The sequence below is a fragment of the uncultured Brevundimonas sp. genome (assembly GCF_963974615.1).
Lineage (GTDB): Bacteria > Pseudomonadota > Alphaproteobacteria > Caulobacterales > Caulobacteraceae > Brevundimonas.
Window position 1 is genome coordinate 1 of the sequence record NZ_CAXBDH010000012.1, and the last position, 54,221, is coordinate 54,221.

At 66.5% G+C, this 54,221-nt stretch carries 62 protein-coding genes and 4 tRNA genes; 15 read left to right on the forward strand and 51 right to left on the reverse strand.

Annotation, left to right across the window (positions count from 1 at the left end):
* Positions 1-94: 94 nt before the first annotated feature.
* Genes AAC050_RS09495 through kdsA form a run of 4 tightly spaced genes read right to left on the reverse strand, consistent with a single transcriptional unit; the run spans position 95 to position 4,553 of the window.
* A complete protein-coding gene (locus tag AAC050_RS09495) occupies positions 95-1,204 on the reverse strand; it encodes a DUF3089 domain-containing protein (RefSeq protein ID WP_339914843.1) in 1,110 nt (369 codons plus the stop codon).
* The gene (gene rfaD, locus AAC050_RS09500) at positions 1,201-2,202 is read right to left on the reverse strand and encodes an ADP-glyceromanno-heptose 6-epimerase (RefSeq protein WP_339914844.1); all 1,002 of its coding nucleotides are present in this window, start codon (positions 2,200-2,202) and stop codon (positions 1,201-1,203) included. Before rfaD ends, AAC050_RS09495 begins: the two co-directional genes overlap by 4 nt.
* Entirely contained in the window at positions 2,199-3,671 is a 1,473-nt protein-coding gene (gene rfaE2, locus AAC050_RS09505; protein WP_339914845.1) for a D-glycero-beta-D-manno-heptose 1-phosphate adenylyltransferase, read from the reverse strand. The genes rfaD and rfaE2 overlap by 4 nt, the downstream gene beginning before the upstream one ends.
* A gap of 18 nt (positions 3,672-3,689) precedes the next feature.
* On the reverse strand, positions 3,690-4,553 hold the full coding sequence (gene kdsA, locus AAC050_RS09510; RefSeq protein ID WP_339914846.1) for a 3-deoxy-8-phosphooctulonate synthase: 864 nt from the start codon (positions 4,551-4,553) through the stop codon (positions 3,690-3,692).
* Positions 4,554-4,652: 99 nt separating this feature from the next.
* Between kdsA and AAC050_RS09515 the strand changes: the two genes are divergently transcribed.
* Together AAC050_RS09515 and sseA are read left to right on the forward strand one after the other, a co-directional pair.
* On the forward strand, positions 4,653-6,125 hold the full coding sequence (locus tag AAC050_RS09515) for a deoxyribodipyrimidine photo-lyase (protein WP_339914847.1): 1,473 nt from the start codon (positions 4,653-4,655) through the stop codon (positions 6,123-6,125).
* Between the two features lie 12 nt (positions 6,126-6,137).
* Complete coding sequence (sseA, locus tag AAC050_RS09520; RefSeq protein WP_339914848.1) at positions 6,138-6,983, forward strand: 3-mercaptopyruvate sulfurtransferase; 846 nt, start codon at positions 6,138-6,140, stop codon at positions 6,981-6,983.
* Here the strand turns inward: sseA and AAC050_RS09525 are convergent.
* Together AAC050_RS09525 and AAC050_RS09530 are read right to left on the reverse strand one after the other, a co-directional pair.
* Positions 6,980-8,302 (reverse strand): dicarboxylate/amino acid:cation symporter, encoded by a 1,323-nt coding sequence (locus AAC050_RS09525; RefSeq protein WP_339914849.1) that lies wholly within the window; start codon positions 8,300-8,302, stop codon positions 6,980-6,982. The two genes, sseA and AAC050_RS09525, sit on opposite strands and share 4 nt — an antisense overlap.
* A 33-nt stretch (positions 8,303-8,335) precedes the next feature.
* Positions 8,336-9,439, reverse strand: a complete 1,104-nt coding sequence (locus AAC050_RS09530) for an amino acid ABC transporter substrate-binding protein (RefSeq protein ID WP_339914850.1) — start codon at positions 9,437-9,439, stop codon at positions 8,336-8,338.
* Between the two features lie 117 nt (positions 9,440-9,556).
* Here AAC050_RS09530 and metC point away from each other — a divergent pair, with 117 nt between their 5' ends.
* Positions 9,557-10,750 (forward strand): cystathionine beta-lyase, encoded by a 1,194-nt coding sequence (gene metC, locus AAC050_RS09535; protein ID WP_339914968.1) that lies wholly within the window; start codon positions 9,557-9,559, stop codon positions 10,748-10,750.
* On the opposite strand, the gene AAC050_RS09540 is transcribed toward metC, so the two are convergent.
* From AAC050_RS09540 to AAC050_RS09580, 9 genes are all read right to left on the reverse strand, one after another.
* A tRNA-Arg gene (locus AAC050_RS09540) sits at positions 10,709-10,785 on the reverse strand. The two genes, metC and AAC050_RS09540, sit on opposite strands and share 42 nt — an antisense overlap.
* A 30-nt stretch (positions 10,786-10,815) precedes the next feature.
* Complete coding sequence (locus tag AAC050_RS09545; RefSeq protein WP_339914851.1) at positions 10,816-11,121, reverse strand: ETC complex I subunit; 306 nt, start codon at positions 11,119-11,121, stop codon at positions 10,816-10,818.
* A gap of 94 nt (positions 11,122-11,215) precedes the next feature.
* Positions 11,216-11,292, reverse strand: a tRNA-Pro gene (locus tag AAC050_RS09550).
* Between the two features lie 52 nt (positions 11,293-11,344).
* Positions 11,345-11,836 (reverse strand): DUF192 domain-containing protein, encoded by a 492-nt coding sequence (locus tag AAC050_RS09555; RefSeq protein ID WP_339914852.1) that lies wholly within the window; start codon positions 11,834-11,836, stop codon positions 11,345-11,347.
* A 22-nt stretch (positions 11,837-11,858) separates the two neighbouring features.
* Positions 11,859-12,395, reverse strand: coding sequence for a cold shock domain-containing protein (locus AAC050_RS09560; protein WP_339914969.1), 537 nt, complete (start codon positions 12,393-12,395; stop codon positions 11,859-11,861).
* A gap of 264 nt (positions 12,396-12,659) precedes the next feature.
* Positions 12,660-12,734, reverse strand: a tRNA-Glu gene (locus AAC050_RS09565).
* 92 nt (positions 12,735-12,826) lie between these two features.
* On the reverse strand, positions 12,827-14,641 hold the full coding sequence (gene recJ, locus AAC050_RS09570; protein ID WP_339914853.1) for a single-stranded-DNA-specific exonuclease RecJ: 1,815 nt from the start codon (positions 14,639-14,641) through the stop codon (positions 12,827-12,829).
* Positions 14,641-15,597 carry a class II fructose-bisphosphatase gene (gene glpX / locus AAC050_RS09575; protein WP_339914854.1) on the reverse strand — a complete coding sequence of 319 codons (957 nt, stop codon included), beginning with the start codon at positions 15,595-15,597 and terminating at the stop codon, positions 14,641-14,643. Before glpX ends, recJ begins: the two co-directional genes overlap by 1 nt.
* Before the next feature lie 59 nt (positions 15,598-15,656).
* Positions 15,657-16,064: a hypothetical protein gene (locus AAC050_RS09580; RefSeq protein WP_339914855.1), complete on the reverse strand. Its 408-nt coding sequence runs from the start codon at positions 16,062-16,064 to the stop codon at positions 15,657-15,659.
* Between the two features lie 115 nt (positions 16,065-16,179).
* Here AAC050_RS09580 and phaC point away from each other — a divergent pair, with 115 nt between their 5' ends.
* Together phaC and AAC050_RS09590 are read left to right on the forward strand one after the other, a co-directional pair.
* Positions 16,180-18,147: a class I poly(R)-hydroxyalkanoic acid synthase gene (gene phaC / locus AAC050_RS09585; protein WP_339914856.1), complete on the forward strand. Its 1,968-nt coding sequence runs from the start codon at positions 16,180-16,182 to the stop codon at positions 18,145-18,147.
* Positions 18,144-18,521 carry a hypothetical protein gene (locus AAC050_RS09590; RefSeq protein ID WP_339914857.1) on the forward strand — a complete coding sequence of 126 codons (378 nt, stop codon included), beginning with the start codon at positions 18,144-18,146 and terminating at the stop codon, positions 18,519-18,521. The genes phaC and AAC050_RS09590 overlap by 4 nt, the downstream gene beginning before the upstream one ends.
* Here AAC050_RS09590 and msrB read toward each other — a convergent pair.
* The 5 genes from msrB to rplM all read right to left on the reverse strand — a co-directional run bounded on the left by msrB (position 18,509) and on the right by rplM (position 21,641).
* Positions 18,509-19,009 (reverse strand): peptide-methionine (R)-S-oxide reductase MsrB, encoded by a 501-nt coding sequence (gene msrB, locus AAC050_RS09595; RefSeq protein ID WP_339914858.1) that lies wholly within the window; start codon positions 19,007-19,009, stop codon positions 18,509-18,511. The genes AAC050_RS09590 and msrB overlap by 13 nt on opposite strands.
* Before the next feature lie 204 nt (positions 19,010-19,213).
* Positions 19,214-20,146 carry an N-acetyl-gamma-glutamyl-phosphate reductase gene (gene argC, locus AAC050_RS09600; protein WP_339914859.1) on the reverse strand — a complete coding sequence of 311 codons (933 nt, stop codon included), beginning with the start codon at positions 20,144-20,146 and terminating at the stop codon, positions 19,214-19,216.
* Positions 20,143-20,565, reverse strand: a complete 423-nt coding sequence (locus AAC050_RS09605; RefSeq protein WP_339914860.1) for an ACT domain-containing protein — start codon at positions 20,563-20,565, stop codon at positions 20,143-20,145. Before AAC050_RS09605 ends, argC begins: the two co-directional genes overlap by 4 nt.
* A gap of 99 nt (positions 20,566-20,664) precedes the next feature.
* A complete protein-coding gene (gene rpsI, locus AAC050_RS09610; RefSeq protein ID WP_339914861.1) occupies positions 20,665-21,165 on the reverse strand; it encodes a 30S ribosomal protein S9 in 501 nt (166 codons plus the stop codon).
* A gap of 2 nt (positions 21,166-21,167) precedes the next feature.
* Complete coding sequence (rplM, locus tag AAC050_RS09615) at positions 21,168-21,641, reverse strand: 50S ribosomal protein L13 (protein ID WP_339914970.1); 474 nt, start codon at positions 21,639-21,641, stop codon at positions 21,168-21,170.
* 281 nt (positions 21,642-21,922) lie between these two features.
* On the opposite strand from rplM, the gene AAC050_RS09620 reads away from it, so the two are divergent.
* Positions 21,923-23,335 carry an alkaline phosphatase PhoX gene (locus AAC050_RS09620; protein WP_339914862.1) on the forward strand — a complete coding sequence of 471 codons (1,413 nt, stop codon included), beginning with the start codon at positions 21,923-21,925 and terminating at the stop codon, positions 23,333-23,335.
* On the opposite strand, the gene AAC050_RS09625 is transcribed toward AAC050_RS09620, so the two are convergent.
* Positions 23,304-24,368 carry a COX15/CtaA family protein gene (locus AAC050_RS09625; RefSeq protein WP_339914863.1) on the reverse strand — a complete coding sequence of 355 codons (1,065 nt, stop codon included), beginning with the start codon at positions 24,366-24,368 and terminating at the stop codon, positions 23,304-23,306. The genes AAC050_RS09620 and AAC050_RS09625 overlap by 32 nt on opposite strands.
* 137 nt (positions 24,369-24,505) lie before the next feature.
* Between AAC050_RS09625 and AAC050_RS09630 the strand changes: the two genes are divergently transcribed.
* Together AAC050_RS09630 and AAC050_RS09635 are read left to right on the forward strand one after the other, a co-directional pair.
* Complete coding sequence (locus AAC050_RS09630) at positions 24,506-24,757, forward strand: transglycosylase (RefSeq protein WP_339914864.1); 252 nt, start codon at positions 24,506-24,508, stop codon at positions 24,755-24,757.
* A complete protein-coding gene (locus tag AAC050_RS09635) occupies positions 24,757-24,963 on the forward strand; it encodes a DUF2842 domain-containing protein (RefSeq protein WP_339914865.1) in 207 nt (68 codons plus the stop codon). Before AAC050_RS09630 ends, AAC050_RS09635 begins: the two co-directional genes overlap by 1 nt.
* A gap of 65 nt (positions 24,964-25,028) precedes the next feature.
* Here AAC050_RS09635 and AAC050_RS09640 read toward each other — a convergent pair.
* The 7 genes from AAC050_RS09640 to AAC050_RS09670 all read right to left on the reverse strand — a co-directional run bounded on the left by AAC050_RS09640 (position 25,029) and on the right by AAC050_RS09670 (position 29,151).
* Positions 25,029-25,105, reverse strand: a tRNA-Pro gene (locus AAC050_RS09640).
* A 60-nt stretch (positions 25,106-25,165) separates the two neighbouring features.
* Positions 25,166-25,573 carry a MerR family transcriptional regulator gene (locus tag AAC050_RS09645; protein WP_339914866.1) on the reverse strand — a complete coding sequence of 136 codons (408 nt, stop codon included), beginning with the start codon at positions 25,571-25,573 and terminating at the stop codon, positions 25,166-25,168.
* Between the two features lie 4 nt (positions 25,574-25,577).
* On the reverse strand, positions 25,578-25,886 hold the full coding sequence (locus tag AAC050_RS09650; RefSeq protein ID WP_339914867.1) for an integration host factor subunit alpha: 309 nt from the start codon (positions 25,884-25,886) through the stop codon (positions 25,578-25,580).
* Between the two features lie 78 nt (positions 25,887-25,964).
* Positions 25,965-26,942, reverse strand: coding sequence for a beta-ketoacyl-ACP synthase III (locus tag AAC050_RS09655; protein ID WP_339914868.1), 978 nt, complete (start codon positions 26,940-26,942; stop codon positions 25,965-25,967).
* Entirely contained in the window at positions 26,939-28,024 is a 1,086-nt protein-coding gene (plsX, locus tag AAC050_RS09660) for a phosphate acyltransferase PlsX (RefSeq protein WP_339914869.1), read from the reverse strand. The genes AAC050_RS09655 and plsX overlap by 4 nt, the downstream gene beginning before the upstream one ends.
* Before the next feature lie 66 nt (positions 28,025-28,090).
* Positions 28,091-28,615 (reverse strand): DUF177 domain-containing protein, encoded by a 525-nt coding sequence (locus AAC050_RS09665; RefSeq protein WP_339914870.1) that lies wholly within the window; start codon positions 28,613-28,615, stop codon positions 28,091-28,093.
* Positions 28,612-29,151 carry a ubiquinol-cytochrome C chaperone family protein gene (locus AAC050_RS09670; protein ID WP_339914871.1) on the reverse strand — a complete coding sequence of 180 codons (540 nt, stop codon included), beginning with the start codon at positions 29,149-29,151 and terminating at the stop codon, positions 28,612-28,614. Before AAC050_RS09670 ends, AAC050_RS09665 begins: the two co-directional genes overlap by 4 nt.
* An 89-nt stretch (positions 29,152-29,240) precedes the next feature.
* On the opposite strand from AAC050_RS09670, the gene bamE reads away from it, so the two are divergent.
* Positions 29,241-29,732, forward strand: coding sequence for an outer membrane protein assembly factor BamE (bamE, locus tag AAC050_RS09675; protein WP_339914872.1), 492 nt, complete (start codon positions 29,241-29,243; stop codon positions 29,730-29,732).
* 153 nt (positions 29,733-29,885) lie between these two features.
* On the opposite strand, the gene AAC050_RS09680 is transcribed toward bamE, so the two are convergent.
* From AAC050_RS09680 to AAC050_RS09765, 18 genes are all read right to left on the reverse strand, one after another.
* Positions 29,886-32,039 (reverse strand): sodium-translocating pyrophosphatase, encoded by a 2,154-nt coding sequence (locus AAC050_RS09680; protein ID WP_339914873.1) that lies wholly within the window; start codon positions 32,037-32,039, stop codon positions 29,886-29,888.
* 172 nt (positions 32,040-32,211) lie between these two features.
* Positions 32,212-32,637, reverse strand: coding sequence for a hypothetical protein (locus AAC050_RS09685; RefSeq protein WP_339914874.1), 426 nt, complete (start codon positions 32,635-32,637; stop codon positions 32,212-32,214).
* Positions 32,638-32,752: 115 nt separating this feature from the next.
* The gene (gene thiL, locus AAC050_RS09690) at positions 32,753-33,742 is read right to left on the reverse strand and encodes a thiamine-phosphate kinase (RefSeq protein WP_339914971.1); all 990 of its coding nucleotides are present in this window, start codon (positions 33,740-33,742) and stop codon (positions 32,753-32,755) included.
* Positions 33,729-34,253 carry a transcription antitermination factor NusB gene (nusB, locus tag AAC050_RS09695; protein WP_339914875.1) on the reverse strand — a complete coding sequence of 175 codons (525 nt, stop codon included), beginning with the start codon at positions 34,251-34,253 and terminating at the stop codon, positions 33,729-33,731. The genes thiL and nusB overlap by 14 nt, the downstream gene beginning before the upstream one ends.
* Positions 34,250-34,711 carry a 6,7-dimethyl-8-ribityllumazine synthase gene (gene ribH, locus AAC050_RS09700; protein ID WP_339914972.1) on the reverse strand — a complete coding sequence of 154 codons (462 nt, stop codon included), beginning with the start codon at positions 34,709-34,711 and terminating at the stop codon, positions 34,250-34,252. Before ribH ends, nusB begins: the two co-directional genes overlap by 4 nt.
* A complete protein-coding gene (gene ribB, locus AAC050_RS09705; protein ID WP_339914876.1) occupies positions 34,708-35,841 on the reverse strand; it encodes a 3,4-dihydroxy-2-butanone-4-phosphate synthase in 1,134 nt (377 codons plus the stop codon). The genes ribH and ribB overlap by 4 nt, the downstream gene beginning before the upstream one ends.
* Positions 35,841-36,431: a riboflavin synthase gene (locus AAC050_RS09710; protein ID WP_339914877.1), complete on the reverse strand. Its 591-nt coding sequence runs from the start codon at positions 36,429-36,431 to the stop codon at positions 35,841-35,843. Before AAC050_RS09710 ends, ribB begins: the two co-directional genes overlap by 1 nt.
* A complete protein-coding gene (locus tag AAC050_RS09715) occupies positions 36,432-37,058 on the reverse strand; it encodes a RibD family protein (RefSeq protein ID WP_339914878.1) in 627 nt (208 codons plus the stop codon). It lies immediately after the preceding gene.
* The gene (gene nrdR / locus AAC050_RS09720; protein WP_300445443.1) at positions 37,058-37,525 is read right to left on the reverse strand and encodes a transcriptional regulator NrdR; all 468 of its coding nucleotides are present in this window, start codon (positions 37,523-37,525) and stop codon (positions 37,058-37,060) included. Before nrdR ends, AAC050_RS09715 begins: the two co-directional genes overlap by 1 nt.
* 6 nt (positions 37,526-37,531) lie before the next feature.
* Positions 37,532-38,818, reverse strand: coding sequence for a serine hydroxymethyltransferase (gene glyA, locus AAC050_RS09725; RefSeq protein WP_339914879.1), 1,287 nt, complete (start codon positions 38,816-38,818; stop codon positions 37,532-37,534).
* A 110-nt stretch (positions 38,819-38,928) separates the two neighbouring features.
* Positions 38,929-39,381: a DUF6326 family protein gene (locus tag AAC050_RS09730; protein ID WP_339914880.1), complete on the reverse strand. Its 453-nt coding sequence runs from the start codon at positions 39,379-39,381 to the stop codon at positions 38,929-38,931.
* A 40-nt stretch (positions 39,382-39,421) separates the two neighbouring features.
* Positions 39,422-39,616: a hypothetical protein gene (locus AAC050_RS09735; RefSeq protein WP_339914881.1), complete on the reverse strand. Its 195-nt coding sequence runs from the start codon at positions 39,614-39,616 to the stop codon at positions 39,422-39,424.
* Positions 39,616-40,842 (reverse strand): 5-aminolevulinate synthase, encoded by a 1,227-nt coding sequence (gene hemA / locus AAC050_RS09740; RefSeq protein ID WP_339914882.1) that lies wholly within the window; start codon positions 40,840-40,842, stop codon positions 39,616-39,618. Before hemA ends, AAC050_RS09735 begins: the two co-directional genes overlap by 1 nt.
* Positions 40,843-41,048: 206 nt before the next feature.
* Positions 41,049-41,951, reverse strand: coding sequence for a 3-hydroxyisobutyrate dehydrogenase (gene mmsB, locus AAC050_RS09745; RefSeq protein ID WP_339914883.1), 903 nt, complete (start codon positions 41,949-41,951; stop codon positions 41,049-41,051).
* A gap of 82 nt (positions 41,952-42,033) precedes the next feature.
* A complete protein-coding gene (locus AAC050_RS09750) occupies positions 42,034-42,792 on the reverse strand; it encodes a methyltransferase (protein ID WP_339914884.1) in 759 nt (252 codons plus the stop codon).
* 59 nt (positions 42,793-42,851) lie between these two features.
* Positions 42,852-43,643 carry a hypothetical protein gene (locus tag AAC050_RS09755; RefSeq protein ID WP_339914885.1) on the reverse strand — a complete coding sequence of 264 codons (792 nt, stop codon included), beginning with the start codon at positions 43,641-43,643 and terminating at the stop codon, positions 42,852-42,854.
* 62 nt (positions 43,644-43,705) lie between these two features.
* Positions 43,706-44,755, reverse strand: a complete 1,050-nt coding sequence (locus AAC050_RS09760; RefSeq protein WP_339914886.1) for an enoyl-CoA hydratase/isomerase family protein — start codon at positions 44,753-44,755, stop codon at positions 43,706-43,708.
* Positions 44,752-45,891: an isobutyryl-CoA dehydrogenase gene (locus AAC050_RS09765; protein ID WP_339914887.1), complete on the reverse strand. Its 1,140-nt coding sequence runs from the start codon at positions 45,889-45,891 to the stop codon at positions 44,752-44,754. The genes AAC050_RS09760 and AAC050_RS09765 overlap by 4 nt, the downstream gene beginning before the upstream one ends.
* 101 nt (positions 45,892-45,992) lie before the next feature.
* Between AAC050_RS09765 and hemB the strand changes: the two genes are divergently transcribed.
* The 4 genes from hemB to AAC050_RS09785 are packed head-to-tail and all read left to right on the forward strand — an operon-like array spanning position 45,993 to position 48,169.
* Positions 45,993-46,997 (forward strand): porphobilinogen synthase, encoded by a 1,005-nt coding sequence (hemB, locus tag AAC050_RS09770; RefSeq protein ID WP_339914888.1) that lies wholly within the window; start codon positions 45,993-45,995, stop codon positions 46,995-46,997.
* A gap of 1 nt (position 46,998) precedes the next feature.
* Entirely contained in the window at positions 46,999-47,247 is a 249-nt protein-coding gene (locus AAC050_RS09775) for a DUF4160 domain-containing protein (protein ID WP_339914889.1), read from the forward strand.
* Positions 47,216-47,488 carry a DUF2442 domain-containing protein gene (locus AAC050_RS09780; protein ID WP_339914890.1) on the forward strand — a complete coding sequence of 91 codons (273 nt, stop codon included), beginning with the start codon at positions 47,216-47,218 and terminating at the stop codon, positions 47,486-47,488. Before AAC050_RS09775 ends, AAC050_RS09780 begins: the two co-directional genes overlap by 32 nt.
* Before the next feature lie 57 nt (positions 47,489-47,545).
* Positions 47,546-48,169 (forward strand): peptidylprolyl isomerase, encoded by a 624-nt coding sequence (locus AAC050_RS09785; protein WP_339914891.1) that lies wholly within the window; start codon positions 47,546-47,548, stop codon positions 48,167-48,169.
* On the opposite strand, the gene AAC050_RS09790 is transcribed toward AAC050_RS09785, so the two are convergent.
* Genes AAC050_RS09790 through AAC050_RS09800 form a run of 3 tightly spaced genes read right to left on the reverse strand, consistent with a single transcriptional unit; the run spans position 48,166 to position 50,616 of the window.
* On the reverse strand, positions 48,166-49,242 hold the full coding sequence (locus AAC050_RS09790) for an alpha/beta fold hydrolase (RefSeq protein WP_339914892.1): 1,077 nt from the start codon (positions 49,240-49,242) through the stop codon (positions 48,166-48,168). The genes AAC050_RS09785 and AAC050_RS09790 overlap by 4 nt on opposite strands.
* 4 nt (positions 49,243-49,246) lie before the next feature.
* Complete coding sequence (locus AAC050_RS09795; protein ID WP_339914893.1) at positions 49,247-50,119, reverse strand: NAD(P)-dependent oxidoreductase; 873 nt, start codon at positions 50,117-50,119, stop codon at positions 49,247-49,249.
* A complete protein-coding gene (locus AAC050_RS09800; RefSeq protein WP_339914894.1) occupies positions 50,116-50,616 on the reverse strand; it encodes a flavin reductase family protein in 501 nt (166 codons plus the stop codon). Before AAC050_RS09800 ends, AAC050_RS09795 begins: the two co-directional genes overlap by 4 nt.
* Positions 50,617-50,785: 169 nt before the next feature.
* On the opposite strand from AAC050_RS09800, the gene AAC050_RS09805 reads away from it, so the two are divergent.
* On the forward strand, positions 50,786-51,688 hold the full coding sequence (locus AAC050_RS09805; RefSeq protein WP_339914895.1) for a flagellar motor protein MotB: 903 nt from the start codon (positions 50,786-50,788) through the stop codon (positions 51,686-51,688).
* A 127-nt stretch (positions 51,689-51,815) separates the two neighbouring features.
* Positions 51,816-52,592, forward strand: coding sequence for an arginyltransferase (locus AAC050_RS09810; protein ID WP_339914896.1), 777 nt, complete (start codon positions 51,816-51,818; stop codon positions 52,590-52,592).
* A gap of 10 nt (positions 52,593-52,602) precedes the next feature.
* Here AAC050_RS09810 and AAC050_RS09815 read toward each other — a convergent pair whose 3' ends face one another.
* Together AAC050_RS09815 and AAC050_RS09820 are read right to left on the reverse strand one after the other, a co-directional pair.
* The gene (locus AAC050_RS09815) at positions 52,603-53,628 is read right to left on the reverse strand and encodes a M48 family metallopeptidase (protein WP_339914897.1); all 1,026 of its coding nucleotides are present in this window, start codon (positions 53,626-53,628) and stop codon (positions 52,603-52,605) included.
* A gap of 3 nt (positions 53,629-53,631) precedes the next feature.
* On the reverse strand, positions 53,632-54,207 hold the full coding sequence (locus AAC050_RS09820) for a LemA family protein (protein WP_339914898.1): 576 nt from the start codon (positions 54,205-54,207) through the stop codon (positions 53,632-53,634).
* Positions 54,208-54,221 lie beyond the last annotated feature (14 nt).

Below are 54,221 nucleotides of genomic sequence, written 5' to 3' on the forward strand. Positions count from 1 at the left end.
TCTGGACCATTTTTTGGATTCAGGTCGATTCGACCTGAAACAAAAATGGTCTAGCAAGGCGGACCTGGCGGATGCCGTCAGCGACGTAAAGGCTTCAGGTTCCGGGGTTGGATCGGGTCCAGACCGCCAGACGCGCCTCAACATCGGCTTCAACGTCCCCGTAGAACAGATTGTAGGGACGGGTTTTTCTTCGATCAGACCAACTCCCCCTCTCGCGGAAGGACTCCTGGGTCGGTTCACTGTGGCGCAGGATGCCGTCGCGGCATTCAGTGGTGACCTCACGCGCCAGCAGGGCCGGTCGGGCCCCCTGCTCAAGCCCGGTGGCATTGGTCGCGCCCTTGTGCCGCCGGGCTGCGACCGGACGGGTGTCGGTCGACCCGGTCACCGGATTGACGCACAACGACGGTCGGCCGTTCAGTTCGACCAGCTGTCCCCGTGCGTTCCAGACCAGCGCCCGCCGCAGACGCCGCCGGGCCGCCCCCTCGTCGTCCCGGCCGACCGCCGACCAGCTGACGACACAACCACTCTGGTCGCGGGTCGTGCAGGCCGGTACCCGCGGAGACAGGCCGTCGGCGGCGATGATGACATCCATCAGATAGACGGCCACCAGCCTTTGTCGCACAGCCGCATCGGGTGCGATCCGTTCCCGCACCAGCCGGTCCAGCAGTTCCCCGCCCTGTTCGACCCCGGCCAGCACGATCGGCCCGCGGGGATTGGCCGCCAGCCAGACCTCGAAGGCCGCGGCGATGTCGCCATAGGCAAAGGCCCGGGCCTCGCGCGCGTCCTCGCGCAGGGTCAGCCGGGTATAGAGACTGGCCTGGCGGTAGCGCGGGGCGCTGATGGCTCCGATCCGGGCGAACGGTCCGGCATGGTTGGGCAGGACGACCCGGTTCAGATAGGCGTCCGCGGCCCGGTCGCCGATCGGCCCGTTCCACTCGCGGCCGCCGTCATAGGTGGTCGAATGGACGAAGAAGACGGCGGCGGGTCCGGCATCGACCGTACGGGCGTCGCGCAGCGCCCAGGCGGCCGGGGTGGCATAGTCGGGTGCCGGCGGCGGTTCATAGGTCTGGAACGGCACCTGCGGGTCCAGACCCGCCTTGAGGATATCCCCGCGCCACACCAGCACCGCGGCGAACAGCAGAAACACCAGCGCAAAGCCGGTCCAGCCGACCCATTGGCGCAAGGTCAGCGGCGGCCCTCTCATCGATATGGGTCCGAAGTGGCGAGGTAGTCCTGCACATAGCGTCGGATCCCCTCTTCCAGCGGCGTCGACTGGCCGTCGAAGCCGGCGGCGCGGATCCGATCCATCCGGGCCTCGGTGAAATACTGGTATTTGTCGCGGATGACCTCGGGCGTATCGACATAGTCGATGCGGGGCTCCTTGCCGGCGGCGGCGAAGGTGGCCCGGGCCAGGTCGGCGAACGAGCGCGCCTGACCGGAGCCGGCATTGTAGATGCCAGAAACCGACGGCGTCTCCAGCAGCCAGACGATGATGTCGACCACATCGTCGACGAAGACGAAGTCACGCATCTGGCCGCCGTCGGCATAGTCGGGGCGGTGTGAGCGGAACAGGGTGACCGGCTGGTCGGCCGCGACCTTCGGCCAGATCTGGGCCACGACCGACTTCATCGTGCCCTTGTGACCCTCATTCGGGCCGTAGACGTTGAAGAATTTCAGCCCGGTCCACTGGGTCGGGGCCTGACTGCGTTCAGCCTGCCGCAGCGCGTACTGGTCGAACAGGAATTTGGAATAGCCGTAGGCATTTAACGGACGAAGCGCGGACAGGGATTCAAGATCGTCCTTGTCCTCGAAGCCCAGTTCACCGTCGCCATAGGTGGCCGCCGACGACGCGTAGATCAGCCGGCAGTCGCGGATGGCGCACCAGTCCCACAGGTCGCGCGACAGGGTGTAGTTGGTGCGCAGGATCAGGTCGGCGTCCGGCTCGGTCGTGGCCGAGATCGCCCCCATGTGGACGACCGCCAGGATATCCTCGGCGTGGCGCTCCAGCTGTTCGAACAGCTCTTCCGGCTGCCAGAAGTCGGCGATCGGGTGTTTGGCGATATTCTTCCACTTGGCCAGGTCAGCCGTCTCGAGCCGGTCGCAGACGACCACATCATGGCGGTCGTCGGCGCACAGCCGGGCCACGATGTTGGAGCCGATGAAACCGGCCCCGCCGGTCACCACGATCATCTGACGGCTCATGCCGGGTCCTTCATCTTCTCGATGGTGCGGGTGGTGGAATAGCCGTCGCTGAACGTGGCCAGACGGACCACCCCGCCCCAGCTTTCGACCGCGTCGCCACCGACGACGCCTTCGCGGGTATAGTCGGCCCCCTTGATCAACACGTCGGGGCGCAGCCGTTCGATCAGGGCGATCGGGGTCGGGTCGTCGAAGGCTGTGACCCGGTCGACGCTGGTCAGGCCGCCCAGCACCACAGCGCGGCTGTCCAGATCATTGACCGGCCGCCCCTCGCCCTTCAGCCGCCGCACCGATTCATCGGTGTTCAGGGCCACGATCAACCGATCGCACCAACCACGCGCCTGGGCCAGATAGGCGACATGGCCGCGGTGCAGGATGTCGAAACAGCCGTTGGTGAAGCCGACCTTCAGCCCTTGACGCTTCCAGCCCTCGACCTCGGCCGCCAGCTCGTCCAGCGGCGTGACCTTGGCGTGGGCGGCATGGGCGTGCTGGCTCATTTCGGCGTCGATCAGCTCGGCCGGGGTGACCACGGCGGTACCCGCCTTGCCGACCACCACGCCCGAGGCGAGGATGGCGAACTGGACCGCCGTCTCCAGCGTCGCGCCGGCCCCCAGCGCCAGCCCCAGCGCTGCCAGACCGGTATCCCCGGCCCCGGAGACGTCGAACACTTCGCGGGCCCGGCCCGGAAAATGGCTGATGGCTCCGTCACGTCGGGCCAGACTCATGCCTTTGCCGGCGCGGGTGACGACGATGGCCTTGGCAGTTGTAGCCGCCAGCAGCGCGGTCAGGGCCGCCTCGACCTCGGCATCGGTCTCGACCGGCAGGCCGGTGGCCCCGGCCAGTTCACTGGCATTGGGCTTGATCACATCGACGGCCCCGTAGCGGGCGAAGTCGCGGCCCTTGGGGTCGACCACCACCGGTGCGCCGGCGGCCCGGGCCGCCGTCAGGGCTGCGGTGATCAGCGCGTCGCTGACCACGCCCTTGGCGTAGTCTGACAGAAGAACCGCAGATGCATCTGCAATCGCGGCACTTTCCTGAATAGATGTTTGAGCCTGAGCCTCGTCGTCGAGACGCAGCAGCTGCTGGCCCGCGGCCACGAACCGGGTCTTGACGATGGTGGCCGCACCCGCCGGCCGGACCACGAAATCCTCGATCCGGGCCTCGTCGGCGATCAGGCGTCCCAGTTCGAGTCCGGCTGCGTCGTCTCCAGCCACCGCGCCCAGTCGCGCCAGCCCACCGAGGGCCGCGACATTGCGCGCCACATTGCCGACGCCGCCGGGCATGGCCACCGTCCGTCCGGCCCGCAGTACCGGGATCGGGGCCTCGGGCGAGATGCGGCTGACCTCGCCGTAGACATAGCGATCCAGCATCAGGTCGCCGACGCAGGCGACCTTCAGGTCGCGCACCCGGTCGAGCAGGGCTTGCAGGGCCCCCAGATCGAGGGGACGGGTGTCGGGGGATCGCTCAGTCATGGAACCGGGCTACCGGATTCACCCGGCCTTGGCCATCAGGGCCTTGGTCAGATCGTCGAAGGCGAGCAGCTCGGCGCACAGGGCCTCGAACCGGTTCAGCGGCACCATGTTGGGTCCGTCCGACGGGGCGTTGTCCGGATCCTGATGGGTTTCCATGAACACGGCGTCGACACCGACGGCCACGGCCGCCCGCGCCAGCACCGGCACGAATTCACGCTGGCCGCCCGAGGAGGTGCCCTGCCCGCCCGGCTGCTGCACGCTGTGGGTCGCGTCGAACACCACCGGACAGCCGATGTCACGCAACACCGGCAGGGCCCGCATGTCCGAGACCAGGGTGTTGTAGCCAAAGCTGGTGCCCCGCTCGCAGGCCATGACATTGGGATTACCCGCACCCGCCACCTTGGCGATGACGTTCTTCATGTCCCACGGGGCCAGGAACTGGCCCTTCTTGATGTTGATCACCTTGCCGGTGGCGGCCGCTGCCAGCAGCAGGTCGGTCTGGCGGCACAGGAAGGCCGGGATCTGCAGCACATCCACGGCCTGGGCGGCTTCGGAAGCCTGGGCCTCGGAATGGACGTCGGTCAGCACCGGCAGGCCCGTGACCTCGCGGATTTCGGCGAAGATCGGCAGGGAGTCTTTCAGGCCCAGACCGCGCGCGGCGCTGGCCGAGGTGCGGTTGGCCTTGTCAAAACTGGTCTTGTAGATGATGCCGACATTCAGCCGATCGCCGATCTCCTTCAGCGCATGGGCCATTTCCAGCGCGTGCTGGCGGCTTTCCAGCTGGCAGGGGCCGGCGATGAAGGCGATGCGATTGCCGCCGCCGATGACGACCGGCCGCTTCAGGCCTTCGGACAGGGTGATGATGGCGTTGGGTCGGCTCACGGGCGGGACTTTCGGATCAAATTGGACTTGCGACACAGCGCCGATGCCGCACCTATGCGGCCAACAGGTGGCGTCGCGCATTCTGGCTGGCAAGCTACCATGGAGATCGGGCCTGTGACCACCAGTGCGCCCCCCAACGATGCGCCCGTCATACTGTGGTTCCGCCGCGATCTGAGGCTGTCGGACAATCCGGCCCTGAGCCGGGCCATGTCGAGCGGACGGCCGGTCGTGCCGGTCTATATTCACGACGAAGGATCCCAGGTTCGCCGGTCCGGGGCCGCCTCCCTCTGGTGGCTGGACCGGTCCCTGCGCGCGCTCGCGGCCGATCTGACCGACCGGGGCGCACCGCTGATCCTGCGGCGGGGCAACGCCGAGGCGAAACTGCGTGGTCTGATCGCCGAAACCGGGGCGACCACGGTGGTGATGAACCGCCTGTTCGAGCCCGACGCCCGGGAACGCGACGCGGCTCTCGCCCATGACCTGAAGGTCGAAGGGATCGACTGTCAGGGCTTCAACGGCACCCTGCTGGCGACCCCGGGGACGGTCCTGAACGGGTCCGGCCGACCCTACCGGGTGTTCACCCCGTTTCTGAAGGCCCTGCTGGCCACCACAACGGAACCGACTCTGTCGCCAGCCCCGAACCGCATCGTCTGCCCGCAAGGTCTTGCGAGCGAAAGACTCGCCGACTGGGTCCTGTCGCCGACACAGCCGGACTGGTCGACCGGGTTCGAGGGGGTACCCGGAGAGGCCGGGGCCGTGGCCGCCTTCACCGCCTTCCTCGACGAGGGTCTGGCGGACTATTGCGACGGACGGGACATCCCTGCTCGATCGGCTACCAGCCGTCTCTCCGCCCATCTTCATTTTGGCGAGATCAGTCCGTGGCGGGTCGTTATCGGGGCCCGTCGGGCCGCGCACGTAGGCACGGTCTCGGCGGACGAAGTCTCCAAATTCGTCGCTGAGCTCGGCTGGCGCGACTTCTCCGCCCATCTGCTGCACGCCTTTCCCTATATGGCCGAGCGGGCCTTTCGACCGGAGTTCGGCACCCTGCCCTGGCGCAGTGATCCCGGCGGACTGAAGGCGTGGCAGACCGGGCAGACCGGCTTTCCCATCGTTGACGCCGGCATGCGCCAGCTCTGGACCACCGGCTGGATGCACAACCGGGTGCGGATGATCGTCGCTTCGTTTCTGGTCAAGGACCTGCTGATCGACTGGCGCGAGGGGGAGGCGTGGTTCCGGGACACGCTGGTGGACGCCGATCTCGCCAGCAATGTGCAGAACTGGCAGTGGGTGGCGGGCTGCGGAGCCGATGCCGCGCCCTATTTCCGCATCTTCAATCCGGTCACACAGGGTCAGAAGTTCGACGCCGACGGTCGCTACGTCCGACGATGGGTCCCGGAGCTTCAGGCCGTGCCCGATCGCTGGCTGCAGGCCCCATGGACCGCGCCGGATGAGGTCCTGCTGCAGGCTGGAATAGAGCTGGGTCGGGACTATCCGTTCCCTGTCGTCGATCACGCCGCCGCCCGTCTGCGAGCGCTGGACGCGCTCAAGACAGTCAGCCGCCCCGGCTCATGATAGAACAGGCCCATGTCTGACCGGTCTCCTCTCATCTCTGCAAGTGACCTCGCGGTCTGTCTCAGCGACCCCGACCTGCGTATCCTCGACGCCAGCTGGCATCTGGACGGTCGGGACGCCCGTGCGGACTTTGAAGCCGCGCGTCTGCCGGGGGCGGTCTTCTTTGATCTGGACGCGATTTCGGATCCGTCGAGCCCCCTGCCCCACATGCTGCCCACCCCCACCGCCTTCGCCGCGGCGATGGGCGTGCTGGGGATTGCCGCGACCGATCACGTGGTCGTCTATGACACGGCAGGCCTGTTTTCCGCCGCCCGGGCCTGGTGGATGCTGCGGACCATGGGCGTGCAGCGGGTCCAGGTGCTCGACGGTGGCCTGCCCGCCTGGCGCGCCGTCAGCGGCAGGGTGGATCGGGGGCCTGCCACTGAACCCGGCCCCGCCGGATTTGAGGCCCGCTTCAACGCCCCGGCCGTGGCCGACCTCGAGGACGTCCGTAACGCCCTCACAGGGACGGCCCAGGTGATCGACGCGCGGGGCGCGGCCCGGTTCCGGGGGGATGTACCCGAACCCCGTCCGGGTCTGCGCGCCGGCCATATGGCCGGAGCCCTGAACCTGCCCTTCGCCGACATCCTGAACGCCGATTCAACGATGAAGCGCGGGGCGGCGCTGGAAGCCGCCTTCCGCGACGCCGGGGTCGACCCTGACCGGCCGGTGATCACCAGCTGTGGCAGCGGCGTCACCGCCGCTGTCCTGTCCCTGGGTCTGGCCGTTCTCGGCCGCCCGTCCCGCCTCTATGACGGTAGCTGGGCCGAATGGGGCGGCCGGGACGACACGGCGGTTGAGACGGGCACCGGCCTTTAGGGCGGCGGGGCGACCGGCTCGGGCAGGCCTTCGGGCACGATGTCGTCGGTCTCCCCGCGCGACACCACGGTGGCCAGTACCAGGTCGCCGGTGACGTTCAGCGTGGTGCGGCACATGTCGAGGAAGCGGTCGACGCCGAGGATCAGGCCGATGCCCTCGGCCGGGACCCCGACCATGACCAGGATCATCGCCACCACCGGCAGGGAGCCGGCGGGTACCCCGGCGGTACCGACACCGCCCAGGATACAGACCAGCATCACCACGACCTGCTGGGTGATGCTCAGGTCGACGCCGAAGAACTGGGCCAGGAACAGCACTGTCACGCCCTCGAACAAGGCCGTGCCGTTCTGGTTGGCGGTAGCCCCGACGGTCAGGACGAAGCGGGCGATCTTGCGCGGCAGCTTCAGCTCGAACTCGGCGGCGCGCAGCGCCACCGGCAGGCTGGCGTTGGACGAGGCAGTCGAGAAGGCCACGACCATCGGCTCGCGTACGGCGCTGAAGAATTTGATCGGTGACATGCCGCCCAGGGTCCAGATCACGATCGGATAGACCACGAACATATGGATCAGCATGGCCCCTACGGCCACGCCGACATAGGCGGCCAGACGCACCAGCAGGTCCCAGCCGAACAGGGCCGCCAGGTTGAACATCAGGCAGGCGATGGCGATCGGGGCCAGTTTGATGACCAGGTTGATCAGCTTCATCGTCACTTCGAAGATGCCCTCGATCACCTCCTGCAGCCGGTCGGTCGAGCGGCTCTTGGCCATGACCAGACCGATACCGAACAGCAGGGCGAAGACCATCACCGGCAGGATCTGGTTCTCGGACGCGGCGGTGAAGATGTTGGACGGGATCAGGTCGAGGAAGAACTGGCCCAGCTCGACCGATTTGGGGGCGTTGCCGACGATATTGGCCGCGCCGGCCGCGCCGTCCTCCAGAAGCTTCTGGGCCAGGGCCGGGTCGACGCCGTCACCGGGACGGAAGAAATTGACCATGGCGATGCCGATGATCACGGCGATGGTCGAGACCACCACGGTCAGCAGCAGGGTCTTGATCCCGGCCCGGCCCAGCGCCTTCAGGTCGCCCATTTCGGCTACCCCGACGACCAGGGCCGAGAACAGCAGCGGGATCACCAGCATGAACAGCAGACGCAGGAAGATCTGCCCGGCCGGTCCGGTGATGTTCGACGTCAGCCACTGGACCCAGCCGGTGTCCGCCCCGACCGTCAGATTGACGAACAGGCCGCCGCCCAGACCGACGACGAAGCCGATCAGCATCAGCCAGTGAAGCGGAAGCTTGCCGCGTTTGGTCGTTTCCATAGTCAATTCCCCCCGGGGCGCTCTGCGTGGCGTCTATCGAATCGGCAAGGCGTAGATCAGACCGCCGGGCCGTGCGTTCCATTGTGCGTTCAACCCGCGGGCCAGGTCGAGCGCGGAATCATCACCGAGATTGCGGTTGAAGATTTCGCCGTAGTTGCCGACGCCGCTGATGGCGTTGCGGGCCCAGTCCTTCGACAGTCCCAGCATCGGTCCGAAATCGCCCTCGACCCCCAGCAGGCGGCGCACGCGCGGGTCCCGGGAATCTTGCGCCCGGGCGTCGACGGTGGCCTGGGTCACGCCCAGTTCCTCGGCCAAGATCAGGGCATTCAGGGTCCAGCGCACGATGGATCCCCACTGTTCGTCGCCGCGCCGCACCACCGGGCCCAGCGCTTCCTTGGAAATGACGTCGGGCAGGATGGCATGCTGTTCGGGGCTCGACAGGGTGGTTCGCGCGGCGGCCAGGGCCGAGATATCGGCCGTCAGGGCGTCGCAGTCCTCACGGGCATAGGCCGCGCGCGCCGCCTCTTCATTAGGCAGGACCACCGGCCGGTATTCGATACCCCGGACCCGGAAATAGTCGGCGGCGTTCAGTTCCGAGGTCGAACCGGCCTGGACACAGACCCGTGCGCCCTTCAGCTCAACGGCACTGTTCAGGTTCAGCGAGCGCCGCACCATGAAGCCCTGACCATCATAATAATTGACTCCGGCGAAGCTCAGCCCCTCACCGGCGTCGCGGGCCATGGTCCAGGAAGTGTTGCGCCACAGCACATCGACCCGGCCGCTCTCCAGCGCCTCAAACCTCTGGCCGATAGCCAGGGGCACAAACCGAACGGCATTGGGGTCGTCGAAGATCGCCGCCGCCAGGCCCCGACAGAAATCGGCGTCAAAGCCGCGCCACTGGCCCCGGTTGTCCGTGAAGGCGAACCCGACCAGGCCCTCGTGAACGCCGCAATTCAGTCGCCCGCGCCGCTTGATGGCCTGCAGGGTGGCGCTGGTGATGGTTTCACCGTGCTGGGCCCGGGTGGTGGGGGCACCGGTGATCGGCGGCGTGTCCTCAGGGGGTTTCTCGCCCCGGCCGCACGCGACGACCGCCAGGCCCAGGGCAGCCACCGTTATGGCCCGTTGGATCGCCTTCATGTCCATCAGCGCCTCATCGTCTCGCGTCCGGTCCCGTTACCGGGGCCTTGCACCCTGCCCCGCTTTAGAGGCTTTTAGCAGGCTGTTCGCAACCCATCGGGGCAAAACGCGAAACTCATGCCGCCTCTGTCCGACCGTACCCGTCTGATCGCCTCCGCCACCCGCCGCGGTGGCGGTCGTCGCGCCGTCAGTCCGCCGGTCGAGCGGGCCTCGACCCTGCTCAACGACAGCGCCGCCGTCATGCGCGATCCGGCCACCGGTCCGGTCTACGGCATCGAGGACCTGACCGCGGCGCGCGAGCTGACCCTGGCCCTGTCCGAACTCGAGGGGGCGGCCTGGACCGGCCTGGTTCCGTCCGGACTCGCCGCTGTCACCGTACCGGTCACCGCCCTGACCCGTCCCGGTGACGAGGTCCTGACGACCGACGCCCTCTATGGCCCCAGCCGCCGCTTCCTGACCCGGCACATGGCCGCGCGCGACGTGACCACGGTCTTCCACCCCGGTGATGCGGATATCGCCGGAATTGTCGAGCAGATCACCGGTCGCACCCGGATCCTGCTGATCGAATCGCCGTCGTCCCTGACCTTCGAGCTGCAGGATGTCGCCGCCCTCGCCGCCGCCTGCCGCGCCCGGGGGGTGCTGACGGTGATGGACAATACCTGGGCCGCCGGCCTGGCCTTCCGTCCGCTGGCCCACGGGGTCGACGTCAGTGTTCAGGCGGTGACCAAATATGTCGCCGGTCATTCCGACCTGCTGATGGGGTCCACCGCCGTCAGCGATCCGGCGGTCGGCCGTTCCATCGCCGAGACGCTCGAGGACCTCGGCTGGCGGGTCTCGCCCGACGACGCCTGGCTGGCCCTGCGCGGTCTGCGCACCCTGCCGCTGCGCTATGCCGAACAGGGGCGCTCGGCCCTGCGGGTCGCGGAATGGCTGCAGGCCCGACCCGAGGTCGATCGGGTCCTGTATCCGCCCCTGCCCGGTTCGGTCGGCCACGCGCTCTGGGCCCGGGACTACAGCGGGGCCGCCTCGATCCTGGGCGTGGTCATGCAGGGCGGGTCGACCCGGGACGCCCATGCCCTGCTCGATTCCCTGTCCCTGTTCGGGCTCGGCTTTTCCTGGGGTGGCTTCGAGAGCCTGATCACCCATGAGACCTCCCAGATGCAGCATCGTCTGTACCCGCCGAGCCTGGCCGGCCAGCTGCTGCGTCTGCACATCGGTCTTGAGGACCCCGCCGACCTGATCGCCGATCTTGAGCAGGGATTCGCCGCCTGGCGCGCCCAGCAGGACTCGAACCTGCAACCGTCCGCTTAGAAGGCGGGTGCTCTATCCGGTTGAGCTATGGGCGCCTGCTCAGACAGACGAACGCCGCAGCGGCCTCAGTGAGTCCAGGGCTGTTTGCGGTAGGTGGAGAAATTGTCGGCATAGGTCTTGATGATCACCGGCGGTTCCTGCGGCTCCTGCAGGCGGAACGGGATGCCGTGCGTCTCGGCATAGGCCACGGCTTCCTCACGAGTCTCGAAGCTCAGTCGCACCTGACCGTTCATGTCGCTGGATCCGGTCCAGCCCATCAGCGGATCGATCGTGCGCGCCGAGGCCGGTTCGAACTCCAGTCTCCAGTCGTGGCTCTTGGCCTTGCCGGACTGCATCGCGGTCTTTGCGGGTCGATAGATGCGCGCCAGCATGGACGGGGCTCCAGAATCGTCAGGCGTCCCGCAGGACACCGCTCGCGGCTGAGATAGCCTTCACTTTATCCGGGTCCAGAGACCCGGGTGCCGATGGTCGGGGCGAGAGGATTCGAACCTCCGACCCTCTGGTCCCAAACCAGATGCGCTACCAGGCTGCGCCACACCCCGAACCGGCGGAGGCGTCTCTTGCCACGGACCCCGCCTCGCCGCAACGCAGGATTCAGTCCGCGTTGCCGAAGAATTTGTGGCGCACCTGATCGCCGGCCTGGGCCCCCATCTCGTCGGCCCGCCCTGCGCGCAGTTCCAGCACGCCGCTGGCCGCGCCGCGCGACGGCAGGGTCGACTCCGAGAAAGGGGTGGCGTGGCGGGCGATCGAGACAATCCGGCCCTGCGGATCAATATAGATGATGTCCAGCGAACTGGGGGTGTTGCGCATCCAGAAGCCGCGTTCGGCCACGTCCGGAAATTCGAACAACATGCCGCGATCGTCGGCCAGCGGTTCGCGGAACATCAGACCGCGCTGCCGTTCCGCCTCGTCGTCGGCGATCTCAACCAGGAATTTGAACTCGCCGGTGGCGGTGACGATGCTCAGGGGTTCCAGCGGTCGGCCCGTGGCGTCCTTGGGAGCCCCGGCTCCGGCACAGCCGGCGATCGGTGCCGCGAGAGCAACCGCCAGAACCGCGGACAGGAAAATACGTCTGCTGAAGCTCATGCTACGCCCTCATGAGGCGAGGTTACCCGCCCGGTTTGATTTCCGCGACCACCAGCCCCTTGGGGCCATCGGCAAAACGAACCGCCACCGTCTCTCCGGGTACGAGATCATCCAGCCCGCAGCGACGCAGCGTCTCTATATGAACGAATATATCGCCCGGCTCGTCGTTGCGCACCACGAAACCATATCCCTTGGTGCGATTGAACCATTTGACGACCGCATCCTCCAGCGGCCCTGCGGCGGGGTCGCGAGGTGGCATGGCGTCGAGACGGGACCGGTCATAGGCTCTTCCGTCGTCACCGGCCGTCCGGCCGGGCGCGCTGTTGGCAAGGCCTCCTTCGCCGACCTCGATTACCTGCGATACCTGCCAGCCTTTCGAGCGAAAGACGCAGTCACAGGTTATCGGGGCCCCTTCAGTGGTCACGTCATGACCACTGTCGCGCAGACTTGAGATGTGCAGCAGGATGTCCCGGGCTGCGGTCAGGTCGGGCTGGTCCGGGACGATGAAGCCGTAACCCTTGCCGGGATCGAACCATTTGACCCGACCTGTGATCCGCATTGCCACATGCGTTTCCGGGTCCTCGAATTCAGCCACCAGTACCCTCCTGTTCGCCTTGTTTGCGAACAGCTCAGGCTTAACACGGTTCGGTGAACACGTGGAAAGGGAAAAAACGCAAATTTCACCCGCGAACTGCCGGGGTCGGGCAAAACTTTTCGGTCTGGGGGATGAAACCGGACAAGTGCCATGGTGCGCGTCCGCGAGGACGCAGCTTGCCACCCGGGTCGTTCGGGGCCTTGCAGCCGGATTTCGGGGAAGTCCGCGTGGTAGTCCCTAGGGGAGTCGAACCCCTCTCTTCAGGTTGAAAACCTGACGTCCTAACCGATAGACGAAGGGACCACTGCGCGGAGAGCGGGCGATATAGCCGCCGATTCCGGGTCGTGCAAGCCCCAGTCAGCGGGCCTGCCTGGGTTTTTTGAACGCCCTCCGTTTCAGTCCATGCGCGGGTCGGCGATGTCCTCGATCTCGAACTGCACGCCGCGGCGTCCGTTCCAGTCGTCGGCCTTCAGGCGCCCGGCCACGCTCAGTCCGCCCTGTCCGGCCAGTAGCGCCTTGCCACCCGGCAGGTCGGCGCAACGCCAGGCGATGGCCTTGATCCCCGCGCCGTCGGCCCCGACCAGCCGGCAGCGCACATGGCCACCGGTCATCGCCACCGCATCACGCACCCGCACGCCGTGCAGGGCGAACAGGGGCTCGGGATTGGCCGGGCCGAACGGGGCCAGCCGCTCGAACTGTTCGAACAGGGCCCGGCTGGCGGCTCCCGGTTCGATCAGGGCATCGATCTCGACCCGGTCCATTACCTCAGCGTCGGCCTGTTCACCGATCATCCGGTCATTGAGGAAGTCGCGCAGGGCGTCGATGGCGTCGGCCCGCACGGTCAGGCCTGCGGCCATGGCGTGGCCGCCGCCGGCGATCAGCCGCCCGCTCTCCCAGGCCGCCTGCACCGCCCGGCCCAGATTCATGCCCGGCTGGGACCGGCCCGAACCCTTGCCGATACCGTTGATCGCGTCGACGCCGATGACCACCACCGGCTTGCGCCAGCGCTCGCGTAACCGTCCGGCGACGATGCCGACCACGCCGGGATGCCAGTCATCGCCGGCGATGACCACCACGGCCGAGCCGTCGGTATGGGCCCCGGTGGCCTCGACCCGGCGCGTGGCCTGGTCGGTGACCTCGCGCTCGACCTCGCGGCGGGCGATGTTCAGGGCGTCCAGTTCCTGGGCCAGGGTGGCGGCCTCGACCGGGTCGTCGGTCGACAGCAGGCGCGCCCCGAGGTCCGATTTGCCGATCCGTCCGCCGGCATTGATGCGGGGCCCCAGGATGAAGCCGGCGTGGTTGCTCTTGGCCGGCCCCTCTTCAGCTCCGGCGGCGGCCAGTAGCGCCTTCAGGCCCGGATTGCGCCAGTCCGACATGACCTTCAGCCCCAGGCTGGTCAGGGCGCGGTTAAAGCCGGTCAGGCCGGTGACGTCGCAGATCGCCCCCATGGCCGCCAGATCCAGCCACTGACGGATGTCCGGCTCAGGGCGGTCGGTGAACAGACCCCGGGCCCGGCCCTCGCGGTTCAGCGCCGCCAGCAGCACGAACACGACCCCGGCCGCGGCGAGATTGCCCTGTCCCGAATTGCAGCCGGGCCGGTTCGGATTGACCACGGCGGCGCAGACCGGCGGCTGTTCGCGCATCATATGGTGGTCGATGACCACGACCTTCAGCCCGATGGCCGAGGCATGGGCCACCGCTTCATTGGCAGCCGCGCCGCAATCGACGGTGATGACCAGTTCGGCACCGGACGCCTTCAAGGTGTCGAAGGCCTTCGGGCTGGGGCCGTAGCCCTCGGTCATCCGGTCCGGCACATAGATGGGCAGGGCCACGTCCAGGGCCCGGAACCAGCGCACCAGCAGGGCTGCGCTTGAGGCCCCGTCGACGTCATAGTCGGCGAAGACATGGATGGCGGCCCCACTCTCGATCGAGTCGAGGATGGTCCCGGCCGCGGCGTCCATGTCCATGAAGCTGGACGGGTCGGGGAACAGCGCCTTCAGCGTCGGGTTCAGAAAGTCCGCGCCCTGGTCAGCGCGCACGCCTCGCGCCGCCAGGGCCCGGGCCAGCGGTTCCTCCAGCTCCAGCGCCTGCATATGGGCGCGGATGGTCGCGGCCTCGGCCGGGCGCTGCCGCCAGACCCGTCCGGACAGCGATCGGGTCACCCCCAGAAAGGCGGGTTCGGCGGCCGGAACGGGCCCGCCCTCGGCCATCAGACCGGACGCGTCGTACGGATGCGGCGCACCGTGCGGGTGCTGGAATCCATCACCAGCGTGTGGGTCGTGACGAAACCGCCTACGATCCTGACCTCGTCCAGCATGGCCCCCTTGGTCACGCCGGTGGCGGCGAAGATGGCGTCCTTGGAGACCAGTTCGTGCAGGTCATATTTGCGTCCGAAGTCGCTGACCCCGGTTTTTTCTGCCCGGGCCCGCTCATCGTCGTTGCGGAAGATCAGCCGGCCCTGAAAATGACCGCCGACGCATTTCAGCGCCGCCGCCGCCAGCACCCCTTCGGGGGCCCCGCCCGATCCCAGATACAGGTCGATGCCGGTCTCCGGTTCGGCGGTGTGGATCACGCCGGCCACATCGCCGTCGGTGATCAGCATCACCTTGGCCCCGACCTCGCGCAGGGCGGCGATCAGTTCGGCGTGGCGCGGGCGATCCATGACGCAGACGGTGATCTCGTCGGGGGACACGCCCTTGGCCCCGGCCAGGGCCCGCACATTGTCCTGCGGGCTCATGTCCAGATCGACCAGACCCGGCTTGTAGCCCGGTCCGATGGCGATCTTGTCCATATAGGTGTCGGGCGCATGCAGCATGCCACCGCCCGGCGACATAGCCAGCACGCACAGGGCGTTGGCCATGGCCTTGGCCGTCAGGGTCGTGCCCTCCAACGGGTCGAGGGCGATGTCGATGGCCGGTCCCTTGCCGGTGCCGACCTTCTCGCCGATGTACAGCATTGGGGCCTCGTCGCGTTCGCCTTCGCCGATGACGATCTTGCCGTCGATATCCAGCCGGTTCAGCGCCGTACGCATCGCGTCTACGGCCAGCTGGTCGGCCGCCTTCTCATCACCCCGTCCGACCCCGGCATGGGAGGCGATCGCGGCCAGTTCGGTGACCTGGGCGGCGTCCGCGGCGAGGGTGGCGGGATAGGGGGCCTGATCGGCCATGGGCGGTCTCCTGAGACGGTGATTCCGGCCCCTGTCGTCCGGATAATCTGAAAAGGGGGTCAGTGCCGATCGATCGGCGGCGGCGCGCGGCCCCGTTCGCGCAGCCGCGCTGCGAAGGCCTCGACCTCGGCCTGGGTCCGGACCGTGTCCGGGCTGACGTCGGCGGCGTTGATCCGGGCGATGATTGCCGCGGCAAAGGCTTCGGGATCAGACAGGGTCCATTCCAGTTGCGCCACGTCCCCGGCCAGTGACGCCCCCGAATCATTCAGCGCGGCGACCTGCTCGGCCAGCCGGGCCGCCGTCGGCAGCCCCTCGGGCGACGATGGAAAGTCTTCCCAGCGCGGATAGACGCGGTGTTCGGCGATCAGGCTGTCGACCGGGGCGTCCGCCACCCCGGGTGCGGCGTCGAACGCCCCGGCACAGCCCCCGAGACTGCCGATCATGAGCCCCGCAAGGAGGCCGCTCATCTTTTTCCGGTGTGACGCGTTCATTTCGGACCCGGTCATATGCCATGATCGGGGACGGCGGAAGGGCGACGCGTCTGCCCTGTGACCGCATCTGACGAATCCCGGGATTCAACCCATGGCCAAACGCCCTTCAAAACCCGCGGCCGACCCCGTCGCCGTACCGAAGCGCGCACCGCGGAAATCCGGCCGACCGACTTCGGCCAAGCCGCGCAAGCCGAAAGCCGCTGCGGCGAAACCGCCGCCGCCGCGCCCCGAAACGCCACCACCTCCTCCTCCGCCGCCACAAGCCGCGCCCGACCCGCTCGCCGGTATCGGGGCGGATCAACGCCAGATGATCGAGACCCTGTCGTTGAATCTGGCCCGGGCGGCGATGACGGCCCAGGCTGCCTTTGCCGGAGCCGCGGCCAGTCAGGCGGAGAGCCGCTCCACACCCTCGGCCGATCCGTTCAATGTCGGCCCGGCCATGACCGAGGTGATGACCGGCCTCGCGGCCCAGCCGGAAAAACTGTTCGCCGCACAGGCCGATCTGTTCGGTCGCTATATGGACCTGTGGTCCCGCACTACCCGTCAGGCGGCCGGCGAGACGGTGCCGCCGCCGACGTCGTCAGACAAACGCTTCAAGGACCCCGCCTGGTCCGAGAACCCGGCCTTCGACGTCATGCGCCAGTCCTATCTGGTGACGTCCGACTGGCTGAACGGCCTCGTCGCCGGGGTCGAGAACATCGATCCGATGGTGAAGCGCCGCGCTGAATTCTTCACCCGGATGCTGACCGACGCTTTTTCACCGTCGAACTTCCTGGCCTCCAATCCGGCGGCGCTGAAGGCCATGGCCGAGTCCAACGGCGAGTCGCTGGTCAAGGGTATGCAGAATTTCGCCGCGGACATGGAGCGCGGTGCCGGCAAGCTGAAGATCAGCCAGGCTGACTACGGCAAATTCGTCGTCGGTGAAAACGTCGCCACCGCCCCGGGTCAGGTGGTCTGGCGCGATGAGCTGTTTGAATTGATCCAGTACGACGCCGCCACCGACAAACAGCGCGCCATCCCGCTGCTGATCTTCCCGCCGTGGATCAACAAATTCTACATCCTCGACCTGCAGCCGCAGAATTCGATGATCCGCTGGCTCTCGGCCCAGGGCTTCACCGTCTTCGTCTGTTCCTGGGTTAATCCGGACAGGGACAAGGCCGGCTGGGGCTTCGACGACTATCTGGAAAAGGGTATCTACCGCGCCACGCAGAAGGTCATGGACCAGTGCGGCACCGACCGGCTCAACACCGTCGGCTACTGCATCGGGGGCACGTTGATGGGGGCGGCCCTGGCCCATATGGCGGCCAAGGGTGACAAGCGGGTCAACGCCACGACCTTTTTCGCCGCCCAGCACGATTTCGCCGAGGCCGGTGACCTGCTGCTGTTCACTGACGAGCACTGGCTGAACCAGATCGAGCAGATGATGGACGCGGCCGGCGGGGTCCTGCCCGGGGCCTCGATGGCCGACACCTTCAATGCCCTGCGGGCCAATGACCTGATCTGGTCCTTCTTCGTGTCCAACTATCTGATGGGCAAGGATCCGCCGGTGTTTGACCTGCTGTTCTGGAACGCCGACCAGACCCGGATGCCCAAGGCGCTGCACATGAACTATTTGCGTAGCATGTACGGAAAGAACCTTCTGTCCAAAGGGGAATTTAGAATCGGTGGCGAGACCGTCGACCTGACCAAGGTCACCATACCCCTCTATTTCCAGGCCAGTCGTGAGGACCATATCGCGCCGGTGAATTCGGTCTATCGTTCGGCCCGGGCCTTCACCAACGCCGCCGTGACCCTGACCCTGGCCGGATCGGGCCATATCGCCGGGGTCATCAATCCGCCCGCGGCCAACAAATACCAGCACTGGATCAACGCCGCCCTGCCCGCCACCCTGGCGGAATGGCAGGCCGCCGCCGTCGAACACCCGGGCAGCTGGTGGACCCACTGGGCCGAATGGCTGCACGCGCGCTCGGGCGACTGGGTTGCGGCCCGTGATCCGAAAAAAGGCCCGCTGAAGCCGATCGAACCGGCTCCGGGGTCCTATGTGAAGGTGAAGAGTTGATCCGCATCGAGCCGAACCTGTTGCTGGCCGTCACCACCGGTGTCGGTGTGGCCTTGCTGATCACCACGGCCTCGGTGTTCGGCGAGCCGGGCGCGGGTCTGAAATATGTCCTGCTCGCCCTGGTCTGTTCCGTGGGGTTCGTGGTGCTGAACGGTTTCTGGAGCCGGCGTCGGGGCTGGAACCGACCGCCGATGATCCATGCCGAGGCGGCCACGACGGCCGTCTGGGCCAGCCTGTTCCCGCTGATGGTGATCCTGTCCGCCGCCGTGCCCCTGATCTTTCCGGGCCACGACTACGGCCTGCTGGTGCTGATCGCCGCCATCTGGCTGGGCAGCACAGTGGAATCGGCGCTCAAGGCCCGTCAGGCCGGCTGAAAACTCAACGCCACACCATTGTTGCAATAACGTTTTCCGGTCGGCCGCGGCCCGTCATCGAAGATGTGGCCCTGATGGCCGAGGCAACGGGCGCAGTGGTATTCGGTGCGCGGGATGCCGATGGCGAAGTCGCGCTTGGTGCCGATGTTGGCGGCGATGACGTCATAGAAACTGGGCCAGCCGGTGCGACTGTCGTATTTCCAGCGCGAGCGGAACAGCGGCAGGTCACAGCCGCGGCAGACGAAGGTGCCGCGCCGGTGCTCGTCATTCAGCGGGCTGGTGTAGGGCTGTTCCGTGGCCTCGCGGCGCAGCACATTGAAACTGGCCGTCGGCAGCCGTTCGCGCCACTGGGCTTCGGTCCGTTGCCGAAACGGCGAGTCGGCATATTGCCGCTCGGACGCTGCGGCCTTCCCGGGGGAGCAGGCCGACAGGGCCAGCGCGCCGACGCTGGACAGCAGGGTGCGGCGATGCGGGACGATCTGGGTCATACCCCTGTATACGACGGAAAGAGCCGGGAGGTTTCATCTACGCGTCCTTCTCCCCTTGTGGGAGAAGGTGGCAGCCGAAGGCTGACGGATGAGGGGTCACGCCGGTGCGGAGAGTCATCGACTGCCGGTGAGCCGCCAATTCCGGAGAGACCCCTCATCCGACCTCGCTGCGCTCGGCCACCTTCTCCCGCAAGGGGAGAAGGATCACGTCAGCCCGCTGCCCTCGTCCAGCCCCAGCATCAGGTTCAGGTTCTGCACCGCTGCGCCCGAGGCCCCCTTGCCCAGATTGTCCAGCAGGGCCACCAGCCGGGCCTGACCGCCGTCGCGGTCGCCGAACACATGCAGCCGCATCCGGTTGGTGCCGTTCAGCCCTTCCGGGTCGATCCCGGTCATGGCCTCGCTGTCGTCCAGATCCATGACTTCGACGAAGCGGGCCCCGTCATAGGCCTCGACCAGGGCCCCATGCAGCCGCTCGATCGACGGCGTCTCGGGCAGGGCTGACAGGTGCAGCGGCACCTCGACCAGCATCCCCTGACGATAATTGCCCACGGCCGGGGCGAACAGCACCGGGTTTTCCAACCCCGCATGGCGGGTCATCTCGCGCACGTGCTTGTGCCGCAGGCCCAGGCCATAGGCCCGGTAGGCCGGCGGGTCCGCGCCCTCGAACTCGGCGATCATCGTCTTGCCGCCGCCGGAATAGCCGGACACGGCATTGACCGTCACCGGCCAGCCGGTCGGCACCAGCCCGGTCTGCACCAGCGGCCGCATCAGGCCGATGAAGCCGGTCGGATAGCAGCCGGGGTTCGACACCCGGGTCGAGGCGGCGATACGCCCGCCCTGCCCCGCCGCCATCTCGGCGAAGCCATAGGTCCAGCCCGGGGCGACGCGATAGGCAGTCGAGGCGTCGATGACCCGCACCTTCGGATTGTCGATCATGGCCACGGCCTCGATCGCCGCCTCGTCGGGCAGACACAGGATCACCGCATCGGCGCTGTTCAGCGCCTCACGCCGCGCTGCGACGTCACGCCGCTGGTCGCCCAGCAGGATCAGCTCCAGATCGCCGCGCGCCTCCAGCCGCTCGCGGATCTCGAGACCGGTCGTTCCGGCCTCGCCGTCGATGAAGATGGTGTGGGTCATACCGTCGTGTCCTCAACCGCCCGCGCCTGCAGCGCTTCAAGCGCGCGCATGGCACCCTCTGCCTGACTGTCCGGCACGAAAATATGGTCATGATGATAGCCCGCCACGACATTGGCACTGATCCCGGCCTCGGTCAGGGCCGCCGCAAACGCTGCCGTCAGGCCCACGGCCTCCAGATCGGAATGGACATCGAGGGTGATCCGCCGCATCGCCGGTGCCGTCGGCAGCCCGTGCTCTTTGGCCGTCGCGAGCGTCACCACCACGGTCAGGGCCTCGATCTCGCGCACGACCACCACGGGGTCCAGCGCCGCGACCCGCATCCAGTCGCAGTCAGGCAAGGCGCAGAAAACGAAGCTTTCCGCGCTCAGCCGGGGCTGCATCGTCGCCAGCAAGGTCGGGAGGTGGGAAATTGCGGTCATTTCATCTCCATTCCCGCTCCGGTCAGGATGAGAAGGTTGAACGAAAAAAGGGCGCTCCGGTTTCCCGGAACGCCCCCAATCCATAACCGATGAAACGGTTTAGCGCTTCGAGAACTGGAAGGATTTGCGAGCCTTGGCCCGACCGTACTTCTTGCGCTCGACGACGCGGCTGTCGCGGGTCAGGAAGCCGTGCGGCTTCAGAACCTTGCGCAGCTCGGGTTCGAAATGCGTCAGGGCGTGCGACAGGCCGTGGCGAATGGCACCGGCCTGACCGGACAGGCCCGAACCCTCGACGGTGCAGACCACGTCATACTGGGTCTCGCGGTCGGCGACGGTCAGCGGCTGGGCGATCATCATGCGCAGGATTTCGCGGGCGAAATACTGCAGCTGATCCTTGCCGTTGATGGTGATCTTGCCGGTGCCGCGCTGCAGCCAGACGCGGGCGATGGCGTTCTTGCGCTTGCCGGTCGAATAGGCGCGACCCTGGGCGTCCAGCTTCTGGACGTAGACGGGGGCGTCGTTCGAGCCGTCGTTGGTGCCGAGGCCCTGCAGGGCGTCGAAACCGGTTGCGGCCGTCGCTTCGTTGGTGACGTCGGTCATTCTCAGACGCTCCGGGTGTTCTTGGAGTTCATCGACTTGAAGTCGACGGTCTCGGGCGATTGGGCTTCGTGCGTGTGGCTCGGACCGGAGAACAGACGCAGATGGGTCATCTGGGCACGGGCCAGGGGGCTTTCCTTGGGCAGCATGCGCTCGACGGCTTTCTCGAGCACGCGCTCGGGGAAGCGGCCGTTCAGGACCTTCTGGGGGGTGGTCGACTTGATGCCGCCCGGGTGACCGGTGTGACGATAGTAGATCTTGTCGGTCAGCTTCTTGCCGGTGAACACCACCTTGTCGGCGTTGACGACGATGACATGGTCACCGCTGTCGACGTGGGGGGTGTAGTCCGGGCGGTGCTTGCCGCGCAGACGCATGGCGATGAACGTTGCGAGACGACCGACCACGACGCCTTCGGCGTCGATGACGATCCACTTCTTCACAACGTCGGCCGGCTTCAAGGCAGCCGTAGTGCTCTTCAGCATGACGTGGGTTCCTGGGGAGACGAACGGTATGGCCCGAACCGGATGGCACGAGCGGAAGGCGCGCTGATAGAGGATGCATCGGTGGCGGTCAATGCATGTTGTGTACCGACAATTGCCGAAGCGTATTGATTCTAAATAATAAACTTAGAGAGGTATTAAAATACCTCATCAATTTTCGTCATTTCAACGGTCTGTGGCGTGGAATGGCGTCACAGAACCATGATGACGGCTTCAGATCGCGGAGTCATAAGCCTTCTCCAGTTTTCCGGAGTCCTTTCATGCGTCTGCACCGCCGCGGCCTGCTCACCACCGGGGCCGCCGCCCTCGCCTTTGCCGGTTTGGCCCGGAATGCCCTGGCCCGCACCGACGCGGCGTCCGAGACCTATGTCAATGAGGTCGAGGGTTATGGACCGCTGATCGCCGATCCCAACGGCGTGCTCGATCTCCCGGCCGGGTTCACCTACCGCGTCATCTCCCAGGGCGGCGAGACTATGGACGACGGCCTGCTGGTGCCCGGCCAGTTCGACGGCATGGGTTGTTTCGCTCTCGAAGGCAGCCGCGTCGCCCTGGTGCGTAACCACGAGCTCAAGGGCACGTCGGCGATGCATCGCAACTGGGGCCCCGGCGGCTATCATCAGGAGCGGATCGGCCTGCTCGATGTCGACAAGGCCTATGACACCTACCGGGATGGCCGCCCCCTGCCCGGCGGCACCACCACCCTGGTCTATGACATGGCCACGGGCGAGACCGTCCGTCAGCACCTCAGCCTGGCCGGGACCAGCACCAATTGCGCCGGCGGGGCCACCCCGTGGGGCTCGTGGCTGTCGTGCGAGGAAACCGAGATGAAGCCCGGCAACGCCGATGTGCTGAAGCCGCACGGCTATGTCTTCGAGGTTCCGGCCACCGCCACGGGTCTGGTCGATCCGGTGCCGCTCAAGGCCATGGGCCGCTTTGACCATGAGGCCGTCTGCGTCGATCCGCGCACCGGCATCCTCTATCTGACCGAGGACAAGGTCGACGGCCTGTTCTACCGCTTCATCCCCACCACCCCCGGCAAATTGATCGACGGCGGACGGCTTCAGGCCATGGGCTTTCGCAATGCGCGCGGCTCGGACTCCTCGAACCACACCGATCGTCTGTGGTCGGTCGGTGACTGGCGCGAGGTGGTGTGGATCGACATGGAGGACGTCGACAGTCCCGATGACGACCTGCGCAAACGCGGTCATGCCGGCGGGGCCACCCTGGTCTCGCGCGGTGAGGGCATCCACTGGGGCGACGGCGAGATGTATCTGACCGCCACCTCGGGCGGGCCGATCCAGCGCGGCCAGATCCTGCGCTACGTGCCGTCGCGCTTCGAGGGCAATCCGGGCGAGCGTCTGCGCCCCGGCCGTATCCAGCTGTTCGTCGAATCGACCGACGAGAAGGCGATGAATATGTGCGACAACATCACCGTCGCGCCATGGGGGCATCTGATTGTCTGCGAGGACAACTATTCCAGCGACATCCGCAATCACCTGAAGGGCGTCACCCCGGACGGCAAGCTCTACACGCTCGGGCGCAACGTCTTCCTCGGCAATTCCGAATTCGCCGGCGCGGTCTTCTCGCCCGACGGCGGCACCCTGTTCGTCAATATCCAGTACCCCGGCATCACCCTGGCCATCACCGGCCCCTGGGACGCCATCCGGACGTAAACACCCGGGCCCGCGAGCGCCGGACCATCCATAGATTGACGGTCGCGGCCAGCAGCACCAGCACGGCCCCCGCCTGATGCAGCGCGCCCAGCCACAGGGGCACGCCGGTGATCAGGGTGGCGATGCCCAGCAGGGCCTGCAGCCACAGGGCTCCGGCGACCGTATAGGCGGCCGCGCCCAGACCCTCGGCCTGACGCTCCAGCCAGGTCTGGATCGCATAGGCCGTGCCGGCGATCAGCAGGGCATAGGCCCAAAGCCGGTGATCGAACTGCACCAGGGCCTGGTCGTGCAGAAAGGCCAGACTGCCCCGGCTCCAGTCGACCGGTGCCAGCAGGGCTCCGTTCATCAACGGCCAGTCGGTATAGACGAAACCGGCCTTGGCTCCGGCCACCAGCGCCCCCAGCAGGCACTGGACGAACACTGCCCCCAGCAACAAGGCCGCCGCCCGACTCCAGCCCACCGGCGGTCGGGTGACTTCCTCGCCGAACAGGGCTTCCAGCCCGGTCCAGATCAGGCCGATGAAGATCAGCAGGGCCAGGCCGAGGTGGATCGCCAGCCGCTCCGGCGCGACATCGACCCGCTCGGCCAGACCGCTGGACACCATCCACCAGCCGATCAGCCCCTGCAGGCCGCCCAGACCCAACAGCACGCCGCACCGCCAGATCAGCCGCCGCGGCACCATCTTCAGCCCCAGGAACACCAGAAACGGCAGGGCGAAGGCCACGCCGACCAGACGCCCCAGCAGACGGTGCGTCCATTCCCACCAGAAGATGTCCTGGAACTCGCCCAGACTCATGCCTGCATTGACCTGGCTGTACTGGGGAATGGCCTTGTAGCGGGCAAAGGCCTCGGACCAGTCGGCGGCGTTCATCGGCGGCAGGGCTCCGATGAGAGGCTTCCATTCGGTGATCGAAAGACCCGACCCGCTCAGCCGGGTGATCCCGCCGACCACGACCATCGCGAACACCAGCGCGGCGCAGGCAAAAAGCCAGATTGCCACCGCCGGACTGCGATCAATGCCAAAACGCTTCATTCGACGCCCGCTGTTCCGCTCGATACAATGCCCGGCGCACCGTTGGCTGCGTCAGGACACAGGCGGTATGCCCGCCTCCTGTGACCAGATCGAGTCGCAATCGACGGATGTAACGTCGCAAGCAGGAGAACCTCCGCGTGGAATATGCCGATATCATCGTCGCCGCCCTAGGGGCCTTCACCCTGGCCTGGATCGCCGATCAGCTGACCGGCCGGCGCGGCCTGTCCGGCACTGTGCTGGTGGCCGGGGTCGGAGCCGTCTGCGGCTGGTTCCTGGCCATTCGCGTCTTCGCCGTCAGCAGTATGGACGACTGGTTGTGGGTGCTGGCCTCGCTGGTCGCCGCCGCCGTAGCCCTGTTCGGCTTCTTCCTGTTCCGGAACAAGCGCTGATGCCGCCGCGCGTGCGCCGCTTCGTCGCCGCGATCGGCGTGCTGGTCTTTCTGGTCTTCTATGTCTGGGCCGTCATCGGCGTCGGTGATCGTCTGCCCGACTCGCCGTGGATCGACCTGCTGTTCTACGGCGTCGCCGGCACCGCCTGGGGCCTGCCCCTGATCCCCCTGCTGCGCTGGGCCGAACGGGGTAACTCCGGAAAGTAGGCTCCCAATTGCAAAGGGGCCGCCCGAAAGCGACCCCTTCAACCAACCGTCTTCATTGCGGAAGATGGTCGGAGCGACAGGATTCGAACCTGCGACCCCTTGACCCCCAGTCAAGTGCGCTACCAGGCTGCGCCACGCTCCGGGAGGCGGCTCTATAGCCGGGGGTTGGTCCGCTCGCAAACCCAAAAGCGGTCTTTTGTGCTCAACCGGCCAGAACGGCCTCCAGCCGCGTCCGCGCTGTCTCGATATCGACCAGCACGGCGCGCAGGCGCGCATTGTCCGCGCCGGAAGCCGGGGGGCCAGCCTCGCCCGCGGCCGGTTCGAACACGACCGTCGAGTCGGGGTCGCCATAGGCGGCCAGATGACGGATGCCGTGATCCCGGTGCAGCTTCTGCACGCCCTTGATGGTCAGACCGTCGTCATGCAGCAGTCGGCGCACCGCCTTCAGCAGCACAATGTCCTGGGGACGATAGAAACGGCGGCCACCGGCCCGTTTCAGTGGCGCGACGAAACTGAATTTGGTTTCCCAGAAGCGCAGCACATGCTGGGGCGTGCCGATGTCGTTCGCGGCTTCGGAAATGGTACGAAAGGCGTTCGGGCCCTTGGCCACGGCGTCAGGCCTTGACGACCGCGTTGTGGACCCGGCCCTTCATGATCTGCGACGCGCGGAAACTGATGACCCGGCGTGGATTGATCGCCGCCGGTTCGCCGGTCTTGGGATTGCGTCCCATGCGGGCTCGTTTCTCGCGCACCTGGAAGACGCCGAAGCCGGACAGTTTCACGGTTTCGCCGCGTTCCAGCGATTCGACGATCAGTTCGAGCGTGCGCTCGACCATCGATGAGCATTCCTGCCGCGACAGGCCGACCTCGGTATGGACCGCCTCACACAGATCCGCCCGGGTCAGGGTGTGGTTGTCGCTCAAGATACTGTCCCCCCGTCTGTCCGTCCCAAGAGTCTATAAAAGGGCAAGCGGCATCAAATGGAAAGCCGCAATTTCACGTTACAGGCGAAGGGCACATGCACCCCAGGTCAATCCGCCGCCCATGGCCTCCAGAACGATCAGGTCACCCCGCTTGATTCGACCGTCGCGAATCGCCGCGTCCAGGGCCAGCGGAATCGAGGCGGCCGAGGTATTGGCGTGCATGGCTACGGTCGAAATGACCTTGTTTTCGTCCAGTCCGAGGCGATCACCGACCCCCTTGATGATGCGCTGGTTGGCCTGGTGCGGCACGAACCAGTCGACGTCGGCGATCTCGATGTTCGCTGCCCTGGCCGCAGCGGTGATGGCTTCGGCGATATTGACCACGGCATGACGGAATACCTGGTTGCCGGCCATACGCAGATGGCCGACCGCTCCCGTCGTCGACGGGCCACCGTCGACATAGAGCAGATCGGTCTTGGTGCCGTCACAGCGCAGGGCAAAGCCCAGCAGACCCTGATCGGCCTTGGTCCCCTGCCCTTCACGCGGCTCGACCACCACGGCCCCGGCCCCGTCGCCGAACAGCACGCAGGTGGTGCGGTCGGTCCAGTCCATCAGCCGGGTCATTTCCTCGGCTCCGATGACCAGGGCGCATCTGGCCAGGCCGCGGGCGACGAAGCCGTCGGCGACGCTCAGCGCATAGACGAAACCCGAACAGACCGCCTGGACATCGAAGGCCGGACAGACTGGCACGCCCAGTTTGCGCTGCACGATCGAGGCCGTGGCCGGAAACGTCATGTCCGGCGTGGTGGTGGCGACGATGATCAGATCGACATCGGCCGGTGTGCGGCCGGCGTCGGCCAGGGCGTGGCGCGCGGCCTCGACGGCCAGATCGCTGGTCGGCTGGTCCTCCCGCGCCTGATGGCGCTGACGGATGCCGGTGCGCTCGACGATCCATTCGTCGGAGGTGTCGACGAATTTGGACAGGTCGGCGTTGGTGACGACGGTTTCGGGCAGATAGGAGCCGACGCCGGTGACGGCGCTGCGAGTGACACTCACGACAGGGACTCCCCGGCGGGACCAGAATCCGTCGCCGCAGCAGGTGGATGTTCAAGTACGACCATCAGGCGCTGCAGGCTGGCGCTGACCTTGGTCATATAGTCACTGCGCGCCAGGTCGACAGCCGTGCGGATGGCATTGCCGAACCCCTTGGCGTCGGCTCCACCATGGCTCTTCACGACAATGCCGTTCAGACCCAACAGGGGGCCGCCGTTGATGGCGCTGGGATCGATTTTCTGCTGCATCTTGCGCAACGCCGGCAGGGCGATCAGCGCCCCGAGCTTGGCCTGCAGGCCCGACGTCAGGGCCTCCTTCATCAGGGTCGAGATGAAGCGGGCCACGCCCTCGGCGGTCTTCAGGGCGATATTGCCGGTAAAGCCGTCGGTCACGACGACATCGACCGTGCCCCGGGCGATGTCGGTGCCTTCGACGAAGCCGTGGTAGTTCAGGTCGAGGCCACCGTCGCGCAGGATGGCGTGGGCCTCGCGCACGTCGTCATGACCCTTCATGTCCTCCGAACCGACATTGAGGACGCCGATGCTCGGTCGGGCTACGCCATGAACGGCCGCGTGGAAGGCCTCGCCCATGATGGCGAATTCGACCAGCTGTGCGGCGTCGCACTGGATATTGGCCCCGACGTCCAGTACCGCCGTGACCCCGCGCAGGGTCGGCCAGCTGGCGACGATGGCCGGACGCTCCAACCCCGGCGCGGCCATGCGCAGCAGCAGTTTGGAAATTGCCATCAGCGCGCCGGTGTTGCCGGCCGAGACCACAGCGGCAGCCTCGCCGGACTTCACCGATTCGATCGCGTTCCACAGGCTCGAGCCCTTGCCGCGGCGCATGGCCTGGGCTGGCTTCTCGTCCATGGCCACGACCTTGTCGGTGTGACGGATGTCACAGATTTCGGGACCCAGATGGCAGCGCTTCAGCTCCGCCGCGATCGCCGCTTCGTCGCCATGCAGAAGGAAACGGACCCCCTGGCCCCCGTGGCGTTGACGATAGTCGCGAACCCCGGCGACGACGACCGCCGGCCCATGGTCTCCGCCCATGGCGTCGAGTGATATCAGAATTTGTGATGACAAGTGGACTCGACTCCGTCGCGCCGTCTCTGCGGCATCTGTTGGGGATGCAACCGCCTCACCGCTGCGTCAACCTTGCTCCGGCGGGGCCTTGGGCCGGAGCGCCTGAAGCACGGCGAAAGGCGATATCTCCGCAGGTTCCTCCGGCTGGACGAATTCCGCGCCCACCTTGCGAGGGAACGGGTCCAGCCGCAGGGCCAGTTGTTCGACCGCATATTGGCCCAGGTCGATTCGTCCGTCCTCGATCAGATCGGGGGACTCATCGTCGATGGTGATGACGATCTCGTCCGAGTCGGGCTCGATCGCCTCGCTCAGGGTAATCGAGAACGGGGCGTCGATCTCGACCGGCAGCGGCTCCAGCGTCAGGCCACAGGTCTGCACAGCGCTGGCGATCACCCGTCCCGATAATCGCCAGCCCTCATTGACCGGTTTCAGCTCCATATCAGCGACGAAGCTGTCCAGCGCGGCCAGATCCAGCGCCCTGGCGATCCGCGCGCGGGCCGCGGCGTCGGGCTCCAGCCGCCGCTTCACACCGCCGCCCGCCTGATGCAGTCGTACGGGGTCGCTGAACGGCAGTTCCGGAAGATTGCTCATACGGGCATCTCCGCCCAGGCCGGTGCCCGTTCGACCGCCTCGAGGCTCTGGTCCGCCAGGGATTTGCGACAGGCCAGGGCATAGCGGGCCAGCCGCAGCCCCTGGGCTTCGTCGCCGCCGGCATAGACATTGCGAACGAGGGCTTCGGCCAGGGCCGTCTCGTCGCCATCGCGCAAGGGGGTTTCATAGGCGGTCATGCGGCCGTACAGGGCCTCGCCCAGTTTGCGCATCTTCTTGCCGACCGAAACGTCGCCGACGCCCAGTTCGCGCAGGGCATTGTCCAGCGCCGACACATAGACGTCGAACAGGACCTGGGCCGCCTCGCCGCCGCGGTCGCCGCCGTCGCGCAAACGAAGCACCAGCAACAGCACATGCAGGGTGTAGAGTTCGAAACGCGCGTCAATACGGTCGGCCACGCCCAGCGTCGTATAGAAGCCCGGATCGCGCGCCTGGGTCACCGCCAGCGCATACAGGGCCTCGCCGGCGCGCGGGGGGGCCGGGGAGCGGGATCGGGATCGAAGCAAATTCTGAAGCATGGTTTTACGGCCCCTTTTCTGCCGCGCCGTTGAACTAGGACGCGGCTCCGGTTAGGTCAAAGACCTTGTTCTGTCCCAGGCGCCCGCCCATGACCCGTTTGAAGCCATTTTCCACCGCCCGACTTCTGGGGATCGTCTCTCTGGCGGCCCTCGGTGCCGCCTGTGCCCCGACCGTCGGAATTCATGGATTCCAGAATGTTGACGCCGCCCCGACCGACATTGTCGCGGGCACTGACACCAAACAGACCGTTCGTGCGCGTCTGGGCTCACCGTCGACGACCTCGACCTTCGAAAGTGACGCCGTCTGGTACTACATCAGCCAGACCACGGAAAAATACACCTACAACCTGCCGAAGGTATCGCAGCGCAGTGTGACCGAGATCACCTTTGATAGTGCCGATCAGGTCGCGGCTGTCAGGACCTTCGGTCTCGAAGACGGGCGGGACATCGATATGCTGCGCCGTACGACTCCGACCCGCGGACGCGAGCTGTCAGTTCTCGAGCAGTTGCTGGGCACGATCGGCCGCAGCCAGCTGCCCCGTACTGAGGACGAGCTGCCGGGCCAGCGCCGCCCGGACTAGGGCCCGAACCTGGCTCAAGGTCGCGGCTGGAGCCTGTTCCGGTCATGACGGATACTCGAAATAAAAGACGCCCCGGAGATCAATCTCCGGGGCGCCTTTCGTATCAACGGACCGGACCCGGACCCGGGCAGGGCCCGGATCCGTCCAGCCGGATCAGACGATCTTGCCGCTCGCCAGCACCGCCAGCAGCAGCAGGGCGACGATGTTGGTGATCTTGATCATCGGGTTCACCGCCGGACCGGAGGTGTCCTTGTAGGGATCCCCGACCGTATCGCCGGTCACCGCGGCCTTGTGGGCCTCTGAACCCTTGCCGTGGACGACGCCGTTCTTGTCGGTGAAACCTTCCTCGATCACCTTCTTGGCATTGTCCCAGGCCCCGCCGCCGGAGGTCATCGAGACCGCGACGAAGAAGCCGGTGACGATAACGCCCATCAGCATGGCCCCGAGCGCGGCGAAGGCCGTGGCCTTGTCCGAGATCGACAGCACGGCCACGAACAGCACGATCGGCGACAGCACCGGCAACAGGCTGGGCACGATCATCTCCCTGATCGCAGCCTTGGTCAGGATGTCGACGGCCCGCCCGTACTCCGGCTTGACGTCATAGGTCATGATGCCGGGGTTCTCGCGGAACTGACGCCGGACCTCGGCCACGACGGCCTCGGCGGCGCGACCCACGGCCATCATCGACATGCCGCCAAACAGGAAGGGCAGCAGCCCCCCGAACAGCAGGCCGACGACGACATAGGGGTTGGTCAGGGCGAAATCGATCTCGCCCATGCCGGCGAAGAACGGGAATTCCGCGGGGTTGGCCGCGAAATAATTCAGGTCCGACGTATAGGCCGCGAACAGCACCAGCGCGCCGAGGCCCGCCGATCCGATCGCATAGCCCTTGGTCACGGCCTTGGTGGTGTTGCCCACGGCGTCGAGGGCGTCGGTGACATGACGGACGTCAGACGGCAGCCCCGCCATTTCGGCGATGCCCCCGGCGTTGTCGGTGACCGGTCCGAAGGCGTCCAGGGCGACGATCATTCCCGCCACGCCCAGCATGGTTGTGGTGGCGATGGCGATACCGAACAGGCCCGCCAGCTGGAAGCTGACGATGATGCCGACGATGATGGTCAGGGCCGGCAGGGCCGTCGACTCCAGTGAGACAGCCAGACCCTGGATGACATTGGTGCCGTGGCCTGAAACCGAGGCATTGGCCACCGACTGCACCGGCCGGAAGGTCGAGCCGGTGTAGTATTCGGTGATGACCACGATGGCTGCGGTCACACCCAGACCGACCATGCCGGACCAGAACAGGCTCCTCGCCGTGATCTCCAGCCCGTTGGTGGTCATGATGACCGCATTGCCGGGCAGGAGATGTTCGATCACCACCCAGACCGCGCCGGCCGACAGCACGCCGGTGACGATCAGACCCTGGTACAGGGCCCCCATGATGTTGCCGCTCTTGCCCAGACGGACAAAGAAGCTGCCGATGATCGAGGTCACGATACAGATGCCGCAGATGGCCAGCGGCAGCAGCATCATCACATCGACATAGGGCTGGCCGCGGAAGAAGATCGCCGCCAGCACCATGGTGGCGACCGTGGTCACCGCATAGGTCTCGAACAGGTCGGCGGCCATGCCGGCACAGTCGCCGACATTGTCACCGACGTTGTCGGCGATGGTCGCGGCGTTGCGGGGGTCATCCTCGGGGATGCCGGCCTCGACCTTGCCGACCATGTCGCCGCCGACGTCCGCACCCTTGGTGAAGATGCCGCCGCCGAGACGGGCGAAGATCGAAATCAGCGAAGCCCCGAAGCCCAGGGCGACGAGGCCGTCGATGACCTCACGTCCCGTGCGGTCCAGTCCCAGACCCTCGGTCAGGATGCCGTAGTAACCAGCCACGCCCAGCAGGGCACCGCCGGCCACGAACATGCCGGTGATGGCCCCCGAGCGGAAGGCCAGGTCCAGGCCTCTGGCCAGGCTTTCAGATGCGCCCTGTGCCGTTCGCACATTGGCCCGCACCGAAATCAGCATGCCGGCGTATCCGGCCGCACCGGACAGGACAGCACCGATCACGAAGCCGATGGCGGCATAGACGCCGATCAGGAGGTAGGCGGCGATCAGAATCACCACCCCGACCATGGCGATGGTCGTGTATTGCCGTCGCAGATAGGCGGATGCGCCTTCCTGGATCGCCGCAGCGATCTCACGCATCTTGTCGTTACCGGTGCCGGCCTTCATCAGCCCGGCGGTCTGGACGGCACCGAACAGCACCCCCAGAACCCCGGCCGCAATGACCAGCCATAGAATATTCGTCATGGCGTTTCCAAACCTCAGACCAACAGGCGCGCGGACCCTTGGCGCGGGGAGGCTGATGCCTCTCTCCGCCTTCCGGTCCCCCCGTGCGCAACGGACGCATCAGCGCGTCCCTAGGGAATTGCGGCGGAAACGTGCCAAAAGCATCGAGCCGACGCAACAGTGGTGTTTGGGGTCAGGCTCTCGGGGTCGCCAGAGTCCGTCGCGGGGCCTGACTGATGACCTCGACACGGGTCACGGCCCCCCGTCCGGCGATGCTTACCGCCGATCGCATCAGGCTGGCGCTGAGCGCGGCCTGATTGATTCGATTCCAGTTATCCGCGACCACGAACGGGGTGCGATGTCCCGACCGCACCAGGGCATCCCGGAAATAGGCTTCCTTGGGGGATATCTCCTGGGGGGTATGTCCGCCCCCCAGATGCAGCCGGACCGACACGAACACATAGTTCCGGATACGGCCGTCAATGATGATCGGCAGGCCGACCCCGGCGATGTTCAGGGTGTTGTCACCGGACTGGGCCTCGCTCGCCGACACCGATGTGGCGAGGGCGGCGGCCGCGCTTCCGGCGATGGATCCAGCGATGAGAGTCCGACGAAGCATCCGCACAAGATGTCGCCGACGTCTTAGGATTCCGTTGCGTCAGAACATGATCGCCGGCGACGGGCCTGATCGAACGCCGAAACAGACTCATGACGGGCCATGTCAATCATTGATTCTAGTCGTGGCTCCAGCCCGGCCGTTTGATCGTCACCTTCTCTCCCCCGTAGAGAACCGTCACCCCGGCCCCCTCGCTGACCTGACCAATACAGGTCAGACGCAACAGCCGACGCTCGGCCTCGCGCCGCAGGGCGGCCTCGTCTTCAGGGCGGATCGTGAAGGCGATTTCATAGTCGTCGCCACCCGTCACCAGCCGGATCATCGCGTCTTCGGGATCGACCCGACCGTCCAGCCAGGCGTGGCCGGCCGCCGAGACGGGCACGGAGTCGAGGGTGAGTTCCATGGCGACGCCGCTGGTCTCCGCCAGATGGCCGAGATCGGCCACCAGGCCGTCCGATACATCGATTGCGGCCGTCGCCATATCCCGCACCGGCTCGGCGAACTCCACCCGTGGCATCGGTGTCCGGTAATGGGTGATCAGCGTCTCGATCCGTTCGTCGGCCAGCGACAGCATGCCCCGGACTGCCTGTAGCCCCAGATAGCCGTCGCCGATCGTGCCGGTGACCATGATCCGGTCGCCCGGCCGCGCGCCGTTGCGCCCGACGACCCGACCCTTCTGGATCCAGCCCAGCAGGGTCAGGGAAAACGTCGCCGGTCCTATGGTCGCGACGGTGTCGCCGCCCAGCAAGGCGACCCCGAAGCGCTCCTGATCCTGTTTCAGACCCGCGGCGAAGGCCTTTCGCTCGGGCCAGCCGCAGCGACTCGACCAGTTGCAGGCCAGCATATAGCCGAACGGCTCTGCGCCCTTGCAGGCCAGATCGGACAGGTTCACCCGCAGCAGCTTCTGCGCCACGGTGCCGAGCGGGTCCTGCGGCAGGAAATGAATGCTTTCGACCAGGGCGTCCTTGGTCAGGACCAGATCATATCCCGGGCGCGAGGGCACCACGGCGACATCGTCGCGCAGGCCCCTGCCCCATTCCGGATGGGCCAGCGGCGCGAACAGCCGCTCGATGGTCTCGAACTCTCCGGCGGCGTCAACCGAGGGCATCACGCGCCACGCCATCCAGCGCCGCATTGACGAATTTCGCCTCGGCGTCGTCGAAGAAGGCCTTGGCCAGCTCGACATATTCGTCGATCACGATCTCGCGCGGCACGTCCCGGCGTTCCCGCAGTTCCCAGGCCCCCGCCCGCAGCAGGGCCCTCAGGGTCGAATCCAGCCGCTCCATGCGCCAGTTGGAGGCCAGCCGGACCTTGATCGCCGCATCGATGTCGCGCTGGGTGCCGACCACGCCGCGCACGATTTCGGCGAAATAGTCTTCGTCGGCCTCGGCCAGGGCCTCGCCCTCGATATCGGTGTCGAACCGGTGGGCCGAGAATTCGGATATGACGGTATCCACGCCCTCGCCGGCCAGCTCCATCTGATACAGGGCCTGGACGGCCGCCAGGCGCGCGACCGTGCGGGCGCGCCGCTGGCGCGAGGTCAGCTGCGGTTCGGCCCGTTGTTTTTCAACTTCGGCCAGCTGGGCGATTACGGATTGGATGCTGTTGGGTTCGGTCACGATCCCAGTCCTACGCGCAGCCGCTTCCTCAACGCAATCAGGTCCAGACAGGCGCGCGCCGCGCCGCCGCCCTTGTCACCCTCGTTCAGACGCGCCCGGGCCCAGGCCTGGGCCTCATTCTCGACCGTCAGAATACCGTTGCCGATGGCCATACCCTTGACCCCCAGCTGACGCAGGCCCGCGGCCGACTGATCGGCGACGATCTCGAAATGATAGGTCTCGCCCCGGATGACGCAGCCCAGCGCCACATAACCGTCGTAGCGGGGCGCGGTAGGATAGCGGCCGGCCTCCTCGGCCAGGGCGATGGTGGTGGCGATCTCCAGCGCACCGGGTACGGTCACGACGTCGAATTGCACCTGTTGGGCGCGCAGGGTGTCCTGCGCACCTTCCAGCAAGGCGTCGGCCAGTTCGGAATAGAAGCGGGCCTCAACAATGAGGACCCGGAGCGGTTCAGTCAGGATTGGTCTTCTCCATCCATGTCACGCCAGCCGACGATGCGCAGGCCATAGCCTTCCAGCGCCGTCGGATTGGGTCGGGTCGAGCTCATCACGATCATGTCGTGCACACCGAGGTCCAGCAGGATCTGGGCCCCGACGCCATAGTTACGGATCGACCGGTCGACGGCTGTCGGCTTTTCCACGCCGGCCAGCCGTTCGGCCAGGCCGTGAAGTTCGGGATCGCGCAGGAAGACGGTGACACCGGCTCCGTCGTGATCGCTGATCGCCTTCAGGGCCAGCGGCACATAGTCCTGGCGGGCCTCGATATGGCCCAGAAGATCGGCGGCGAAATCGACCTGATGCATGCGCACCAGCGTCGGCTTGCCCGCCTCGACCTTGCCGCTGACCAGGGCGACGTGCTCGATCCCTTCGATGGCGTTGCGGAACAGGATCAGGCGGAAAGGTCCGCCGTGGACGCTCTCGAACGTCGTATCCATGACCCGCTCGACCAGCCGTTCGGTGCGGCGGCGATAGGCGATCAGGTCGGCGATCGTGCCGATCTTCAGCCCGTGCAGCTGGGCGAAGGCCACCAGGTCCGGCATTCGGGCCATGGTGCCGTCGTCATTCATGATCTCGCAGATCACGCCCGCCGGGGTCAGGCCGGCCATGCGCGAGATGTCGACGGCCGCCTCGGTATGGCCGGTGCGCACCAGCACCCCGCCCTCGCGGGCCACCAGCGGAAACACATGGCCGGGCGAGACGATGTCGTCCGCGCCCCGGGTCGGGTCTGCCGCCACTTGCACGGTGCGGGCGCGGTCGGCGGCCGAGATGCCGGTCGTCACCCCGTCCTTCGCCTCGATCGAGACGGTGAAGGCCGTGCCCATGCTCTCGCGGTTGTCAGCGGCCATCGGCGGCAGGCGCAGCTGGCGGGCCCGCTCGCCGGTGATGGCCAGACAGATCAGTCCGCGCGCATGTCGGGCCATGAAATTGATCTGGTCCGGCGTGGCGAACTGGGCCGGGATGATGATGTCGCCCTCGTTCTCGCGATCCTCGGCATCGACGAGGATATAGGGCTTGCCGTTGCGGGCATCCTCGAGGATGTCCTCAATCGGGCTGATCGGGCTGTCGTTCATATTGGCCGCCAATTGCATCAGGCCGTCTCCTGCCACCGCGCGAGGTATCGCGCCAGCATGTCGATTTCGAGATTGACCGGATCGCCGGCTTTCAGCGCGCCCAGCGTCGTGGCCTCCCAGGTGTGGGGGATGATGTTCAGACCGAACTCGCGGTCCTCCACCGTGTTGACCGTCAGCGACACGCCATCGACGGTGATCGAGCCCTTGGCGGCGATATAACGGTGCAGCGGGGCCGGAGCGGCGATCATCAGCCGGTGCGACCCGCCCTCCGGCATCACCCCAACCACCTTGCCCAGGCCGTCAACATGGCCCGAGACGATATGGCCGCCCAGTTCGTCGCCCAGTTTCGCGGCCCGCTCCAGATTGACCCGCGTCCCGGCCTTCCAACCGCCCAGCGTCGTCTTCGACAGGGTCTCGGCCGAGACTTCGACCGCGAACCAGCCGGGGCCGGTCTCGACCACGGTCAGGCAGCAGCCGGCGTGGCTGACGGAAGCCCCGAGGTCCAGCGTCACCGTGTCCCAGGCGGTCTCGATCACGTAGCGGCGGTCGCGCGTGGTCTGTTCGACCGCGCGTACCCTGCCGATGTCGGTGACGATGCCGGTGAACATTCAGAGCCTCTCGTAACGTTCCCACAGGTCGTCACCGCAGGGCTCGACCGCAAGGCGCCGGAAGGCCGGAGCGTCGGAAAGTCGCGCCAGCGCCAGGCTGGCGACGCAGGCCCGTCCGTCGCCGCCCAGCAGGATCGGGGCGCGGAACCACTCCAGCGTATCGACCAGTCCGGCGGCGATGAAGGAGGCCGCCACCCGACCGCCGCCCTCAATCATCAGCGTGCCGACCCCGCGCCGCTTCAACGCTGCCAGCACGGCGACCGGAGCCGGACGCCCGTCGATCGCCTCGACCTGTTCGATCTCGGCCTCACCAACCGGAACCGACTCGGCGGCGGTCAGAATCAGGGTGTTGGCCCCGGCGATCCGGGCCGTGGCCGGGGTTCGCAGCTGGCTGTCCAGTACCACCCGCAGTGGCTGGTCCACTGGTCGCCCGGGCAGTCGCGCGGTCAGTTCGGGGTCATCGGCCAGCACCGTCTCCACTCCGACCAGAATGGCGTCGTGGGCAGCCCGCAATCGATGTCCGGCCAGACGGGCCGTCTCCCCGGTGATCCATTTTGACTCGCCCGACGCCGTGGCGATGCGTCCGTCCAGCGACGTCGCCAATTTCAGGGTGACGCGCGGCCGCATCAGCTGCGACCGGGCTCGTCCAGCCCTTCGTCGCCGAGGAATTTGGCGAAATCACCGGTGTGGCGGAAATCCTTGTAGACCGAGGCGTAGCGGACATAGGCCACCTCATCGACGCCCTTCAGCGCCTTCATGATGAAGTCGCCGACCGTGCTGGACGGGATCTCGGTTTCGCCCAGACTCTCCAGCTGGCGCACGATGCGACTGACCAGCTGTTCGATCTGCTCCGGCTGTACCGGCCGCTTGCGCAGGGCGATGCCCAGCGACCGTTCCAGCTTGTCGCGGTCGAAGGGCGTACGGCGGCCATTACGCTTCAGGATCATCAGCTCGCGCAGTTGTACCCGTTCGAAGGTGGTGAAACGCCCGTTGCAGTTGGGACAGGACCGCCGACGCCGGATCGCCGCGCCGTCATCCGACGGGCGACTGTCCTTCACCTGGGTGTCCTGATGGCCGCAGAAGGGGCATTTCATCGGCGTCTATCCATAGATCGGGAAGCGACGGGTCAGGGCCCGCACCCCGTCGGCCACCCGGGCCTGAACAGCGGCATCAGCCTCGTCGGTGCCGTTCATGGAGTCGATCACATCGGCGATCCAGTGACCGACCTGCTGGAACTCGGCCACGCCGAAGCCGCGCGTCGTGCCTGCCGGGGTGCCCAGACGCACGCCTGAGGTGATGGTGAAGGGGGCTGTGTCGAATGGCACGCCGTTCTTGTTGCAGGTCATCAGGGCCTGCTCCAGCGCCGCCTCGGTGGCCTTGCCGGTGACGCCCTTGGGTCGCAGGTCGACCAGCATCAGATGGCTGTCGGTGCCGCCCGAAACGATTGCTGTGCCGCGCTCGACCAGCACTGCGGCCAACGCCTGGGCATTGTCGACCACCTGCCGGGCATAGGCCTTGAACTCTGGCTTCAGCGCCTCGCCGAAGGCCACGGCCTTGGCCGCGATCACATGCTCCAGCGGCCCGCCCTGCAGACCCGGGAACACTGCTGAATTGATCTTCTTGGCGATCTCGCCGTCATTGGTCAGCACCATGCCGCCGCGCGGCCCGCGCAGGGTCTTGTGGGTGGTGGTGGTGGTGACGTGGGCGTGGGCCACCGGGTCCGGATAGGCCCCGCCGGCGATCAGGCCCGCATAGTGGGCCATGTCGACCATCAGATACGCCCCGACACTGTCAGCGATCTCGCGGAACCGCTTGAAATCGATGTGGCGGCTGTAGGCCGAGGCCCCAGCCAGGATCAGCTTGGGCTTTTCCGCCTCAGCCATGGCCTGAACATGATCATAATCAATCAGGTGATCGTCTTCGTTCACCTTGTAGGTGACGGGTCGGAACCATTTGCCGGACTGGTTGGCCGGGCTGCCGTGGGTCAGGTGGCCGCCACAGGCCAGGTCCATGCCCAGGAAGGTGTCTCCCGGCTGCAGCAGGGCCATGAACACCGCCTGATTGGCCTGGGCTCCCGAGTGTGGCTGCACATTGGCGAAGCCCGCCCCGAACAGTTCCTTGGCCCGCGAGCGCGCCAGATCCTCGGTCACATCGACATATTCGCAGCCGCCGTAATAGCGCCGCCCCGGATAGCCCTCGGCGTATTTGTTGGTCAGGACCGAGCCCTGAGCCTCAAGTACCGCCTTCGAGACGATGTTTTCCGAGGCGATCAGCTCGATCTGCTCCTGCTGTCGCGCCAGTTCCCCGGCGATGCCGCGCGCGATCTCCGGATCGGCCTCGGCCAGACCGCGCGAGAAATAGGCGTCATGGACGAAGGGTACGGTCACGGCAGGGCTCACGGCTTGATCAGGAAGACCATCTATCTAGGCTCTGGCGCGCCGGGCCACAACATCTGGTGGTCAGCCGCCGACGTGAGCGTGGCTTGCGACGAAAGCGGCTATGCTGCCGTGAGACCACGCGGCCAGCGCAGGGCGTAGGCTACGATCCCGAGGGTGACGAGAATCTCCAGCACCACGACGACCTGATAGAACGGCACCGAACCGAAAAACGTCAGCGCCTCGATAGCCGTATAGGCGAGACCGAGCACGACATTGAGCCAGCGGCTGATCAACCGCGGCAAGGCCGCTGACAGAAAGATCATCAGGGCCGGGACAGCGAGCACGATCGCCACGCCGAGGAGTACGCCGGCGCTCGCCTCACCCAGCGGCCCCAATTTTCCGGCCGACATCCCCTCGATCGTGCCTGGAAGATAGAGACTGAAATAGTCGTTGTAGATGTAGAGGCCCATCAGAGAGGCCCATAGCAGCGAAATCGCCAGCCCTGTGGGCAGCCGGAATGTCTCAGATTGACTGTCGCTCAACGGAACCCCCTGATCGTCAATGCCCCCCACAGTCCAAGCCTAGGCGCGCATTTTCAGTTGGGCAAGACAGCTACGCTTGAGGTGCCGCCTGGGTCAGGGCGCGTTTCAGCTTGGCAATGGCCAGCCGCTCGACCGCCTTGGGCTCAGCCGCCGGACCGACGGCGCAGGCTTCTCGCCCCGTCGCCACATGGATGGCCGAAACTTTCAGATACAGGCCGTTGCGGACCTTTTCGATGATGATCCCGCCAACGCCCGGGTCACTCATCAGGCGACGGCAGGAAGGCGCGCCACATTGCAGTGGGTCCATAGCCGGTCCATCGCCTTGACCAGATCATCCATCATCGCATCGGTGTGATTGGGCGACGGGGTGAAGCGCAGGCGCTCGGTGCCCTTGGGCACAGTCGGATAGTTGATCGGCTGGACATAGACGCCGTACTCTTCCAGCAGCAGGTCCGAGATCAGCTTGCAGTGCACCGGATCGCCGACGTGCACGGGCACGATATGGCTCTCTGACGGCAGCACAGGGATCCCGGCGGCGGCGAAGCGCGACTTCAGCGTGGCGGCGCGTTCCTGGTGGGCGACGCGCAGCTCGGGGCTGGCCTTCAGATGGCGCACCGAGGCCAGGGCCCCCGCGGTCAGGGCCGGCGGCAGACTGGTGGTGAAAATGAAGCCCGAGGCCCAGCTACGCACGGCGTCGACGATCATGGCGTCGGCGGCGATATAGCCCCCCATGACGCCGATGGCCTTGCCCAGGGTGCATTCGACGATGTCGATCCCGTCCAGCAAGCCGTCACGTTCGGCGACACCGGCCCCGGTCTGGCCGTACAGGCCGACCGCATGGACCTCGTCCAGATAGGTCATGGCCCCGTATTTCCGCGCCAGGGCGATGGTCCCGGCCAGGTCGGCGATGTCGCCGTCCATCGAATAGACGCTCTCGAAGGCGATCAGTTTCGGTGCACCGGCCGGCGCGGCCTGCAGCAGCGCCTCCAGATGTTCCAGGTCGTTGTGGGCATAGATGTGCCGCTCGCAGCCGCCGTTGCGGATGCCGGCGATCATCGAGGCGTGGTTCAGAGAGTCCGAGAAGATGATCAGGCCCGGCAGGATGCGCTGCAGGGTCGTCAGGGTCGCCTCATTGGCCACATAGCCCGAGGTGAACAACAGGGCCGCGTCCTTCTGGTGCCAGGCGGCCAGCTCGGCTTCCAGATCGACGGCCGAGCGGGTCGTGCCCGAGATGTTGCGCGTGCCCCCGGCTCCGGCCCCGACCGCGTCGATCTCGGCCTGCATGGCCTCCAGTACCGCCGGATGCTGGCCCATGCCCAGATAGTCGTTGGAGCACCAGATCACGACGTCCTGCTCAGACCCGTCTTCACGGCGACGCGTGGCCAGCGGGAACTGGCCGCGTACGCGTTTCAGATCGGCGAAGACGCGATAGCGGCCCTCGCTCCTGACCTGGTCGACGGCGGTTTCGAATGCAGCCCTGTAGTCGTACAAAGTAACAGCTCTTCTCAGCTCCGGGCGGTACGCAGCCGTCCTGAAAGACGGCCGCCTTTTGCGCCGATTGGCTTCTTCTGTCCACGCAAACGCAAGGACAAATCGCCGCAAACCCTTAATTGATAACGATTCTCAACTCAGCGTCGGCGGCGAATCCGCATGCCAGTCCTACTGGACCAGAGCGAGTCCGTTCGCTTTGATCTGGATCATTTCGGCAGTTGATCCAGCTGGCCGCGTAGCATCTGCAGGATGGCCGAAAAGTCGCGTCCGCCGTAGCCCAGTCGATCGAACAGCTGGAACAGGGCTTCGGACTGCGCGCCCAATGGCGTGCTGGCTCCGGACCTGGCCGCCGCGTCCTGGGCCAGTTTCAGATCCTTCAACATCATCGCCGTGGCGAAGCCGCCGTCATAGTTGCGGTTCGATGGAGCCGTCGGCACCGGACCCGGCCACGGATAGTAGCTGCTGACGCTCCACGACTGGCCCGATGATTTCGAGGCGATGTCGAAGAATTTGACCGGATCCAGACCCAGCTTCTCGGCCAGGGCCACGGCTTCGCAGGTGCCGATCATGGTGATGCCCAGGATCATGTTGTTGCAGATCTTGGCCGCCTGCCCGGCCCCGTGGTCACCGGCGCGCATCGTCACCCGGCTCATCGGCTCCAGCGCCGGTTCAACCCGGGCGAAATCAGCCTCGTCGCAACCGACCATGAAGGCCAGGGTCCCGGCGTCGGCCGCGACCGTCCCGCCCGAGACCGGCGCGTCGGCGAAAGCGTATCCGGCGTCCTTGGCCAGTCCGGCGACCTTGCGCGCCGTGTCGACGTCGATGGTCGAACAGTCCAGCAGCAGGGCCGTCTTCGGCGCGGCACCGATGATCTGTTCCGAATAGACCGACAGCACATGCGGTCCGGCGGGCAGCATGGTGATGACGATGTCCGCCTCTGCCACCGCTTCGGCCACCGATCCGGTCGCGACACAGCCCGCGGCCACGGCCCGTTCCAGCGCCGCCGGTGACAGGTCAAAGGCCCGGACGGCGTGACCGGCCCTGGCCTGGTTGGCGGCCATGCCACCGCCCATGTTGCCGAGTCCGATAAAGGCGATCTTGCTGGTCATGGCGGGTGTCTTCCCTGTGCGAATTTGCGGCAGGGTTAGCCGCTCCCGACCCGTTTCGCCAGACGGACCGGGGCGCTTTCTGTCAGCCCGGCTTGCGGAAGCGCAGCATGAACTGGCTGGTATGCCCCCGGATCGAGGGATCGAAGACGCTGGCGGTCAGGGGATCATCGGGGTTGACCAGAACCTCGCTCTCGCCGTCCAGCACAAAGCCCGCCGCCTCGACCTCGGCCTTGACCGCTGCCGGGTCGATCCGGTGCAGGGTGTTGGCGACGTTCAGGTCTGCGCCGGCGACGGCGAAATGGTCGACCACAACATAGTAGCCGCCGGGCTTGAGGGCGGCGAAGGCCGCGGCATTGGCCCGTGACGCCGACCCGTCCGGCACCTGGGACAGGTGCAGGTCATGATAGTTCTGGGCCGTGAAGATCAGGTCCAGTCCGTGAGGCCACTCCGGCGCGGCCAGCGAATAGTCGACGGCCGTCACATTGGGCAGGAGTCCGACATCCGTCAGGGCCTGGGCATAGGCGGCGGCGAAAGCCACGAATTCTGTTGGTTGCCAGCTGGTGACATGGCCCTGCGGGCCGACGGCGGCAGAAAACACACGGGTAAAATAACCGCCGCCGATGATCATGTCGCCGACCGACTGGCCCGGCGCGACGCGGGCGAAGGCCAGGGTCTCGGCGGTATGGCGGGCCGCATCACGGGCCCGGTCAGCCTCGGTCCGGACCGGATCGGCCAGGGCCGCGGCATAGGCACCCGGGGCCGACTGGGCGGTAACAGGCCCGGCAATCGCTGTGGTCAGGGCGAGGGCCGCCGTGGCGGCGAGGAACAGGGAATGGCGCATCGCAACTCTCCAGCGCGCCTTCGTGGCGCACCCCAGATTAACGCCATCCCGGCCCGACGTCAGCCCGGCTTGCGGAAGCGGTAGACGAACTGGTCGGTGCGGCCGCGGATGGCCGGCTCGAAGACATTGACCGTATGATCGTCGGCTGGATTGGCCACAGCGCTCGACTGCGCCTCGAACACAAAGCCTGCGGCCTCGACCTCGCGGCGCAGGAAGGCACCCTCGATCCGGTGCAGGGTCGAAACCTGGCTGTTGCCCGTGCCCGGCGCGCCCTGGTGATCGATGACCACGAACAGACCGCCCGGCCGCAGGGCCGCGAACACCGCGGCATTCATCTTCGCCACGTCCACCCCGAAGCCGGGGATGTGGAAGTCGTGATATTCCTGGCTCATGAACACCAGATCCAGCGGCTGGTCGAAGCGCATCGTGTCCAGATCGCCGTTGACGCGGCTGACGTTGCCGTAGTCCCCGACCAGAACGTCTGCGGTCGCATTCTCGCGCGTGGCGGTGCGGTTGGGCACAAAGGCATAGACGTGGCCGCTGTCGCCGACGCTGCGCGCGAACAGCCGGGTGAAATAGCCGGCCCCGGGGCGGATGTCGGCGACCCGGTCACCCCGGCCGATCTCGGCGAACTCCAGCATGGCCAGCGGATGCCGCAGGGCGTCGCGCTCGACCTCGGCCGCGGGTCGCAGCGGATCGGCGATGGCCGCCGCGTACAGGTCTTCGGCCGGGGCCGGCATGGCCATGGCGCTGTGACTCACCACAGTCCGCTCACCGCCATCGGTGGCGATGATCAGACAGCCCGACAGGGTGACCGAGGCAGTGGCGGCGAAAAGGAGGGTCTTCAACATGGCAATATCCCGAATGGCGACGGCACAGCTACGCCCCGATTGTGGGGCGGACGCAAGAGGACTCAGAGTGGCGTCCACTCTTCACCCGTCGGAAGGGGCGCGAACAGGGCGTCGAGGGCGGCGTCGGTGACACCGGCCAGGTCGGAGGGTGACCAGTGCGGGGCGTTGTCCTTGTCGATGATGACGGCCCGGACGCCCTCCTGGAAGTCGTGGGTCCGCACGACCCGACCGCCCAGCCGGTATTCCATCGCCATGTTTTCGGCGAAGGAGGTCAGGGTCGCCCCCGTGCGCAACTGGCGCAGGGTCACCTTCAGCGACTGCGGCGACTTGGTCTTCAGCGTCTTCAGCTGCGCCAGCGCCCAGTCTGACCCGTCGGCCTCCAGCGCCGCGAAGATGGCCTCCACCGTGTCATGCGCGAACAGCCGGTCGATGGCCTCGCGATGGGCCGCGGTCGGGGCCGGGCCCAGGTCACCGGCTACCGAGGTGATCTGATCGTTTACGGGGGTGGGAAATGCCCCCAACGCCGCCTTCAGCTCCGGCAGCTTGTCGCTCGGCACGAAATGGGTGTGGATGCCCAGGGCCACGGTGTCGGCCGCCTTCAGCCGCGCCCCGGTCAGGGCCAGCCATGTCCCGGTGAACCCCGGCAGGCGCGGCAGGAACCAGCCGCCACCGACGTCGGGGAACAGGCCGATGCCGGTCTCGGGCATGGCGTAGGTGGTGCGTTCGGTAGCGATGCGGATCCCGGCCGGTTCGGAAATGCCGACGCCGCCGCCCATGACGATGCCGTCGACGATGGCGACGACCGGCTTGGGATAGTCGAACAGCAGATGGTTCAGCCGGTATTCGGCATGGAAGAAGGCCTTCGCCGCACTGGCGTCCCCGGCCCCGCTCTCGGCGATCATGCGGATGTCGCCCCCGGCGCAGAAGCCGCGTTCGCCGGCATGGTCGATCAGCACCGACAGCACCGCCGCGTCGTCCTGCCAGTCCAGCAGGGCCGCGATCATCAGGTCGCACATCGCATGGTTCAGCGCATGCAGCGCCTTTGGCCGGTTCAGGGTGATACGGCCGACGCCGGATTCGACGCGGGTCAGGACTTCGGGTTCTTCGCTCATTGCCGCAACATCTCCCGCGCGGTGATCACCCGCATGATCTCGTTGGTGCCTTCCAGGATGCGGTGCACCCGCAGGTCGCGCACGATCCGCTCCAGCGGATAGTCCTTCAGATAACCATAGCCGCCGTGCAGTTGCAGGGCCTCGTCGGCGATCTGGAAACAGGCGTCCGTGGCGAACCTTTTGGCCATGGCGCACCATTTGGTCGCCTCGGGGTGCTTGTTATCCAGCGCCCAGGCTCCGCGCAGCACCAGCAGCCGCGCCGCCTCCAGTTGGGTCGCCATGTCGGCCAGTTTGAACTGGGTATTCTGGAAGTCCGCCAACGGCTTGCCGAACTGTTTTCGCGTGGTGACGTAATCCTGGGCCGTCTCCAGCGCCAGCCGCGCCCCGCCGATCGAACAGGCGGCGATGTTGAGCCGGCCGCCGTCCAGTCCCATCATCGCATAGCGGAAGCCGTCGCCCGCCTTGCCCAGCAGGTTGACCGCCGGAATGCGGCAGTCGTCGAACTGGACGATGGCCGTCGGCTGACTGTTCCAGCCCATCTTCTTCTCCTGGGCCCCGAAGCTCAGGCCCGGCGCGTCCTTGTCGACCACGAAGGTCGAAATGCCCCTGGGCCCGTCCACCCCGGTGCGCGCCATCACCACATAGACGTCGCTGGTCCCGGCCCCGGAGATGAAAGCCTTGGACCCGTTCAGCACATAGTGGTCGCCGTCCAGCTTTGCCGTGGTCCGCAGTGCCGCCGCGTCCGATCCCGAACCCGGCTCGGTCAGGCAATAGGAAGCAATAAGATCCATCGTCACCAGTTTCGGCACATAGCGGGTGCGCAGGTCGTCCGAACCGATCCGGTCGATCATCCAGGTCGCCATATTGTGGATCGAGATAAAGGCCGCCGTCGACACATCGCCGCGCGACAGCTCCTCAAAGATCACCGCCGCCTCGACCCGGCCCAGGGCCATGCCGCCGTGTTCCTCGCCGGTATAGATGCCGCAGAAGCCCATCTCGGCCGCGTGTTTCATCACGTCGACGGGAAAATGTTTGCTCTCGTCCCATTCGGCCGAATGCGGAGCCAGTTCAGCCTCGGCAAAGGCACGGGCGGCGTCCTGGATGGCGCGCTGGTCGTCGGTGAGGGCGAAGTCCATGGGGTATCCTGTCGAGGCGTGATCTAGCCGTGCTTCTAACCGAAGCGCGCGCAAAACGAACCCCTCTCCCTGACGGAGGGAGCTTTGTATATAGAACCCTGATGACCCCGCCCTTTCCCCCCGCCCCCTTCCCGCTGGCCCGGCCGCGCCGTCTACGCGCGTCGCCGTGGGTGCGGCGGCTGGTGGCCGAGACCGTGCTGACCCCGGCCGATCTGATCTGGCCGCTGATTGTCCATGACGGGGCTGAGGACCGGGTGCCGGTCGCCTCCATGCCCGGCGTGTTCCGCCTGTCGCCCAAGGCTGCCGCTGCCGCCGCGGTCGAGGCGCGTGATCTGGGCATTCCGGTCGTGGCCCTGTTCCCCCATGTCGACGCCGCCATCAAGGACGCCAACGGCACCGGGGCCACCGATCCCGACGGCCTGATCCCCGACTGTATCAAGGCCATCAAGGACGCCGCGCCCGAGATCGGCGTCATGTGCGATGTGGCCCTGGATTGCTACACCGACCACGGTCACGACGGGCTGATGGCCGACGGTCGGATCCTGAACGACGATTCGCTGGAGCGGCTGGCCGAACAGGCCTTCATCCAGGCCCACGCCGGGGCCGACATCGTCGCCCCGTCCGACATGATGGACGGTCGCGTCCAGGCTATCCGCGAGGCGCTGGAAGCCAACGGGTTCCACGACACCATGATCCTGGTCTATGCGGCCAAATACGCCTCAGCCTTCTACGGGCCGTATCGCGACGCCGTCGGCTCGGCCAAGGCCCTGACCGGCGACAAGAAGACCTATCAGATGGACTACGCCAACTCGGATGAGGCCCTGCGCGAGGTGGCCATGGACATCGCCGAGGGGGCCGATGCCGTGATGGTCAAGCCCGGCATGCCGTATCTCGACATCGTCCGCCGGGTCAGTGAGACCTTCCAGGTCCCGACCTTCGCCTATCAGGTGTCCGGTGAGTACGCGATGATGCAGGCGGCCATCGCCAACGGCTGGCTGGACGAGGACCGCGCCATCCTCGAGACCCTGCACGGCTTCAAACGCGCCGGCTGTGCCGGTGTCCTCAGCTATTTCGCCCCGAAGGCGGCAAGGTTGCTGGGGGGCTAGGATGCCGACCGTCCTGCAGATCGGGCCTTACCGCTTCTTCTTCTACAGCCATGAGCCGAATGAGCCGCCGCATATCCATGTGGCCAGCGGCCGGGCGACGGCCAAGGTCTGGACCGGGACGGTCTCGCTGGCGCGCAGCAAAGGTTTTCCGGCCCATGAACTCGGTGCTATAATCCGGCTCGTCCATTCAAATCGCGAGCTCTTTCTGGAGGCTTGGCATGACCATTTCGGCGCAAGTCCAAACATCTGACGCCCGCGTTCTCGACGTTTCGTTTGATGACGACCGCATAAAAGTCGAGTTCGACGACGGCCGGGGCATTGCCCTTCCCCTCGCCTGGTACCCGCGACTGTTGAACGGCACGGCGGAGCAAAGGGGCCACTGGGAATTGATCGGTGATGGCGAAGGCGTCCACTGGCCGGACCTTGACGAAGACCTGAGCGCCGAGGGCCTGCTGCGCGGTGCGCCGGCCGCTCACTGGAATGCCGCCTGACGCTCCACGCCGGCTGGACCCTTGTCGCCTCAGATCACCGGCCATAGGCTCAGCCCCATGATCAGACGCACCCTTGTCGGCCTCGCCCTGCTCCTGCTGTGGCCGACCCTCGCTGTGGCCCAGGATGCTTCAGTCCCGCCGCCGCCCCTGCCCCGGGTGGTGATGGAAACTTCGGCCGGTCGCATCGTCATTGAGGTCAATGATCGTCAGGCACCGATCACCGGCGCCAATTTCCTCAGATACGTCGATGAGCACCGGTTCGACGGCACCAGCTTCTATCGCGCCATGCGTTCGGCCCCGGACCTGGGCCTGGTCCAGGGCGGCACCAACAATGACCCGGCCCGGGTGTTGCCGCCGATCGCCCATGAGCCGACCACGGTGACCGGCCTCAGCCATGTCGACGGGGCGGTGTCGATGGCCCGCTATGACGCCGGCACGGCCACGGGCGACTTCTTCGTCTCGGTCGGACCGACGCCCTCCTACGACGCGGGCCGCCCGTTCTCGATCGACGACTATGGCTTCGCCGTCTTCGGCAGGGTGGTCGAGGGCATGGATGTCGTGCGCGGCATCCTGATCGCCCCGACCTCACCGACCGAGGGGGACGGCTTCATGCGCGGCCAGATGCTGGACCCGCGCATCGAAATCGTCACGGCGAGGCGCGAAACCGTCCCGGCGATCTAGCCGCCCGACCGCGCCAGCAATTCCACCAGATCGGCCTTCCAGAACACCGCCCAGGTGTGGGTGCCGTGGCCGTGGCCGTCGATGCTGTTCGGGATCAGCCGGTAGCGGCCGTTACGGATACGCGGCGCATACTGTTCCGACAGACCCAGTTCGGGCGGATTGATGAAATCGTCGGCCGAGTTGATCCAGGTCAGGGGCGCAGTGATTTGTTCCAGATCGACCGAGGGGTCGTAGTTCCACGAGGCATTGACCTGGTACCACAGGTCATTGGCATCCAGCGCCGGGATGCGCCGGTCCTGCTGGGCCGCCAGCCAGCCGTCGGCGATCTCGCGGGTGGCCAGGTCGCGCTGCATCGGCATCGGGGCCGAGCCTGCCAGCAGCAGCAGGTCGACCGCCGTGCGCAGGCCGTGCTGCGGTTGTTCGACATAGTTGCCGCCCTGCCAGGCCGGATCACTGCGGATACTGTCCAGCAGCATGGCCCGCCACAACCGGTTGCGCCCGGTGATCGCCGTCGGCTCGCAGGCCATCGGCATCAGGGCGTCGGCGAAGTCAGGATGGGTCTCGCCCCAGACGAAGATATGCATACAGCCCATCGAGGTGCCGAAGATCAGGCGCAGGTGATCGACCCCCAGCCCCTCGACCAGCATTCGCCGCTGGGCCTCGACCATGTCGGCATAGTCGTACTCCGGAAAGGCCGCGCGCAGCCCGTCGCTGGGCTTGGACGAGTCACCGTGGCCCAGATTGTCGGGCAGGATGACGTAGTAGCGCGTCACGTCCAGCGGCTGCCCCGGCCCGTACAGTTCGTCGGCAAACTGCGGCACCAGGAATTGCGCACCCGTCCCGCCGGTGCCGTGCAGGATCATCACCGCATTGGTAATCCGGCCATCGGCATCGCGAACCGGGGCGCCCAGGGTGCGGTAGTGGATCTTCAGCTCGGGCAGGACCGCGCCCGACTCCAGTCGGAAATCATGGCGGACATAGTCGCCCTCGACCGGCGCCGGGGTCTGGGCCAGGGCCAGTCCGGCCCACAGGGCCAGCGCCGCCCCCGCCATCCATCCTGTCGCGGTTCGCATCGGCCTACCCCTTGGTGTTTGTTCGTGCCTGCAATCGTGCCGCCAGGCTGGAGGTGTCCCACCGGGCCCCGCCCATGGCCTGAACCTCGGCATAATAGCCGTCGACCAGCGCCGTCATCTCGAGTTTCGCACCGTTCGCCCGCGCCTCGTCCAGCACCAGTCCCAGATCCTTGCGCATCCAGTCGACGGCGAAGCCGAAGTCGAATTCGCCCTTCGCCGCTGTCTTCCAGCGGTTGTCCACCTGCCAGCTCTGGGCCGCCCCCTTGGAGATGGCGTCATAGACGGCGTCGGTGTCCAGTCCGGCGCTCTGGGCGAAATGCACCGCCTCGGCCAGACCTTGAACCACGCCGGCGATGGCGATCTGGTTGACCATCTTGGTCAGCTGGCCCGCGCCCGACGGCCCCATATGCTTGACCGCCTTGGCATAGGTCATCAGCGCCGGCTCGACCCGGGCCAGGGCGTCGGCGTCGCCGCCGGCCATCACGCTCAACTGACCGTTCTCGGCCCCGGCCTGTCCGCCTGACACCGGAGCGTCGATGAAGAACCGTCCGACCTCGGCCGCCAGCGCCGCCATCTCGCGCGCCACCCTGGCAGAGGTGGTGGTGTGGTCGACGATTACCGCGCCGGCGGCCAGATGCGGCAGGGCCTCGCCCACGACCTGACGCACGTCGTCGTCGTTGCCGACGCACAGGATGAACAGTTCAGCGTCTTCGGCGGCCTCGGCCACGCTGGCCGCGAATCGTCCGCCGGTGGCTCCGGCCCAGGTCCGCGCCTTGTCCGGCGAGCGGTTGAACCCGGCGACCGCATGACCGGCCGCGATCAGGTGCCGTCCCATCGGGGCTCCCATGACACCGAGTCCGGCGAAGGCGATCTTCATTCTGGCGTCTCCGTCGCGATTCCATAGCGGCCGCGGAAATAGGTCAGGGCATCGCCGGGCCGGCTCTCGAACCGCTGCACCGCGCCGACGATGACCAGATGGTCGCCCATGCGGATCTGCTCGTGGGTCAGGCAGTCCAGTCGCACCAGGGCGTTGCGTAGTCGCGGCGGCTTGGCGCTGTCGGTGTCGAACTCCTCGGGTGACAGCCGGCAGGTGCCCCAGGCGAAGCGGTCGGACATCTCGCGATCCTCGACCGGCAGGACATGCACCGCGAATCGCGTCGCCGCCGCGAACAGATCGTGGCGTTCCGAGCTTTCGTCCAGGCACCACAGGATCAGCGGTGGATCCAGTGACACCGAGGTGAAGGAATTGACGGTGATGCCAAAGGCCCCTTCGGGCGACTGGGCCGTGACCACACAGACACCGGTGGCGAAACCGCCCAGGGCCCGGCGATAGTCCAGACGGTCGAACAGGGGAATGGCGGCGGGCTGGATCACCCTGAACGACTAGGCGAGGCCCCCGCTTCGGGCAAGGGCGCGCCGGCAAACCGATACCAATATGCCCCGGTGCCGGGCGATGCGCGGGCTTCGTCCGGCCATGCAAACCGCTTCTTAATACCGTGCGGCGACCTTACCCCTAACGAACAGCGTTAAGAGTAGCCGCTCCATGTCCCTGAGCGATCGTCCGATCGTCATCAAGAAGATCAAGAAGGTCGTCGGCGGCGGCCACCATGGTGGCGCGTGGAAGGTGGCCTATGCCGACTTCGTCACGGCGATGATGGCCTTCTTCCTGCTGATGTGGCTGATCAACATGACCGATCCCGAGCAGAAGCGCGGCATTGCCGAATATTTCGCCCCCGCCAGCGTGTCCCAGTCGACCTCGGGTTCGGGCGGCATTCTCGGCGGCACCTCGCTGGGCGAGGACGGGTCCAGGAGTTCCGGCAGTATGGATGTCGCCAGCGCCCTGGCCCCCGAAACGCCGCCAGAACCCAATGCCGGCACCGGACAGGGAGCCAATCTGTCGGCCGCCAGCGAGTCTGATTTGCGCGAGGAGATCGCCCGCCGCGAGGCCGCCGATTTCGCCAGCGCCGCCGCCTCCCTGCGCCAGGCCATGCAATCCATGCCGGAACTGGCCGAGCTGTCGAAACAGCTGATCGTCGACCAGACGCCTGAAGGCCTGCGCATCCAGCTGGTCGATCAGGAAGGCCGCTCGATGTTCGAGGAGAATTCCGCCCGCCCCAACGCTCGGGCCCAGATCCTGCTGCGGGCGATTTCCCGCGTTATCAACCAGCTCCCCAACCGCATTTCGGTGACCGGCCACACCAGCGCCGTCCCCGGTTCCAACCGGGCCACGCGACCGGCAGACTGGACCCTGTCGTCCGGGCGGGCCGATGCCTCGCGTCTGATCCTTCAGGGAGCCGGCGTCGATCCGGACCGCGTCTATCAGGTCTCGGGCAAGGCCGGTTCCGACCCCCTCTATCCGGATGATCCGACCCTGGCCGGCAACCGCCGCATCGCCATCATTCTGCTGCGCGAGGCCCCGGTCCTGCCTACGGACACCAGCCTGTGATCGCGATGCACCATCCCCTTCGGCTGGTGCACGAACAGGCTTGCTCCGGCGCGATGTCTGCCGCCAGATCGGATCATGGGATCGCCGGCGCCAAATTGTTGTCGAAATCGCGTGTGGACTTGACGCCGTGACGCAGCATGTCCCCCATCGCCAGGTTCGCTTCTTTATGACGGCAACCGCGCCCTGCCCCTATCTGCCGGGCCAGATGGAGCGGAAGGTCTTCGCCAATCTGCCATTCAGCGACGGGGCCTGGGTCAATGACGAACTGACCCAGGCGGGATTCCGCCGCAGCCAGAACATCGCCTATCGCCCGGCCTGCGAGACCTGCGACGCCTGTGTCTCGGTGCGGCTGCCGGTCCGTGAATTCGTTTTCTCAAGAAACCAACGCAAGATCCTGAAACGGAACGCTGATCTGTCGCGCGATCTGGTCGAGGCCGAGGCTACGACCGAACAGTTCGACCTGTTGCGTCGCTATCTGCTGGCCCGCCACCCCGGCGGCGGCATGACCGACATGGGCTGGCTCGACTATGTCGCCATGGTCGAGGACACGGCCGTACGCACCCATCTGATCGAATTTCGCAAGCCGTCCGTCGATGGTGGCCCCGGCGATCTGGTCGGGGTCTGTTTGACCGACCTGCTCGGCGACGGGTTGTCGATGGTCTACAGCTTCTTCGACCCCGATCTCGACCGGCGCAGTCTCGGGGTCTTCGCCATCCTCGACCACCTCCGCCAGGCCGCCACTGTGGACCTGCCCTATCTCTATCTCGGCTACTGGGTGCGGGGCGCTGCCCGGATGGAATACAAGGCCCGGTTCCGGCCGATGGATGCCCTGACCCGGCGCGGTTGGGAACGTCTGCCGGACATCCCGGCCACCGTCCTCGTGGACCAGGACTCCGGGGGCTGATAGCGGCGGTTCAGCCTGCGGTCGGTACCGAGGTCCAGAAGCCGGGCGGCGGGGACGGTTCGCCTGTCCACGGCCCCGGATCACGCCCTCCGGCGAATTTCACCAGGGCCGCGACCCGACTGTCGACCGACGGATGGGTGGCGAACAGGCCTTCCAGACCGCGGCCGTCGGGCTGGTTGTCGAGGAACATCAACTGCACTTCGTCCGGCGCGCGCACATTGGAACGTCCCTCGATCTTGCGCAGGGCCGAGATCATGGCGTCCGGGTTCTTGGTCAGCTCGACCGACCCCGCGTCGGCCACATACTCGCGCGTCCGCGACAGCATCATGCGGATGAAGAAGGCCAGGCCGAACCCGATCGCCGCGATGGCAATACCGATCAGGATCAGTGGCCCGGCATTCTTGTTGTTCCGACCCCCGCCGCGGCTGAAGAACAGTCCGCGCACCACCAGTTCGGCGATGACGCTGATGATCCCCGCGAAGATCGAGGCGATCACCATGGTGCGCACGTCCTTGTTGATGACGTGGGTCATCTCATGCGCCAGCACCGCCTCCAGCTCGTCGCGGTTCATCGCCTGCATCAGGCCGCGGGTGACGGTGACGCTGTAGCGGCCCTCATGCAGGCCCGAGGCATAGGCGTTCATCCCCTCGGTCTCGATGATACGCAGCGTCGGCGTCTTCATCCCGCGCGAGATCGCCAGGTTTTCCAGCAGATTGTACAACTCGGGCTCGACCCGCCGTTCGACCTTCCGGGCCCCGGTCATGGCGTCGATCATGGTCTGGCTGCCGAAATAGGCGATGGCGAACCATATAGCGGCGACGACCAGCGCTGCGGGAACGGTCCAGCCCAGCATACCGGCCGCCAGGGCCATGTCGGCCCCCAGGCTGCCGCCGCTGCCCTGGATCATGCCCATCCCCATCAGGATCAGCTGAATCCCGTACAGGATGCCGACCAGCAGGACGGGGAACCCGGCCAGCAGCAGGGCTGACCGGGTGTTGTTGGCCCAGATGTGGGTCTTGAGACCGACGGCAGCCATGGCTTACGCTTGGAAATTCACCGTCGGGGGGGCGGCGTTCATGGTCGCGCGCTCGCCCTTGCCGACGTCGAAGAACGGCTTGTCCGTGCCGAACCCGACCATCCCGGCGAACAGCACGGTCGGAAACTGCCGGCGGATGGCGTTGAACTCGGACACGGCATTGTTGAAGAAGCGCCGCGCCGCGGCCAGCTTGTTCTCGATGTCTGACAGATCGGCCTGCATCTGCAGGAAATTGGTGTTGGCCTTCAGGTCCGGATAGGCCTCGGACAGGGCGAACAGCTTGCCCAGCGCCCCGGTCAGCATGTTCTCGGCCTGGACCTTGTCATTGACCGAATTGGCCGAGGTCGCGGCGTTGCGCGCCTGGATGACGGCGTCCAGCGTCCCCTTCTCATGGGCCGCGTAGCCCTTCACCGTTTCGATCAGATTGGGGATCAGGTCCTGACGCTGTTTCAGTTGCACGTCGATGTCGGCGAACGACTGGTTGGCGGTCTGATCCAGTGCGACGAGCCGGTTATAGGCCCCGACCACAACGAACAGCAGCAGAACGACGATGACGCCGACGACGATCAAGGTAGTCATTTGCAGGCTCCTTC

What these genes read in the sequence shown, in the direction of transcription:
- AAC050_RS09525 (WP_339914849.1), bottom strand. Translation starts at nt 8,302, where the DNA reads ATGGAAACGACCAAACGCGGCAAGCTTCCGCTTCACTGGCTGATGCTG.
- AAC050_RS09820 (WP_339914898.1), bottom strand. Translation starts at nt 54,207, where the DNA reads ATGACTACCTTGATCGTCGTCGGCGTCATCGTCGTTCTGCTGCTGTTC.
- rfaD (WP_339914844.1), bottom strand. Translation starts at nt 2,202, where the DNA reads ATGAGCCGTCAGATGATCGTGGTGACCGGCGGGGCCGGTTTCATCGGC.
- AAC050_RS09795 (WP_339914893.1), bottom strand. Translation starts at nt 50,119, where the DNA reads ATGAAGATCGCCTTCGCCGGACTCGGTGTCATGGGAGCCCCGATGGGA.
- recJ (WP_339914853.1), bottom strand. Translation starts at nt 14,641, where the DNA reads ATGGCCGAGGGCGGGCCCGTTCCGGCCGCCGAACCCGCCTTTCTGGGG.
- AAC050_RS09635 (WP_339914865.1), top strand. Translation starts at nt 24,757, where the DNA reads ATGCCGCCGCGCGTGCGCCGCTTCGTCGCCGCGATCGGCGTGCTGGTC.
- AAC050_RS09710 (WP_339914877.1), bottom strand. Translation starts at nt 36,431, where the DNA reads ATGTTCACCGGCATCGTCACCGACATCGGCAGGGTACGCGCGGTCGAA.
- nrdR (WP_300445443.1), bottom strand. Translation starts at nt 37,525, where the DNA reads ATGAAATGCCCCTTCTGCGGCCATCAGGACACCCAGGTGAAGGACAGT.
- AAC050_RS09555 (WP_339914852.1), bottom strand. Translation starts at nt 11,836, where the DNA reads ATGAGCTTCAGCAGACGTATTTTCCTGTCCGCGGTTCTGGCGGTTGCT.
- AAC050_RS09680 (WP_339914873.1), bottom strand. Translation starts at nt 32,039, where the DNA reads ATGACGAATATTCTATGGCTGGTCATTGCGGCCGGGGTTCTGGGGGTG.
- sseA (WP_339914848.1), top strand. Translation starts at nt 6,138, where the DNA reads ATGTCTGACCGGTCTCCTCTCATCTCTGCAAGTGACCTCGCGGTCTGT.
- AAC050_RS09775 (WP_339914889.1), top strand. Translation starts at nt 46,999, where the DNA reads ATGCCGACCGTCCTGCAGATCGGGCCTTACCGCTTCTTCTTCTACAGC.
- AAC050_RS09580 (WP_339914855.1), bottom strand. Translation starts at nt 16,064, where the DNA reads ATGAGCGGCCTCCTTGCGGGGCTCATGATCGGCAGTCTCGGGGGCTGT.
- bamE (WP_339914872.1), top strand. Translation starts at nt 29,241, where the DNA reads ATGACCCGTTTGAAGCCATTTTCCACCGCCCGACTTCTGGGGATCGTC.
- AAC050_RS09495 (WP_339914843.1), bottom strand. Translation starts at nt 1,204, where the DNA reads ATGAGAGGGCCGCCGCTGACCTTGCGCCAATGGGTCGGCTGGACCGGC.
- msrB (WP_339914858.1), bottom strand. Translation starts at nt 19,009, where the DNA reads ATGACCCAGATCGTCCCGCATCGCCGCACCCTGCTGTCCAGCGTCGGC.
- AAC050_RS09620 (WP_339914862.1), top strand. Translation starts at nt 21,923, where the DNA reads ATGCGTCTGCACCGCCGCGGCCTGCTCACCACCGGGGCCGCCGCCCTC.
- AAC050_RS09755 (WP_339914885.1), bottom strand. Translation starts at nt 43,643, where the DNA reads ATGTTGAAGACCCTCCTTTTCGCCGCCACTGCCTCGGTCACCCTGTCG.
- phaC (WP_339914856.1), top strand. Translation starts at nt 16,180, where the DNA reads ATGGCCAAACGCCCTTCAAAACCCGCGGCCGACCCCGTCGCCGTACCG.
- AAC050_RS09545 (WP_339914851.1), bottom strand. Translation starts at nt 11,121, where the DNA reads ATGCTGGCGCGCATCTATCGACCCGCAAAGACCGCGATGCAGTCCGGC.
- AAC050_RS09790 (WP_339914892.1), bottom strand. Translation starts at nt 49,242, where the DNA reads ATGCGAACCGCGACAGGATGGATGGCGGGGGCGGCGCTGGCCCTGTGG.
- ribB (WP_339914876.1), bottom strand. Translation starts at nt 35,841, where the DNA reads ATGCAATTGGCGGCCAATATGAACGACAGCCCGATCAGCCCGATTGAG.
- thiL (WP_339914971.1), bottom strand. Translation starts at nt 33,742, where the DNA reads ATGCCCTCGGTTGACGCCGCCGGAGAGTTCGAGACCATCGAGCGGCTG.
- AAC050_RS09760 (WP_339914886.1), bottom strand. Translation starts at nt 44,755, where the DNA reads ATGAGCGAAGAACCCGAAGTCCTGACCCGCGTCGAATCCGGCGTCGGC.
- AAC050_RS09735 (WP_339914881.1), bottom strand. Translation starts at nt 39,616, where the DNA reads ATGAGTGACCCGGGCGTTGGCGGGATCATCATCGAAAAGGTCCGCAAC.
- AAC050_RS09685 (WP_339914874.1), bottom strand. Translation starts at nt 32,637, where the DNA reads ATGCTTCGTCGGACTCTCATCGCTGGATCCATCGCCGGAAGCGCGGCC.
- mmsB (WP_339914883.1), bottom strand. Translation starts at nt 41,951, where the DNA reads ATGACCAGCAAGATCGCCTTTATCGGACTCGGCAACATGGGCGGTGGC.
- glpX (WP_339914854.1), bottom strand. Translation starts at nt 15,597, where the DNA reads ATGGCCGATCAGGCCCCCTATCCCGCCACCCTCGCCGCGGACGCCGCC.
- AAC050_RS09665 (WP_339914870.1), bottom strand. Translation starts at nt 28,615, where the DNA reads ATGAGCAATCTTCCGGAACTGCCGTTCAGCGACCCCGTACGACTGCAT.
- AAC050_RS09515 (WP_339914847.1), top strand. Translation starts at nt 4,653, where the DNA reads ATGGAGATCGGGCCTGTGACCACCAGTGCGCCCCCCAACGATGCGCCC.
- AAC050_RS09780 (WP_339914890.1), top strand. Translation starts at nt 47,216, where the DNA reads ATGACCATTTCGGCGCAAGTCCAAACATCTGACGCCCGCGTTCTCGAC.
- argC (WP_339914859.1), bottom strand. Translation starts at nt 20,146, where the DNA reads ATGACCCACACCATCTTCATCGACGGCGAGGCCGGAACGACCGGTCTC.
- AAC050_RS09815 (WP_339914897.1), bottom strand. Translation starts at nt 53,628, where the DNA reads ATGGCTGCCGTCGGTCTCAAGACCCACATCTGGGCCAACAACACCCGG.
- AAC050_RS09750 (WP_339914884.1), bottom strand. Translation starts at nt 42,792, where the DNA reads ATGCGCCATTCCCTGTTCCTCGCCGCCACGGCGGCCCTCGCCCTGACC.
- AAC050_RS09560 (WP_339914969.1), bottom strand. Translation starts at nt 12,395, where the DNA reads ATGCGGATCACAGGTCGGGTCAAATGGTTCGATCCCGGCAAGGGTTAC.
- metC (WP_339914968.1), top strand. Translation starts at nt 9,557, where the DNA reads ATGCCGCCTCTGTCCGACCGTACCCGTCTGATCGCCTCCGCCACCCGC.
- AAC050_RS09625 (WP_339914863.1), bottom strand. Translation starts at nt 24,368, where the DNA reads ATGAAGCGTTTTGGCATTGATCGCAGTCCGGCGGTGGCAATCTGGCTT.
- hemB (WP_339914888.1), top strand. Translation starts at nt 45,993, where the DNA reads ATGACCCCGCCCTTTCCCCCCGCCCCCTTCCCGCTGGCCCGGCCGCGC.
- AAC050_RS09785 (WP_339914891.1), top strand. Translation starts at nt 47,546, where the DNA reads ATGATCAGACGCACCCTTGTCGGCCTCGCCCTGCTCCTGCTGTGGCCG.
- AAC050_RS09715 (WP_339914878.1), bottom strand. Translation starts at nt 37,058, where the DNA reads ATGCGGCCGCGCGTCACCCTGAAATTGGCGACGTCGCTGGACGGACGC.
- rfaE2 (WP_339914845.1), bottom strand. Translation starts at nt 3,671, where the DNA reads ATGACTGAGCGATCCCCCGACACCCGTCCCCTCGATCTGGGGGCCCTG.
- AAC050_RS09530 (WP_339914850.1), bottom strand. Translation starts at nt 9,439, where the DNA reads ATGAAGGCGATCCAACGGGCCATAACGGTGGCTGCCCTGGGCCTGGCG.
- AAC050_RS09605 (WP_339914860.1), bottom strand. Translation starts at nt 20,565, where the DNA reads ATGACCGCAATTTCCCACCTCCCGACCTTGCTGGCGACGATGCAGCCC.
- rpsI (WP_339914861.1), bottom strand. Translation starts at nt 21,165, where the DNA reads ATGACCGACGTCACCAACGAAGCGACGGCCGCAACCGGTTTCGACGCC.
- AAC050_RS09765 (WP_339914887.1), bottom strand. Translation starts at nt 45,891, where the DNA reads ATGGACTTCGCCCTCACCGACGACCAGCGCGCCATCCAGGACGCCGCC.
- AAC050_RS09670 (WP_339914871.1), bottom strand. Translation starts at nt 29,151, where the DNA reads ATGCTTCAGAATTTGCTTCGATCCCGATCCCGCTCCCCGGCCCCCCCG.
- AAC050_RS09805 (WP_339914895.1), top strand. Translation starts at nt 50,786, where the DNA reads ATGTCCCTGAGCGATCGTCCGATCGTCATCAAGAAGATCAAGAAGGTC.